This is a genomic window from Streptomyces smyrnaeus, assembly GCF_017676345.1.
GTDB classification, from domain to species: domain Bacteria; phylum Actinomycetota; class Actinomycetes; order Streptomycetales; family Streptomycetaceae; genus Streptomyces; species Streptomyces smyrnaeus.
The window spans coordinates 171,297-228,967 of sequence record NZ_JAFFZM010000015.1 but is presented as its reverse complement, the minus strand read 5'-3'; the positions used below and the strand labels follow the sequence as shown (position 1 = coordinate 228,967).

Genomic DNA, 57,671 nt, shown 5'->3' with positions numbered 1-57,671 from the left:
CGCCGCCGAGATCGGCGTCGGGCGGGTCCTGGTCAAGGACGAGTCCGCCCGCCTGGGGTTGCCGGCCTTCAAAGCGCTGGGCACCTCCTGGGCGGTGCACCGGATCCTCGCGGAACGGCCCGAGGGCCCGGAGCCGGGCGCACTCACCCTGGTCACCGCGACCGACGGCAACCACGGCCGGGCGCTGGCCCGGATGGCCCGCCGCTTCGGCCGGCAGGCACACGTCTTCGTGCCCTGGGGCGTGCACCCGGCAGCAGTGGCGGCACTCTCCGCGGAAGGAGCCCGTGTCACCCAGGTCGAAGGGCCGTACGACGACGCGGTGAGCGCCGCCGCCGAGGCCGCCGCCGCACCCGACGCGGTCCTGGTCCAGGACACCGCCTGGCCCGGCTACGAGCGCATTCCCGGCTGGATCGTGGAGGGCTACTCGACGCTCTTCGCCGAGATCGACGCCCAACTCGCCGAAGCGGGCGCCCGACCGCCCGGTCTGGTGGCCGTGCCGGTCGGGGTCGGCTCACTGGCCCAGGCCGCCGTCACCCACTACCGCAGCCGCCCCTCCGGTACCGCCGCGACCGCCCTGCTGTCCGTGGAGCCCCAGGCGGCGCCCTGCGTCCTGGAGAGCCTGCACCGCCAGGAGGCCGTCACCGTCACCACCGGCGAGACCGCCATGGCCGGACTGAACTGCGGGACCCCCTCCCACCTCGCCTGGCCCCACCTGCGCGGGGGGCTGGACGCCGCCGTGGCCGTCACCGAGGACGCGGCCCGCACCGCCGCCCGCGATCTGGCGGCCCTCGGTGTCCCCGCGGGACCCTGCGGCGCCGCCTCGCTCGCCGGTGTGCGGGCCGCTCTGCGCGGACCGCGCGCCTGGGAACGGCGCGCCGCGCTGGGACTGACCGCCGGGTCCACCGTCGTCCTGCTCAGTACGGAAGGCCCCGCGGCCAACCCGCAGTTCCAGCAGGAGCGGCCGTGACCCTGGTGACCATCGCCCTGATGGGCGCCGCCACGTTCGGCCTGCGCTTCGCCTTCTTCGGCCCGCTCACCCCGCAGCGGATCTCACCGCGCCTCGAACAGGCACTCCCCCACCTGATGCCCGCCGTCCTGATGGCCCTCGTCGTGCCGGCCGTACTGCCGGCTTCGTACCTGTCCGGCGACGGTCCGACATGGCTGACGCCCGCCCTGGCCGGGGCCCTGACCGGGTTCGCGGTCGGCGCGGTGCGACGGGACAGCTTCCTGCTGGTCTTCGGCTCCGGGATGGCCGCCTTCGCGCTGACGGGCTTCCTCCTGTGAGCCGCGCCAGGGGAGTGGAAGTACGCCGCGGCCTGGTGGCGGCCCTGCCACTGGTGGTGGGTTCGGCCCCGTTCGGCCTGCTGTGCGGGGGCATGGCCCGGCAGTCGGGCCTGGGCCTCACGGAGACGCTGGCGCTCAGCGGTCTGGTCAACGCGGGCTCGGCGCAGCTGATCGGGATCGGCATGCTGTCCGCCGGCACGGCCTGGCCGCTGGTGGTGGCCACCGTGCTGGTCGTCAACGCCCGGCATCTGTTCTACTCCGCCGACCTCTCTCCCCGTTTCGCGCACCTGCCGACGCGATGGCGCGCGGCTCTGGCCTTCGGGATGACGGACGCGGTCTACGCGGTGGCTGCCGGACGGTACCGGCAACGGGGCACCGGCCGTTCCGACCGCGCCCACTGGTATGTGGTGACCGTGTCGGCCACCGTGTACGCGACGTGGCTGACGAGCACCCTGGCGGGGTGGGTCTGGGGCGAGAGCCTGCACCACCTGGACGGCCTGGGGCTGGAGTTCGCCGTCGTCGCCACCTATATCGGGCTGGTCGTCCCCTGCTTCACCTCGCCGCGTCCCCTCGTCACCGGTCTGCTGGCCGGGGCCCTGGCCCTCGCCCTGCGGCCGCTCCCCTACCAGGGAGGGCTCTTGGTGGCGACCCTGCTCGCGGTCACCGCGGCCACCTTCGGGCAGTCCCGCACCGGTCCCGGCCCCCGGGGCCGGACAGCCCCCGGAACCGCCCGGCCGTGAGGAACCGGAACCGACCGGCACCGGCACCGGCACCGCGGACGGGTGGAACCGCGGACGGGCCGCGCCCCTGCCGGGGTGCGGCCCGTCGTCGTACGACCCGAGCGGCTGATGTCAGTCGCGGATCAGCGAGCGCAGGACGTACTGGAGGATGCCGCCGTTGCGGTAGTAGTCGGCCTCGCCGGGGGTGTCGATGCGCACCGTGGCGTCGAACTCCACGCCGGTGTCCGTGGTGACCTTCACGGTGGACGGGACCTCACCGTCGTTGAGCGCGGTGATGCCCGTGATGGAGAAGGTCTCCTCACCGGTCAGCCCCAGGTCGAGGGCGGAGCCACCGGTGGGGAACTGCAGTGGCAGGACACCCATGCCGATGAGGTTCGAGCGGTGGATGCGCTCGTACGACTCGGCGATGACCGCGCGTACGCCCAGCAGCGCGGTGCCCTTGGCCGCCCAATCGCGGGAGGAGCCGGAGCCGTACTCCTTGCCCGCGAGGATGACCAGCGGGGTGCCCTGCGCCTGGTAGTTCTGCGCGGCGTCGTAGATGAAGGAGACCGGGCCGTCCGGCTGCGTGAAGTCCCGCGTGAAACCGCCCTCGGTGCCCGGCGCGATCTGGTTGCGCAGCCGGATGTTGGCGAAGGTGCCGCGGATCATGACCTCGTGGTTGCCGCGCCGCGAGCCGTAGCTGTTGAAGTCACGGCGCTCGACACCGTGCTCGGTCAGATACTTGCCCGCCGGGGTGTCGGCCTTGATGGCACCGGCCGGGGAGATGTGGTCGGTGGTGACCGAGTCGCCCAGCTTGGCCAGTACGCGGGCACCGGAGATGTCCTCGACCGGGGCCGGGTCCATGCCCATGCCCTCGAAGTACGGGGGCTTACGGACGTAGGTGGACTGCGGGTCCCACTCGAAAGTGTCGCCGGTGGGAACCGGGAGGGCCTGCCACTGGGCGTCACCGGCGAAGACGTCGGCGTAGTCCTTGGTGAACATCTCCTGGCCGATGCAGGAGGCGACGACCTCCTCGACCTCCTGCTCGGAGGGCCACAGGTCGGACAGGTGGACCGGGTTGCCGTCCTGGTCGGTACCGAGGGCCTCGGTGGTGATGTCGACCTTCATCGAGCCGGCGATGGCGTAGGCGACCACCAGCGGCGGGGACGCCAGGTAGTTCATCTTGACGTCGGGGTTGATCCGGCCCTCGAAGTTGCGGTTGCCGGACAGAACGGAGACGACGGCCAGGTCGTTCTCGTTGACGGCCTTGGAGACCTCGTCCGGCAGCGGGCCGGAGTTGCCGATGCAGGTGGTGCAGCCGTAGCCGACGAGGTTGAAGCCCAGCTTGTCCAGGTACGGGGTGAGACCGGCGCGGTCGTAGTAGTCCATGACGACCTGCGAGCCGGGGGCCAGGGTGGTCTTGACCCAGGGCTTGCGGGTCAGGCCCTTCTCCACCGCCTTCTTGGCCAGCAGCGCCGCGCCGACCATGACGTACGGGTTGGAGGTGTTGGTGCAGGAGGTGATGGCGGCGACGGCCACGGCACCGTGGTCGAGGTCGTAGGTGACCCCGTCGGGGCTGGTGACCTGGACCGGCTTGCTCGGCACGCCGTTGGAGACGGCCGGGGCGTCGGAGGCCGGGAAGGACTCCTTGCCCGCCTCGTCGGTGTCCGCCTCGGAGACGTAGTTGACCACGTCCTGGCCGAACTTGTGCGCGGCGTCGGCGAGCGCGATGCGGTCCTGCGGGCGCTTCGGGCCGGCGATGGAGGGAACGACCGTGGAGAGGTCCAGCTCCAGGTACTCGCTGTACTCCGGCTCCTGCGCGGGGTCGTGCCACAGGCCCTGCGCCTTGGCGTAGGACTCGACCAGCGCCAGCTGCTCGGAGCTGCGGCCGGTCAGCTTGAGGTAGTCGATGGTTCCCTCGTCGATCGGGAAGATCGCCGCGGTGGAACCGAACTCCGGCGACATGTTGCCGATCGTGGCGCGGTTGGCGAGCGGCACGGCGCCGACGCCCTGACCGTAGAACTCCACGAACTTGCCGACGACACCGTGCGCGCGCAGCATCTCGGTGATGGTGAGCACCAGGTCGGTGGCGGTGGTGCCGGTGGGCAGCTCACCGGTGAGCTTGAAGCCGACGACCCGCGGAATGAGCATCGAGACGGGCTGGCCCAGCATCGCGGCCTCCGCCTCGATGCCGCCGACGCCCCAGCCGAGGACACCGAGGCCGTTGACCATGGTGGTGTGCGAGTCGGTGCCCACCAGCGTGTCGGGGTAGGCCTGGCCGTTCCGGACCATGACCGTGCGGGCCAGGTGCTCGATGTTGACCTGGTGCACGATGCCGGTGCCGGGCGGGACGACCTTGAACTCGTCGAAGGCGGTCTGGCCCCAGCGCAGGAACTGGTAGCGCTCGCGGTTGCGGCCGTACTCCAGCTCGACGTTCTTCTTGAACGCGTCGGAGGTGCCGAAGGTGTCGGCGATGACGGAGTGGTCGATGACCAGCTCGGCCGGGGCCAGCGGGTTGATGCGGTTGGCGTCGCCGCCCAGTTCCTTGACCGCCTCGCGCATCGTCGCCAGGTCGACGACGCAGGGCACACCCGTGAAGTCCTGCATGATCACGCGGGCCGGCGTGAACTGGATCTCCTGGCTGGGCTGCGCCTTGGGATCCCAGTTGCCGAGCGCGCGGATGTGGTCGGCGGTGATGTTCGCGCCGTCTTCCGTGCGGAGCAGGTTCTCCAGCAGGACCTTCAGGCTGTACGGAAGCCGGGCGGAACCCTCTACTTTGTCCAGCTTGAAGATTTCGTACGACTCGTCGCCCACCTGCAGCGTGCTGCGGGCGTCGAAGCTGTTCGCCGACACGACAGTCTCCTTCAGTGCCTTGAGTGCATCGGCCGCCGGTGCGCTATGGTGAGCGGGACACGAAGTTAGGTAAGCCTTACCAATCCCTACCGACGCCAACCCGTTTCCGCCCTGCGACAGCGACCGCGACGTATGCCGTCGCCAGTTATCTCGATGTCGAGATAACTCTAATACACGACCGCCCGCCGGTCATGCCTGCCCCCGGGTGCCCACCGCGCGCCGCGCCGACACACGCACGCGCCATGGACCTGAGGCCTTCGCCTGTCCCACAGTGGAGCCGTGGCCTCCACAGACCCGCCGGCCCCCGGACCGCACGGCGCCGAAGCCCCGCACGAGCCCGCGCTGAAGCGGGCCATCGGGCCCAAGCTGCTGGTGCTGTTCGTGATCGGGGACATTCTGGGCACCGGCATCTACGCCACCACCGGCAAGGTCGCCGGCAAGGTCGGCGGAGCGCTGTGGCTGCCCTTCGCCATCGGCTTCGTCGTGGCGATGCTGACAGCGGCCTCGTACGTGGAACTGGTCGGCAAGTACCCCAAGGCCGCCGGAGCCGCGCTCTACACCCAGCGCGCCTTCAAGGTGCCCTTCCTGACGTTCATCGTCGCCTTCATGGTGATGTGCTCCGGGCTGGCCTCCGCCAGCGCCGCGGCACGGGCCTTCAGCGGGGACTACCTCGACGAACTGACGAACGGCGCCCTGCCGCCGACCCTGGTGGCGATCCTGTTCGTACTGGCGCTGGCCGGACTGACCCTGCGCGGCGTCTCGGAGTCGGTGAAGACCAACGTCGTCTTCACCGTGGTGGAGCTCACCGGTCTGACCGTCATCCTCACCGTCGGAGCCGCCGCGGTGCTCACCGGCGACGGCGAACCCTCCCGGCTGGGCGACCTGGAGACCGGCGGCACCGGCTATGCGCTGATCTCCGGAGTGCTGGGCGCCACCGCGCTGGGCTTCTTCGCATTCGTCGGGTTCGAGGACTCGGTCAACATGGCGGAGGAGACCGTGGACCCGCAGCGGACGTTTCCGCGCGGCATCTTCATCGGCGTCGCGGTCACCGGCACCGTCTACGTCCTCGTCGCCCTGATCTCCTCGCTGCTCGTACCGACCAGCACACTGGCAGGATCGAGCGGGCCGCTGCTGGAGGTGGTCAAGGCCGGCGGGGTCGACTTCCCGCACCGGCTCTTCGCCCTGATCGCCCTGTTCGCCGTCGCCAACTCCGCGCTGATCAACATCATGATGGCCTCCCGGTTGTGCTACGGCATGGCCAACGAGCGCATTCTGCCCCGCGCGATGGGCAGAGTGCTCCCCGGTCGCCGCACCCCCGTCGCCGGCATCGTCTTCGTGACGCTGATCGCCGTCGGCCTGGTGTCGACGGGCGAGATCGCCGGCCTCGGGGACACCACGTCCTTTCTGCTGCTGTGCGTGTTCGCCGTGGTGAACGTGGCGGTGCTGGTACTGCGTCGCGACCGGGTCGCACACCAGCACTTCCGCGTCCCGACCGCCCTGCCCGTACTGGGCGCCGTCACCGCACTGGTCCTGGCCGGCCCGCTGGCCGACCGCGACACCGGTGTCTACATCCGGGCGGGCATCCTGGTGCTGATCGGCATCGCCTTGTGGGGCGTCAACAAGCTGGTGCTCAGGGCACGCGGCGAGGACTGACCCGACCGGGCGAGGACCGACCCGGCCGGGGCGTAGGACGGGTCACAGGTCCGGGGCGCAGGGCCCCGCCTGCACCACATCTGGTGGGAGCGCAACCTGGCTGCGGCATTCGGGCGGTTGCCCGGGCGGCACACGCGTCTCACCACCCCCGGGTGCGTTCCTATCTCAGATCTGAGATACCGTTTCCTCTATGACCGACGACTACCTCGCACGTATCGGCCAGTTGATCCGCGACGCCCGTCAGCACCGGGGCTGGACCCAGTCGCAACTGGCGGAAGCGCTCGGCACCAGCCAGAGCGCCGTCAACCGGATCGAGCGCGGGAACCAGAACATCAGCCTTGAGATGATCGCCCGGATCTCCGAGGCGCTGGACAGCGAAATCGTGTCCCTTGGTTACTCGGGCCCGATGCATCTGCGAGTGGTGGGCGGACGGCAGCTCTCCGGCAGCATCGACGTCAAGACGAGCAAGAACGCGTGCGTGGCCCTGCTGTGCGCCTCCCTCCTCAACTCCGGCCGTACGGTGCTGCGCCGGGTCGCCCGCATCGAGGAGGTCTACCGCATCCTGGAGGTGCTCTCCTCCATCGGCGTCCGCACCCGGTGGATCAACGGAGGCGCGGATCTGGAGATCGTCCCGCCGGCCGAACTCGACCTGGACTCCATCGACCAGGAGGCGGCGCGCCGCACACGGAGCATCATCATGTTCCTCGGCCCGCTGCTGCACCGGATGGACCGCTTCCGCATCCCCTACGCGGGCGGTTGCGACCTGGGCACCCGCACGGTCGAGCCGCACATGAGCGCGCTGCGCCACTTCGGCCTGGCGGTCACCGCCACCGAGGGCATCTACCACGCCGAGGTGGAGACGGGCGTCGCACCCAAACGGCCGATCGTGCTGACCGAGCGCGGGGACACCGTCACCGAGAACGCGCTGCTGGCCGCCGCCCGGCACGACGGCGTCACGGTCATCCGCAACGCCTCGTCCAACTACATGGTCCAGGACCTGTGCTTCTTCCTGGAGCAGCTGGGCGTACGGGTCGAGGGCATCGGCTCGACGACGCTGACGGTGCACGGCGTGCCCGTCATCGACACCGATGTGGACTACTCGCCCTCCGAGGACCCGGTCGAGGCGATGAGCCTGGTCGCCGCAGCCATCGTCACCGAGTCCGAGCTGACGGTGTGCCGGGTGCCGGCCGAGTTCATGGAGATCGAACTCGCGGTCCTGGAGGAGATGGGCCTCGACTTCGACCGCAGCGCGGAGTACGCGGCCGACAACGGCCGTACCCGGCTGACGGACCTGACGGTGCGCCCCTCCAAGCTGGAGGCGCCCATCGACAAGATCCACCCGATGCCCTTCCCCGGCCTCAACATCGACAACGTCCCCTTCTTCGCCGCCATCGCCGCCTCCGCGCAGGGCAAGACCCTCATCCACGACTGGGTCTACGACAACCGCGCCATCTACCTCACCGACCTCAACCGGCTCGGCGGCAGGCTGCAGTTGCTCGACCCGCACCGGGTACTGGTCGAGGGCCCCACCCGCTGGCGCGCCGCCGAGATGATGTGCCCCCCGGCACTCCGCCCGGCCGTCGTGGTGCTGCTGGCCATGATGGCCGCGGAGGGCACCTCGGTGCTGCGGAACGTCTACGTCATCAACCGCGGCTACGAGGACCTGGCCGAACGCCTCAACGAAGTCGGCGCCCAGATCGAGACGTTCCGCGACATCTGAGGGGCGGCGGCCGCGGCTTCCCGGAGCCGTCGGCCTGCTCCAGCAAGACCGTGCCCCGTCGACGCTCCGGCGGAGCAGCCACTGCCCCGGGCTGGTGCCCAGCTGTTCGGCGAACCGCGGGCAAGGGTCCGAGTGGAAAGCCCAACACGTTCGGCGGCTCTGGGGCCATCCTGGTCGCAGTGGAGCGGCAGCACCGGGGGGACGACGGCAAACTCACATGCTTGACGTTCTGCGTTGACCCGGTCGCGCACTGCGCCTACCGGCAACAAGGCTGCGGAAGCGGCGAGTTGCAGACCCTGGCCGCACGCGGTGCGTTCCCCCTTACGGTCCCTCCCCCGGACCGAAGGGGACACGCCGCTGCCTGCGACAGCGTCACTGGAGTCGAAGGCCGATACCGCGCCACGGCCCTGTACCGCGTGTACCCGTTCAACATGTGTCGCCCCTCTGGCACGCCGACGGGGACATCGGTGGCCAACTGCCCCAACCGACACAGAACGCCTGAGTACACGTACTCAACTTCGCCTGAAACGACCCAATGGGGCACCGACCTGATCGGTTGCGAACTATAGTTATCACCGTCCTGCCGGCACCCGACCCCCGGCGGGCACACTCAACCAGCGAGAAGGTACGGGGGCAGCACGTGGTTGAGCGTTCGGCGATCCACGATGTGATCGGAGTTCCCGACCCGCATACCATCGCCGAGCCTGGGTCTTCGGCGATCAACGACTTATCCCCCGACAGTCATGGGTCGGCGCGGTTGCAGCTGGCAGGCGGGGCCAAGCCTCAGTCGGACGAGACCGGTTCGGACGGACAGACCGTCTCCGACCGGGCCGCCTGGCGCAAGGCCGCGCACGACACCGACCAGCTCAAGCGGCCCCTCAGCCAGGCCGGAATGCAAATGTTCGTCGACACGCTCGGCGTCAACATGCTCTTCGGCCTGGACGGGACCGACGGGGACTTCGAGTGTGCCGGCGTCATCGCCGATACTCTGCACAGCTCATGGGTTGAGTACGCCGACAAAGTCGCAGACCGCTGCACCCGCCTGGCCGGGAGCATGCACAACGCAGGCACCATGCAGCACAACAACGACGAAGAACGCGGCAGCGAATTCGACCGGCTCTCACACCGCTACCGCGACACCCCCGGGCGGTGAGAGACGGTGAAATGGCAGACGCTCGCCGAGCTCGACACCGAAGCCCTGGGTCGCGCCGCGGATCTCTACAAGAGTCTCTCCTCCGCAGGAGATCGCGGCAAAGACGAGCTCAACAGAAACGTTGCCCCCGGCATCCGAGGCAAGCTCGCAGGCCGCGCCGCCAATGCTGCCCTGCGTCAAGTGGGCCAGCTTGCAGACAACTTCCACTACATGCAGGGCCAGACCGGGCTGATACGCACCAACATCGACCTGCTGCAAGAAATTCTGTGCAAAGCCAAGACCAAGCTCAACCAGACCCTGCAAGAGGCCAAGCGCGAAGGTTTCACCGTCGAGTCCGACGGCTCCGTCTCCTATTCCTCCGCCGTCACGGAAGACGACGACGAAAGCAAACCCTACGGCAGTACAACCAACGGCGCCGACATCAAGAAAATGAGAGCCCGGGAGATCGCCCAGGAAATCTTCGACGCCGTCGAGCAAGCAACCGAGGCCGACAAGACATACGCCCGCGTCCTGCGGCGCCTGAAAGCAGACGACGAACTGCACGTCTCGTCCGGAGACTGGAACGACACCGCTGCCGACGCCGAAGCCTCCCGGAAAGCCGCCGCCAAAACCGGGCCCGACCTTCCCCACCCCCCCGAGGGCAGGAGCCCGAAGGAGAACAAACGGTGGTGGGACCTCCTCGACGATGAGGAAAGGGACCACTACCTCGCCCTCTACCCCGCAGAGATCGGCGCGCTCGACGGACTGCCCGCCGACATACGCGACGAAGCCAACCGCGCCGAGCTGGCCACGACCGAAGGCCGCTACGAGACCGAACTCAACCAGTTGCTGACGGAAAAACCGTCCGGCTGGAAGGACCGCAGGAACCACATCAACGAGACCCTCAAGGGTATCGAAGCCATTGAGAGCCGCTTCGACCGAACCGGCATCAAAGAGCTCCCCTCTGCATACCTGCTCGGCTTCGACCCCAAGGGCCGCGGAGACGGGCGGATCATCCTGGCCAACGGCAACCCCGACACCGCCGACCACACCGCCATCCACGTGCCCGGAACCACGGCGAAACTCTCCACCATCGACGGAGACCTGCACCGCATGGACCGCCTGTGGCGGCACTCGGCCAAAGCAGCCGGCCGCGACGCCTCGGTATCGACGATCACGTGGCTGGACTACGACGCCCCCGACATCAGCCCCGGCCACAACCCGACCCGTGGCAAGTTCGCCGACGAGGGGGCCGAACCCCTCCGGGGGTTCACCGAGGGCACCCAGGCAGCCCAGGGCGGACCGGACGCCTCGCACACCACCGTCTCCGGCCACTCCTACGGCTCCGCGGTTGTCGGCGAAGCCGCCAAGGGCCACCACCTCGCGGCCGACGACATCATGTTCCAGGGCTCTCCCGGCGTCCACGTGCGCCGTGCGGAAGACCTCGGCGTCGGCGCCGACCATGTATGGGCCGTTGCCGCCGACAATACGGTCGATGACACCATGGTGCGCCAGGGAGGACGCGCCTTCCACGGCGGCGGCCCGGACCGGGCAATACCCACCGACACGCGCTTCGGAGGCAACGTCATGGACTACGGCCCATGGAGAGGACCCATGGGGCATGGCAAGTTCTGGGACGAAAAACCCGACGGCGACCCGACGGTCAGCCTATATAACATGGCCCAGGTAGTGGCCGGTGACTACACCAACGTCACGCTCAAACAGTGACCGGACACCGGAAAGCAACCGTTGCAGCCCTACTGAGCCTGATTCCACTGAGGGGACGCTCGATCATGGACAAATCTGGCCTCAAACGGGTCGCCAAGCCGTCCAAGGTGCGCAGAAAGCTCGGATATACACCCGAGGTGCGCCCAGTGCGCCAGGCAGAAGACGAGGTCAACCAGATGTCGTCCCGGCTGGTGGATGCCATGGGCATCCCCGGTAACCCAAGTCACATTCCTGCAGCCGCCGGACCGTGTGACGCCATTGACCCGGATTTCACCACCTACTACAGAGTGGACCATCCCTGGGCACTGTGGGAAGCGGACCCGGACGATTTCGACACCGCCATGGAGAACCTACGCTCCCGACTTCCGGGCATGGGGTGGCGTATTACCAAGGACGGGCCTATGAACAGCAGGGCCCGCAATCCGGAGATCATGGCGGTACACACTACCTCCGGGCATCGTGTGGCGATCAGGGCACTGAAGACACGCTCGGGTGACCTCAAGCCACAGATGGACGTCACCCTCATCTCGCCCTGCTACCAAGCCCCGGAAGGCACCGACCTTTCCCGCGCCTGACAGGAGCCGCCACTGGGACTACCTGCGCGCCCATCCCCACGACGCGACCCGATTCACGCAGCTCAAGCGGGCGATCATCGCCACTGGTAGTCGACCAGGAACTGCTCGACCAGTTCCCTTCAGAGGGCTGGCCGGGCCCAGGAGCGCAGGGGCTGACGGGGCCGCGGCGAGACGTCACGCTCCGCCCTCTCAGTGCTCCGACGCGAAGCGCACGAACCGTCTCCAGCCCTCGCGGCCCACCGTGAACGGCTGACGGGACACATCCTTGGAGTCGCGTACGAGGACGGCCTGCTCGGCGATCGCGACCTCCACGCAGCTGTCGCCATCACTGCCGCTGTAGCTGGACTTGAACCAGGCAAGTTCCGTCATACCGCTGCTCATAGCTCTCCTCGCAGTCGCTCCAGCAAGGCCCGGGACTCCGTGGGGCTCAGGGCCTGCGAGCGCAGTGTGTCATAGCGCTGGCAGAGGAGACTTACCTCTTTCCGGTCCGAAATCAGCCGCCCGTTCCGCTGCCCTTCGGAATAGCAGAGCCGCTGCCCCGCAGGGGTCTCCAAGATCTGAACAGGCCCGTCCAGACACGCATGCAGCCCAGACTCCAGTGGAACTACCTGAAGCGTCACGTTGCGCGGAGCACTGCACTCAAGGACGTGGTCCACGAGTTCGCACATCGCCTCCGCATCGCCGAACCGTCGTCGGAACACATACTCCTCGACGATGAAGCTGAACGGCACCTTCGGTCGCTCCCGCATCATTGCCTGACGCTCCAATCGCGCGGTGAGCTGCGTCTCCATCTCCGCGTCGGTCCGCAACGGGATCGTGCCGTCAAATACCGCCCGCGCATACGCCTCCGACTGCAACAGCCCGGGCACCAGTCGGCACTCGTACGTGCACAGGCTGACCGCCTTCCGTTCCAGCCGAGCCCAGCGGCGGAACCACGCGGCGAGCCCCGCTTCGCCCCGGGTGAGGTGGCGGGCAGCATTCCGCAGGGCGCCGGTGTTGCCCAGCGCAGCCTCCGCGCGCTCCACGAACTCGTCGTCCGGCATGCGGCGTCCCAACTCGACGGACTCCACCGTGTGCTTGGAGAACCGCACGCGGGTGGCCAGTTCCGCGCGGCTGAGCCCCGCATGTTCGCGCAGCGCCTGGACGACCGCCCCGAAGGTGCGCAGACTGTCCGACGGGTGGGGTTCCCGCTCCCACTCCCCCTCCGGAACCGACCGCTCGTCGGTGTCTCCCGCTCCGTACTCGGGCCCGTCGGCGTCTTCCTCGGCGATGTCCATACCCCGCCCCTCTCCGTCCGTACCGCGACGGCTCCTCACGGCCGTCACGCTCACGACTCAGCGTGACGGCCTCCTCCGCGTACCGTCCACTCGAAGTGCCCGTACGCTCACTCCGCGTACGAAGTGCCACGCTCGCACCCATCGGGTGCCGGACGTCACGCTGGCTCCATGGACCGACCCGTTCCACAACTCGACGCCCCCGTCCGCACCTTCACTCAACTGCTCTCATCCACGCGGCGTGGTGCCCGGCTCGCCCGGCTGCTCGGCGTGGCCGAACTCCGCTCGTGGGGCGTTCCGGAGAACATTACGGAGCGTGCTGAAGTCGTCGTTGCTGAGCTCGCCGCCAACGCCGCGCTCCACGGCCGCGTGCCCGGCCGCAGCTTCCGGCTGACGCTCGCCTTCGACTCGTCGGCCACCCGCCTGCGCGTGGAGGTCACCGATGCCCGCGGGGAGCTGTGGCCGCACCTCCCGCCGCCGTCGGACACCGCACCCGATGCACTGCGCACGAGCGGGCACGGCCTGACGCTCGTCGCCGCCCTCGCCGATCGCTGGGAGACACTCCCCTATCCACCCAGTGGCAAACGTGCGGGCGGAGCTGGCCAATCAGGGCTGAAGTCTTCCGACGAACACCAGCCATCTCACGTCTGGGCCTCTCGGCCAGTGCCGCCGGATCTTCAGCCCTTGAGGGAAGCCAGGCCGCGTTTGACGTCGTCCACGTTCATGGCGGGCTGGACGGTGACCTCGGCGCCCATCTCGTTGAAGAAGGGTTCGCTGAGCGCCACGAGCTGGGAGGAGTCCTGCATGTCGAACACCATCAGACAGCTCCGGTGGCCCCGGTCCGGGGTGAAGTAGGCGGCCTCCGGCTGAAGGCGCTGCAGCAGGGATTCGAGCAGCTCGCCCATCCGGCCGCTCTCGATCAGCTCGCTGCCCTTCTCCGTGTCCAGTCTGGCCTTCAGCAACATCCGCATCGTGCGTCTCCTCGCAGGTCGGGGCGCCCGGGCTGTCGGGCGCTCCCACCCTCCCCCGAGGGGCGGCACGGCGCGACAGGGCGGCGTCCAAGCAGGTGACCGGGGCGGGGTCCGGCGTGCGGGTCGACGGGGAGTCAGGGCCGGGCGGTGCGCAGCGGGTCGTACGGCGTCAGATCCAGTCGTACGTCCGGGTCCGGCTCCCGGCCGAGGGCGAGGCGGGCGGCCACGGCGCCCGCGTACGGGCCCGCTGTCAGGCCGCCCGAGCCCAGGCCGTTGGCCACGACGAGGCCGGCCGGCCCGGGGACGGTGCCCAGCAGCGGAAGTCCGTCCGGTCCGGCCGGGCGGAAGCCGACCCTGGTCTCCAGGTGGGTGGCCGGGGCGAGGCCCGGCGCCACCGCCAGTGCCTGGTTCAGGACTTCGGCGAGGCCGGCTGCCGTGACACGGTGGTCGAAGCCGCTGCCGTCCTCGCGGGTGGCGCCGACGACGACGCGGGAGTCGTCGAAGGTGAGCAGGTAGTGGCCGGTGCCTGCCGGAAGGACGACCGGCCAGTGCGCCGTGTCGGTACCGGGCAGCCGCAGGTGGACGATCTGGCCACGCTGCGGGACGACTTCGACGCGTACCCCGACCGGATCCAGCAGCGCCCTCGACCAGGCGCCCGCGGCAGCCACCACGGCGTCCGCCCCGATCAGCTCGCCGGCCACCCGCACCCCGCGTACCCGGCCGTCGCGGGACTCGATGCCCGCTGTGCCGGCGACCGTGCGCAGTCCGTGCCGTTCGGCCGCCGCGACGAGCGCCGCGCGCAGTCTGCGGCCGTCCAACCGGGCGGCCCCGGACAGCTGCAGAGCGGTGCCGCCGAAGCCGCCGTCCTGGTGGCCGAGGGCGGGGAACAGCTGTCGGGCCTCGGTGGCGTCGACGGTGGTGACCTCGCCCGCGTGCGGGTCGGCCGCCGCGCGTGCGGTCACCCGCGCCCGCACCTGTTCGGCGCGCGCCTCGTCCGATGGGAGCAGCAGGAGGGCGCCGACCTTGCGGTAGCCGACCTCGTGCTGTCCGTCCTCGGCGAGGGCCGCGAGCAGTCCCGGGTAGTGCCCGGCGCCGGCCACGGCGAGGGGTTCCTCGTCCCGGCCGGTCCAGGGGCAGATGATGCCCGCACCGGCCGCGGTGGCGCGGCCGGTGTGCGCGGCGTCGACCAGTACGGCCTCGGCTCCCGCCCGGACCAGCTCGTACGCCGTGGCCGCGCCGACGATTCCGGCTCCGATGACGACTACCCGCACCCCGACCCTGCCTCCTCAGCCCTGCCCGGTCTTTCGCAGCAGCATTCCGCAACTGCCCGCGGCAGCCTTTCCGCCGCTCATCATGGCTTTCCGCGGCCCTTTGGAGCCCGGACCAGGATCACCACCGGCGGGTCAGGCGTCAACGCCCGGTCGGTGCTGACTTCCGCTTCGTCGGCCGAGAGCCTCCACAAGTGCCGCCGCTGCCAGGTGCAGGACCGCGACGAAGAGGGTGAGGACCAGGGCCGGGAGATGGGCGAAGGCCCCGACGAGTGCGGTCCCCGCCGCCGCGGCGGTCAACTTCAGCCCGGCGCCGAGGGTGAAGACCTGGGTGCGGGCCTCCTCGGGGGCGTGGTCGGCGCGGATGCGCAAGGTGGCCGTCAGCAGCGGACCGTCGCCCAGCCCCGCGAGGGCGAACAGCGCGACCGTCCACGGGAGCGACGGGGCGAGCGCCGCAGCCGCCAGTGCCGTCGCGGTCGCCAGCAGGCCGAGGCGGGCCAGCCGCGCCGGGGCGGGTGCGCGCCGCCACCGCGCCACCCCCAGCGAGCCGACCAGCCCGCCCACCGCGAACGCCGTCAGCAGCACCCCGCCCGCACCCGGTTCGCCCCGCTGCGCGGCCAGCAGTACGGCCGTGACGGGAAGACCGCCGACGCCGAGGAAGGCCACGCAGGTCGCCACCGTGACGGCCCGCAGCTGCGGGATGTGCCACAGGGCCCGCACCCCGATGGCGAGTTCACCGGGCCGAAGCCCTCGCCTCAGGGGCGGGTGGCGGGATGCGTCGCGGTCGGCGGCGGGGAGCCGCTGCGCCATGCAGAGGAGCGCGGCGCAGCCCGCCGAGGTCGCCAGGAGCGCTGTCGCCAGGGTCGCGGAGGTCGCGGTGGCCGCGGTGCTGACGGCGGCCGGGGCGGCGACGGCGGCGGCGTTGTAGGTGGTGGCGTCCAGGGCGTAGGCGCGGGTACGCGTTTGACCCGCGGGGACTCGGGTGGCAAGCAGGCTGGAGAGGCCACCGGTGACCATGGGCCCGACGCTGCCGCCGACCAGCGCGGCGCCGAGGGTCAGCGGCATCGGCGCCCGCCCCAGTGTCAGGCCCAGCAGGGCGATCGCCGCGCCGAAGACGGCCAGCGCGCAGCCGTGGAAGAGGCGTGGGACGCGGGCCCGTTCGGCCAGCGCGCCGACCACGGGGGCCGCCACCGCGTGCGGTGCCAGCCAGGCAGTGAGCACGAAGGCGCCCGATGCGGGGCTGCCCGTCCGCTCCACCGCGAGCAGGGCCAGCGCGATACCGACGCCCTCGTCCGCGAACCGTGCCAGGAAGGCCGTTGCCAGGTACGTCACCATCAGCGCGGCTCCCGCTCCCTCCACGCGCGTCCCGCGCGCGTAACGCATTGTTTCTATAATGCGTTACATGGAGCAGTACGGCGACCCTCATGGCGGCTCCCCCGGCCTGCGGCCCGGTCGGGGACACCTTCCGGCCGGAGCAGCCGGGGGGAGGCTGATCGACCTCGCCAACGCCGTTCGCGAGGACCCCGCGCTGCCCCGGGACGCCATGGCGGCCCTCCTCGCCCGGCACGGTGAGACGGAGCGGGAGTTGCGCGGCCTGACGGGTGGTGAAGCGGCAGCGCTGCGCCGGGCGGTCGCCCAGCTGACGGAGCGGGTGTTGACCGAGACCGACACCGACCGCGCGGCCGAGGCGCTCAACGTGTTGCTGGAGCGCTGCGCGGCCCGCCCCCGGCTGAGCAGACACGGGGGCCACCCCTGGCATCTGCACGTCGACCGGAGCGACGACGCGAGCTGGGCCGACTGGTTCACCGCGAGTGCTGCGCTGGCTCTCGCGCGGCTGTTGAGCGAGCGCGGTGGTGTTGCCTGGGGCGAGTGCGCGGCCCCGGGCTGCCGGCGGCTCTTCCTCGGGGCCGGGCCCGGTGCGCCGCAGCGTTATTGTTCGCGGGCCTGCGCCACGCGGAGCCGCGTTGCGGAGCACCGGCGCAGACAGCGCGGCGGCTGACGCGGTGAGCGCGGGTCTCAGGGCAGCACCGCGATGCCGTCCAGTTCGATCTGCGCCTCCTCGTCCCAGAGTCGGACCGCGCCGATGACCGCCATCGCGGGGTAGTCGCGGCCGGCGAGCTCGCGCCAGATGCGGCCGAGTTCGGCCGCGTGTGCCCGGTATGCGGGCACATCGGTGGTGTGGACGGTGACGCGGGCCAGATCCGCCGGTGTGCCGCCGCAGGCGGCGAGGGCGGCCAGCAGATTGGTGAGCGCGATCCGGAACTGGCCGGGGAGGCTCTGCGCGGCGATCCGCCCGTCGCCGTCGAGTGCCGTCTGACCGGCGAGGAAGACCAGCCGGGAGCCGGTGGCCGTGACCGCGTGCGAGAAGCCGCGGGGCGGGGAGAGCTCCGCGGGGTTGACCCGGTGCAGAACTCCGTCACCGTCGGATTCCGGGCTCATGGGCGCGGCACCTCCGCTTCCGTCGCGGCCCGCTCCCGGGCCTCGTGCGCTGGTGGTTCCTTGCGCAACTCCTTGTACAGCTCCTTGGCGATGAGGGAACGCTGCACCTCGCTGGCGCCCTCGTAGATGCGGGGTGCCCGCACCTCCCGGTAGAGGTGTTCGAGCAGGTGCCCGCGCTGCAGGGCGGCGGCTCCGTGGATCTGGACGGCGGAGTCGACCACGTACTGCGCCGTCTCGGTCGCCAGCAGCTTGGCCATGGCCGCGCGCCGCGCCAGGCTCCCGCCTCCACCGCCACCGCCACCGCCACCGCCACCGCCACTGTCGTACGCGCACGCCGCCGCGTACACCAGCAACCGGGCCGCCTCCGTACGGGTCGCCATCTCCGCCAACTGGTGCGAGACGGACTGCAGATCGCGCAGGGCGCCGCCGAACGCGCGGCGCCGGTCGGCGTGCGCGAGCGAGGCGTCGAGCGCGGCCTGCGCCATGCCGACGGCGAACGCGCCGACGCTGGGACGGAAGAGGTTGAGGGTGCGCATGGCCACCCCGAATCCCTCTCCCGGCTCGCCGAGAAGGTCGCTGCGGGTGACGCGTACGGCGTCGAAGGTGAGGGTGCCCAGGGCGTGCGGCGCGAGCATGTCGAGGGGCTCGCCACCGAGCCCGGCCCGGTCGGCGGGGACCAGGAACGCGGTCACGCCCCGGGAGCCGGTGGCCTTGCCGGTCGTGGCCTTCCCTGTGGTGGCCTCGCCGGTGCGGGCGAAGACGGTGTAGAAGTCCGCCCAGGGCGCGTTGGAGATCCATGTCTTGGTGCCGGTCAGCCGCCAGCCGTCCGAGCCACCGGCGCCGTCCGAGCCGCCACGGCCGGTGCCGTCCGGTTCCGCGCGCAGTGCCAGCGCGGCGGCGTCGCTGCCCGCACCCGGCTCGCTCAACGCGAATGCCGCCACGGCCCGCCCCGCGGCGACGGCCGGCAGCCAGCGGGCCCGCTGTGCGGCCGTACCCGCGTCGGCGACCGGCCCCGCGCCCAGTCCCTGGAGCGCGAGGGCCGTCTCGGCCTCCGGGCAGGAGTACGCCAACGACTCGCGCAGCAGGCACAGCTCCAGTGCGCCGACCGGACGCCATGGGGGTTCGGCAGGTACCGCGCGGGCCAGCAGCCCGAGTGCGCCGAGTTCGCGCAGCAGACCTCTGTTGACCCTTCCGGGCTCGCCCCGGGCAGCCAGCGGGGCGAGCCGGTCGGCGCCCAGGCCGCGCAGGCGCGCACACCACGCGCGCTGTTCAGGTGTCAGGGCGAACTGGCAGGTCGGTGGCGGGGTGGTGGTCATGGCGACTCCCCTCGGCCGTGGCCCAGTGCGGCCCGAAGCTCCGGGCCGTCACCTCCTGTCTATCGCGGACCATTGACTGCCGTCACCAACGCGTTACGCTCGACGCCACTCACCGTACCGCCGCGGCACCGCCGCCGTACCGGCGCGGAACTGCCGCCGTACTGCCGCCGCACCGGCGCCGCCGGCAGCGCGTGGTCCGTCGGCCGACGTGCGGAAGGCCGCCCGCGAGGGGGTAGAACGGTCATGATTCCGACTCCGTCCGCACACGTCGACACCTTCGCACGGGACCATTTGCCGCCCCGGGACCAGTGGCCCGTTCTCCTGCTGGACGACCCCGCCCTCTCGTGCGCTGCCCGCCTCAACTGCGGCGCCGAGTTGCTGGACCGCACCATCGACCGGCTGGGCGCGGACCGGCCCGCCTTCCACTCCGGCGGGCTGCCGCCGCCCGAGGGCGAGCCGCACGGAGCCCCGACACCGCGGCGCACCTGGTCGTACGGCGAACTGCGCACCACCGTCGACCGGCTGGCGCATGTGCTGACGGGCGAGTTGGGTGTGGTGCCGGGCAACCGGGTGCTGCTGCGCGGGCCGACCAGCCCGGAACTGGCCGCCTGCTGGCTGGCGGTGATGAAGGCGGGGGCCGTGGCGGTGACCGTCCTCGCGGCGCACCGGGCACGCGAGTTGGCGACCATCTGCCGACTGGCGCGGATCTCCCACGCGCTGTGCGACGCGCGGGTGGCCGACGAGTTGGCCAGGGCCGAGGTACCGGGGCTGTGTATGCGGCAGTTCGTCGCCGGTGGCGCTCCCCCGGCTTCCGACGGCGGTACTCCCACCCGGACGAGGGCCCAGGGAGGTGAGGGCGACGTGCTGCGGGTGGCGGCCTCGATGCCGGACCGGTTCGAGGCGGTCGCCACGGCGGCCGACGACGTGGCCCTCATCGCCTTCACCTCGGGCACCACCGGCAGACCCAAAGGGTGTGTGCACTTCCACCGGGACGTACTGGCCGTCGCCGACACCTTCGCCGCGCGGGTGCTGCGCCCGCGCGCCGACGACGTGTTCGCGGGGACGCCTCCGCTGGGCTTCACCTTCGGGCTGGGCGGGCTGGTGGTCTTTCCGTTGCGCGTCGGGGCCTCCGCACTGCTGGACCAGTGGAGCGGCGCGGCCCGCACGCTGGCGGTGATCGCGGCCCACCGGGTCTCGGTGCTGTTCACGGCACCGACCGCCTACCGGGCGATGCTGCCGCTGCTGGACGAGCCGGGCCCGGCCGGTCCCCGCGATCTGTCGTCGCTGCGCCGCTGCGTCTCCGCCGGTGAGCATCTGCCCGCCGCCACCTGGGAGTCCTGGTACGCGCGGACGGGGTTGCGGATCATCGACGGGATCGGGGCCACCGAGCTGCTGCACATCTTCATCTCGGCCGCCGACGAGGCGGTCCGGCCCGGCCGTACGGGAGTGCCCGTGCCCGGGTACCAGGCCCGGATCGTGGCGGAGGACGAGCGGGGGAAGCTGGTGCCGGTGCCGGACGGCACCCCGGGGCTGCTCGCGGTGCGCGACCCGGTCGGCTGCCGCTATCTGGCGGACGAGCGCCAACGCGCGTACGTACGGGAGGGCTGGAACATCACCGGGGACACCTATGTGCGCGACGCGGAGGGCTACTTCCGCTTCGTGGCGCGCGCCGACGACATGATCATCTCGGCGGGGTACAACATCTCGGGCCCCGAGGTCGAAGAAGCGCTGCTGCGCCACCCGGACGTGTGCGAGGCCGCTGTGGTGGGCTGCCCCGACGAACAGCGGGGGCAACTGGTGGTCGCGCACGTGGTGCTGGCCCCCAAGGTCGAACCGGGCAGCGGCACGGCCGAGCGGCTGCGGCGGTTCGTACGCGGGGAGCTGGCCGCGTACAAGTGCCCGCGCCGGTTCGTCTTCCCGACGGCGCTGCCGCGCACCCCCACCGGCAAGCTGCAGCGCTACCGGCTGCGGGAGCGGGCCCCGCAGCCGCAGCCGGGCGGCGGGAGGGGCGGGCGGCAGCCCTAGAGTGACAGCGTGGTTCCAAACGTGTTTCCGCAGCTCGGCGAGGCTGCTCAGGCCCCCGGTGCTCCGCAGTTGAGCAAGCCCTCACCCGGCTCCCTCATCCTCACCTTCTACGGCGCCTACGGGCGTGAGCTCCAGGCCGGAGGCACCGTCCCCGTCGCCGCCCTCATCCGGCTGCTCGGCGCCCTGGACATCGACGCGCCGGCGGTCCGCTCCGCGGTCTCCCGGCTCAAGCGGCGCGGACTGCTGACCGCGGACAGACCCGGCAGCAAAGCGGCCGGATATCGCCCCTCGCCCGCCGCCGACCAGCTCCTCGCCGACGGCGACCGCCGTATCTACAGCCGCCCCGAACCGGACGGCGACTGGCTGCTCGCCGTCTTCTCCGTGCCCGAGAGCGAACGCGACCGGCGGCATGTGCTGCGCTCCCGGTTGGCCCGGCTCGGTTTCGGCAACGCCGCACCGGGGGTGTGGATCGCGCCCTCGCACCTGGAGGAGGAGACGCGGCACGCGCTCGACCGGCTGGAACTGGCGCCCTACGTGGATCTGTTCCGCGGCCGACACACCGGTTTCACGCCGACCGCCGAGGCGGTGGCGCGCTGGTGGGACCTGGAGGCCATCGCGGAGAGCCATCGCGCCTTCCTCGCCGAGCACGAGCCGGTACTGCGCCGCTGGACACGGCGCAGCCGGGTGCCCGGTCGATCGGCGTACCGGGACTATCTGCTCGCGCTGGACGCCTGGCGGCGGCTGCCCTACGCGGACCCGGGCCTGCCGTCGGCGCTGCTGCCCGCGCGGTGGCCGGGCGAGCGCTCGGCGAAGGTGTTCGGCACCCTGCACGAGAAGCTGCGGGACGCCGGGTACGCGTACGTACGCGAGGTGTACGCGCAGACGCTCGGCCGCTGAAGGCGCGCAGGGCGCGGCGCCGGACACCGCGCCGGGCATCTCGCAGGGGCCGCCGGCTCAGCCGCGTCCGTTCCCGTCCCGCGGCGGGGCGTCGTCGGACGGCTCGTCCCACCAGCGGTCGTCCGATTCCCGCCGGTTGCCGACGATCGCGGCGAGCGGCGGGATGACCATGGCCACGACGCACATCCCGATGGCGGCGGGCACCGACCACAGCCGCACGAAGGCCCAGGCGCTGACGAACAGCACCAGGCAGATGACCATCAGCGTGAAATAGCGGCGCCGCCTGCGCGCGTACATGACTCCACCGTACGGCGGCGGCGCGCAGCCGTCAGGCCGGGCACGCGGCGAAGCGGCGGGCGAGTTTCTCCAGCGCGTCGGCGGTGGCCTCCGGGTCGGTGAGCGGGCTCAGATGGTGTGAGGTGCGCCGCAGCACCCGGTGGCCGATGGCCTCGGCGCGCATCGCGGTCTCCTCGTAGTGCGGGCTCAGCCGCAGATAGGCGGTGCGGGCGTGGTCGGGGTCGGGGACGGCGTGCGGGGCGCGCTCCTCGAAGTAGGCGAGGGGGAGCCGCGGGAGGCCGGTGCGGAAGCGCTCGCGCAGCACCGGATCGGGCACCTCGTCGATCAGCATCTGCTCGGGGAACCAGGTGTCCCAGGGCGGCAGCGAACCGTTCTCGGCCAGCTCGCGCAGTTGCCGGGCGAGCTGCGGCGGGGCCGCCTCCAGCCAGCCGGCCCCGGGGTGCGGCCACTGCGCGTCCACGTAGACCGTTCCGGCGATCCTGCGGCGCCCCTGGGTGAGGCGTTCGCGGAGCGCGGGGAGCAGCGGGCCGGCTCCGCTGTGTCCGGCCAGCACCACCGGGGCGGGGCGGGTCTCGTCCAGGGGCGCGGTCAGCGGGCCGGTCACGGCGTCCAGCAGTCTGGGGTAGTAGGGGCCCGTGCTGTCGAAGGCTCCGGCGAGGCGGGGGACGCTGACGGTCCGGCCCCGTGCGCGCAGCGCGTCGGCGACCGGCTGCCAGATGAGGTCTCCGGTCAGCGGACTGTGCACCAGTACCAGTTCGGCCTGGTTCAGAGCGGGCACATTCCTCCCCTTTCCGGCTCTCGGCGGGTGTCCGCGCTGGCTCGCCCGCACCCTCCCGGCGGCACCTTCTCCCCCGCCGGCCGGGATCGGGAACGAGACCGCTCAGCCTAGACCCGCGCCGGTGCCGAAGACCTGGGGATCACTACATACCGAGCGGTATGTGGTGGGTGCGGCCGGAGTCCGCGCTCAGAGTGAGAGCCGGGGCCTGGGGCTGTCCGTACGGCCGGTGGGAGGTCTGCGACTGCCCGCCCGGTACGGTTCCGGCCACGGCGCGCCGGGCCCCTCGTACCCCTGCTCGGCGGCGGCGTGCAGCGTCCAGTGCGGGTCGTACAGGTGCGGCCGGGCCAGCGCGCACAGATCGGCGCGCCCGGCCAGGACGAGCGAGTTGACGTCGTCCCAGGAGGAGACGGCGCCGACGGCGATGACGGGAACGCCCAGCAGATTGCGGATGCGGTCGGCGTACGGCGTCTGGTACGAACGGCCGAAGTCGGGGCGCTCGTCGGCGACGACCTGCCCGGTCGAGACATCGATCGCGTCCGCGCCGTGCTCGGCGAAGGCGGCCGCGATCCGGACCGCGTCCTCGCCCGTGGTGCCGCCCGGAGCCCAGTCGGTGGCGGATATCCGCACCGTCATGGGGCGTTCGGCGGGCCACACCTCGCGCACCGCGTCGAACACCTCCAGGGGGAAGCGCAGCCGTGCGGTCAGCGAGCCGCCCCAGCCGTCGGCGCGCCGGTTGGTCAGCGGGGAGAGGAAGCCGGACAGCAGATAGCCGTGCGCGCAGTGCAGCTCCAGCAGATCGAAGCCCGTGCGGGCGCCCCGGCGGGCCGCGGCGGCGAACTCCTCCCGCACCGCGACCATCCCCTCCCGCGTCAGCTCGCGCGGAGTCTGCCCGATCCCGGGGCGGTACGGCAGCGGGGAGGCGGCGACCAGCGGCCAGTTGCCCTCGGGCAGCGGTTCGTCGATGCCCTCCCACATGAGTCTGGTGGAGCCCTTGCGCCCGGAGTGGCCGAGCTGCAGCCCGATCGCGGCCGTCGGCGACTGCTGGTGCACGAAGTCGGTGACCCGCCGCCAGGCCGCCTCCTGCTCGTCGTTCCACAGCCCCGCGCAGCCCGGGGTGATGCGGCCCCGCTCGGAGACGCACACCATCTCCGTCATGACCAGTCCGGCTCCGCCGAGCGCCCGCGCGCCCAGGTGGACGAGGTGGAAGTCGCCGGGCACACCCTGCCGGGACTTGTACATGTCCATCGGGGAGACGACCACCCGGTTGCGCAACTCCAGCCGGCGCAGCCGGAACGGGGTGAACATGGGCGGGGTGCCGTCGGGCACCCCTGCCTCCCGTTCCGTCGCCGCGACGAACCCGGCGTCGCGCAGCCGCAGGTTGGCGTGGGTGACGCGGCGACTGCGGGTGAGCAGGTTGAAGGCGAACCGGTACGGCGGCTGGGCGGTGTACCCGGCCAGCTCCTCGAACCAGGTCAGGCTCGCGTGCGCGGCGCGCTGGGTGGACCGTACGACGGGCTTGCGCTCGGCCTCGTAGGCGGTGAGCGCGGCGGCCAGGTCGGGCTGTTCGCGCAGGCAGGCGGCGAGCGCCAGGGCGTCCTCGACGGCGAGCTTGGTGCCCGAGCCGATGGAGAAGTGCGCGGTGTGCGCGGCGTCGCCCAGCAGCACGATCTTCCCGGCGCTCCCGTGCCACCAGCGCTCGTTGACGACGGTACGGAAGGCGGTCCACTGCGAGCGGTTGCCGCGCAGGGTGTGCCCGCGCAGGGTCCCGGGGAACAACTCGGCGCACCGCTCGGCCACGGCGCGCTCGTCGAGCCGGTCCAGCCCTGCGGCCCGCCAGACCTCCTCGCGGGCCTCGACGACGGCCGTGGAGCGGTCGGGCGCATAGGGGTAGGCGTGGAGCTGGAGGATGCCGTGCCCGGTCTCGGCGATCTCGAAGCGGAAGGCGTCGAGCGCGAAGTCGGCGGCGAGCCAGATGTAGCGGCAACGGTGGGTGGTGAGGGTGGGCCGGAAGGCATCGGCGTGCGCCGTACGGGTGGCGCTGTGCACCCCGTCCGCGGCGATCACCAGATCGTGTCCGCGCGCCAGTTCGGCCGCCGGGGGCGCCTCGGTGCGAAAGCGCAGCACCACCCCGAGTTCGCGGCACCGCTGGTGCAGCACCGACAGCAGCGTACGGCGGCCGAGGGCGGCGAAGCCGTGCCCGGTGGAGGTGAGGGTGCGGCCGCGGTGGACGATCTCGATCGCGTCCCATCGCACCATGTGTGCGCCCAGGGTGGCGAAGACCTCGGGGTCGGCGTTCTCGATGCCGCCGACGGTCTCGTCGGAGAGCACCACTCCGAAGCCGAAGGTGTCGCCGGGCGCGTCCCGCTCGTAGACGGTGACGTGCCGCGCCGGGTCCAGCCGTTTGAGCAGCACCGCCGCGTACAGCCCTCCGGGGCCGCCGCCGATGACGGCCACCCGCAGCGGCCGGGCCCCTCCCGCCGTCGGACGGGCGGCAGCCGCAGCGTTCACGGCTGCCTCACCGGCCCTGCCAGTCGGGCGGCCGCTTCTCGGTGAAGGCGGCGTGGAACTCCTTGTAGTCCTCGCCGTGCATCAGCAACGCCTGGGTGGCCGCGTCGAGTTCGACCGCGCCGGACAGCGGGAGGTCCAGTTCGGCGGTGAGCAGCGCCTTGGTCTGCGCGTGGGCGAGCGCGGGGCCGTCCGCGAGCCGGCGGGCCAGGTCGTGCGCGGCCCGCGCCGTGTCGCCCTCCTCCACCAACTGGCTCAGCAGCCCGATCCGTTCGGCCTCCGCGGCACGCACCGGCTCCCCCAGCATCAGGATGCGGGTGGCGTGCCCCAGCCCGACGACGCGGGGCAGCAGATAGGCGGCGCCCATGTCGCCGCCGGACAGGCCCACCTTGGTGAACAGGAAGGCGAACCGCGCCGTGGGGTCGGCCACCCGGAAGTCCGCTGCGAGGGCCAGCACCGCGCCGGCGCCCGCCGCCACCCCGTGCACGGCGGCCACCACGGGGAACGGTGCCTCCCTGAGGGTCCGTACGACCTGCCCGGTCATCCTGTTGAAGTCCAGCAGCCGGGCGGTGTCCATCCCGAGCGTGGCGCCGATGATCTCGTCCACGTCCCCGCCCGAACAAAAGCCGCGCCCCTCCCCCGCGAGCACCAGGGCGCGGGTGCGGTGGCGGTGCGACAACTCGGCGAGCAGGTCGCGCAGATCGGCGTACGCCTCGAAGGTCAGCGCGTTGAGCTTCGCGGGCCGTGCGAGCGTGACGGTGGTGACCCCGTCCTCCTCGTCGACCCGCAGATGCCGCCACTGGGCGGTGCGCTGCGCTGATCCGGTGAACGGGCTCATTCCGCAGCCTCCGTCGCTCGGTCGGCAAACCGCAGACCGCCCGCCCGGTCGCGCGGGCCGCCACCTGCCGAACGTATCACTGTCTCCTGACTGTCGTCACGAGTGCGCGATACAGCGGGCGCGTTCGACAATCGGCGGGCGGCTCGCGGCGGGCGGCCTGCCGCGAGCGGCGAACCGACAGTCGGCTCGTCATCCGATCGAGGGAGCCCGCAGATGCGGGAACGGTTCGCCTCGCGGGACGTGCGTACGGTCGCCGACATGGGAGCGCCACAGCACGCCGGCGGAGCGGCAACCCTCGACGACCCCGGGCGGACCGTCCGGACGCCGACCGTCAGCGCGCTGCGCCTGTCCGCCTTCCGCACACTGCGCGCCCGTACCGTCCCGCTGGGTCCCGTCACGGTGGTGACCGGACCCAGCGGATGCGGCAAATCGACCGTCCTGGAGGCCTACGAGGCGCTGGCACGGCTCGGACAGGGCGGCGCACTGGAGGAAGTGTTCGGGGCACGGGTGGCGCCGCCCGGTGGCCCCTCTCCGTACGTACCGCGGGACGCCCGGCCCGACCGCCAGGGGCGGCGCGGATTCCGGCTCGGCTGCGCCGTGGCGGGCCCGGCCGGGCCGCTGCGCTTCGACGTCGCCGTGCAGGCCGAGCCCGAACTGCGGGTCGTGGGCGAGCGCTTGTCCCGTGCCACCGGTGAGACGCTGCTGGCCACGGCGCTGCGGGACCCCGCGCGGCGTGCCGTGTCGGCCACCTGCCGACTGGCGGGCGCGCCCCGGACGCTGCGGACGCCGTTCCCGGACGACCGGCTGACGCTGCCGCTGCTGCCGTTGCGGATGGCGGGGACGACGGCGGACGAGCGGGCACTGCTGGAGGCCGTCGAGCAGGTGGTCGTGGCCCTGCGTGCGGTCTTCGCCTGCGACCCGGTGCCCGGCCGGATGCGGGGGCCCGTCGCCGCGGGGGACGGCAGGCTGCGCGGCGACTGCGGAAATCTCGCCGATGTGCTGCGCCGTACGCGTGCGGAGTGCGCCACCCGGCATACGGCGCTGCTGGCCGTGGTGCGGGAGGGGTGCGCGGGGGCGGTGACGGAGCTGTACGCGGAGCCGGCCGGGCGGACCGGCAGCGGACTGGTGCGCGGCGTGCTGGAGCACGGCGGCGCCGGACCGGCCACCCCGCTGGAGTGGCTGGGCGAGGGCGAGTTGCGGTTCGTGGCGCTGGCGCTGGTGCTGCTGACGGGTCCCGGTGTGCTGTCGATGGAGACGGTGCACGAGGTGCCGGCGGCGCGGCAGGCGCTCACGGTGCTGGCGGACGGACTGGATCGGGGGCTGGACGGGCGGCAGACGGCCGAACTGCTGGCGCTGGCGGGCCGGATGGCCCGGCGCGGCCATGTGCGGCTGCTGGCGACCGGCCCGGACCAGGGGCCGCTGGCACAGGAGACCGCGCGGACGGCAGACGTGACCCTGGTAGACCTTGGGAGGTGAACGAACAGTACGACGACACACAGGCAGCCGACCGGGACGCCCGGCGCGACGGCCGGGCCGAGACCCCCCGCACGGTCGCGGGACTCCAGCAGCGCCTCGCCCGGTTCGCGGCGGCACGGGACTGGGGGCAGTACCACACCCCCAAGAACCTGTCCGCGGCGCTGAGCGTGGAGGCGGGCGAGCTGGTGGAGATCTTCCAGTGGCTGACGCCCGAGCAGTCGGCCCGGGTGATGGCGGACCCGGAGGCGGCGGCACGGGTGGAGGACGAGGTCGCCGATGTCCTCGCGTACCTCCTCCAGTTCTGCCAAGTGGTGGGTGTCGACCCCCTCGTGGCACTGGAAGCAAAGATCGAGAGGAACGAAACGCGTTTCCCGAAGCCCGGAACCGGTCACTCTATGGAGTGACGAAGTTATTCACACGAGCCTTTTATCCACGGAATTCCGAAACCTCCTGGCGGAGCTGGCCATTTGCAGTCACGCTGGGTAACGACCAGTGAGGGGTAGGCAGATGGATGCAGTCCGGCTCATCGCCGCCACGCGCCAGGCCCTCGCGCTCAGCGCGGACGTGTCCGACATCCTTGCCGAGGCCTGGCAGGCCCAGGCGCTGGCGGCGGCGGTCGGCAGCCATCTCGCGATCAGCGGCCCTCCGGCGGTGCGGTCGGAGGCACTGGGACTGAGCGAGGTGGGCGGCAGAGCCAACGGCTCCAGGAACCAGGCGCTGCGCGCGGGCGCCGTACGAGCCGCGCGGCTCTCGGTGATCGAGGACCCCCGGCGCACGCTGGACGACCTGGGCGCGCTGCTGGGCGAGGCGGGGGTCGCCCTGGTGGGTGTCGCGGTCACCGCGGAGGACGAGACGCTGTACTGGCAGTGCATGGAGGCCATCGACGCGGCGGACGAGTCGGGTGACAGGATCGCCTCGATCCTGCGCACCCTCTCCATGCGCGAGCGCGGCAGCCTGGCCTGAGGCTGCCGCGCTGGGGCCTCCCGCTCCGGGGAGGGGGTGCCCCTTGCTCGCCATTGCGGGCTGCGGGTCGCTGTGGCTGGTCGCGCAGTTCCCCGCGCCCCTGAAGGGGCACCCTCTTGCGCTTGGGCAATCTGCGCCAGGGGCGCGGAGTGGGCAAGCGCAGCCCCATTGCGGGGTACGCAAGATGTCACCCGGCCACGGGCACCGCACGCGTCAGCATGTGGGCCCGCCGCAGGCGCCCGTCGTCGGCGAAGTGACCGAAGAAGCAGACCTCGATGTCCAGTTCGCGCTTCGGGTCACGCACGTGCATCGTATAGCGGGCCGCGAGCCGGCCCTCGGCCGCAAACGCCTCATGCACCGACATCCGAAGCCCGGGCCGGCGCTTACGGATGGGGCGGGTGTGGGCGACGAGCTTCGCGCGGTCCATCCAATGGCCATCGGCGATCTGCACGATGTCCGAGGTGTGGTAGCGGTCGACGACCGCTTCGGCGTCCTCCTCGCTGCTGAGCAGATCCTCGTGGAACCCCGTGATGAAGTCGGCGATGAACCGCCCGGGGTCGTTCGTGTCGAACGGGCGCATGGGGCCTCGGCTTTCCAAGGAAGTCTTACACGCTGTATGAGTTGTAAGGTATGACCTCAGCGTTAACTTTGACAAGGTGTCAATGATGACTCCCCCACCCGCCCCCCGTACCGCCCGGAACCGCCGCGCCGACGCCCGCCGCAGCAGGGCGTCGATCCTGCAGGCCGCGATCCGGCTGCTGAACGAGCGCCCCGACGCCAGCGTGGAAGCCATCGCCACCGCGGCAGGCGTGACCCGGCAGACCGTCTACGCCCACTTCCCCGCCCGCGAGCAGCTGCTGGCGGCCGCGCTCGACCGGCTCACCGAGCAGACCGTCGCCGCCATGGCCGCCGCCGACCCGGACTCCGGACCGGCGGCGGACGCGCTGCTGCGGCTGCTCGACGCCGCCGAGCGGGCCGCCGGGGAGTATCCGGCCCTCACCCGGATGCTCAGCACCCTGCCCGCGAGCGCGCAGCAGGACGCCGAGCGCCACGTTCCGGTCGCCGAACTGCTGGAGCGCGTCGTGCGGCGCGGTCAGGCCGACGGAGAGTTCGACGACCGGCTCCCGGCGGGCTGGCTCGTGACCGCCACCATCGCCCTCGCCCACGCCGCCGACGCGGAAGCCGAAGCCGGACGACTGACCTCGCAGGAGGCCAGGGACACGCTCCGCACCAGCCTGCTCCGTCTGCTGGGGGCGACCAGGGTGCCCCGGGCGGCCGGTGCCGAGGGCACCCGCGCCGACCCCGGCGAGGGGCGCACCGGCTGAGGAGGGCACCTGGCGAAGCGGGGACGGCGGCCAGGCAGGATGGGGGCATGCGACTGCGAATCTTCACCGAGCCCCAGCAAGGGGCGGACTACGACACCCTGCTCAAGGTCGCGAAGGCCACCGAGGACCTCGGCTTCGACGCCTTCTACCGCTCCGACCACTATCTGGCCATGGGTGACTCCGACGGCCTTCCCGGTCCCACCGACGCCTGGATCACCCTGGCCGGACTCGCCCGCGAGACGAGCCGTATCCGGCTGGGCACGCTGATGACCGCGGGGACCTTCCGGCTGCCGGGGACGCTGGCGATCCAGGTCGCGCAGGTGGACGCCATGTCCGGCGGCCGGGTCGACTTCGGGCTGGGCTCCGGGTGGTACGAGGCGGAGCACACCGCCTACGGCATCCCTTTCCCCAAGGAGAAGTTCGGCCGGCTGGAGGAGCAGCTGGAGATCATCACCGGGCTGTGGCAGACCCCGACCGGCGAGAAGTTCGACTACGAGGGCACCTACTACCAGCTCAAGGACTGCCCCGCGCTGCCCAAGCCGTACCAGGAGCGGATCCCGGTCCTGGTCGGCGGCTTCGGTGCCAAGCGCACACCGCGGCTGGCGGCCCGGTACGCGGACGAGTTCAATGTGCCGTTCGGCTCGCTGGCCGACAGCGAGCGGCAGTTCGACCGGGTACGGGCCGCCGCCGAGGAGCGCGGCCGTGCCGCCTCCGAGCTGGTCTACTCCAACGCCCTGGTCGCCTGCGTCGGCAAGGACGACGCCGAGGTGGCCCGCCGCGCCGCCGCCATCGGGCGGGAGGTGGCCGAGCTGAAGGAGAACGGCCTGGCGGGCACTCCCGAGGAGGTCATCGACAAGATCGGCCGCTACGCCGAGCTGGGCAGCTCCCGGATCTATCTGCAGATCCTCGACCTGAGCGATCTGGACCATCTGGCGCTGATCGCCGACCAGGTGCAGGCCAAGCTGTCGTGACCCCCGACGCCCCGCTCCCGCTCGCCCACGCCCTCGCGGCAGGTCCCGTCCTGCTGGACGGCGGCCTCTCCAACCAGTTGGAGGCGCAGGGCAACGATCTGTCCGACGAGCTGTGGTCCGCCCGGCTGCTGGTCGAGGCACCACAGGAGATCGAGGCCGCACACGCCGCCTATGTGCGCGCCGGCGCCCGGGTGCTGATCACCGCCGGCTACCAGGCGTCCTTCGAGGGCTTCGGGCGGCGCGGGATCGGGGTGCGGGAGGCCGGGGCGCTGTTCGGGCGCAGCGTCGAGCTCGCCCGTACGGCGGCCGGCGGCGCGACCGGCGAACCCGTGTGGGTGGCGGGGTCGGTCGGCCCCTACGGTGCTGTGCTCGCCGACGGCAGCGAGTACCGCGGCCGGTACGGGCTGAGCGTCGAGGAGCTGACCGCCTTCCACCGGCCGCGTATCGAGGCACTGGTGGCGGCGGAGCCGGATGTGCTCGCGCTGGAGACGGTGCCGGACGCGGTGGAGGCCGAGGCACTGCTGCGGGCAGCGGACGGCTGCGGGGTGCCGGTGTGGCTGAGCTACACGGTGGCGGACGGCCGGACCCGTGCCGGTCAGGCGCTGGCTGAGGCCTTCGCCGTGGCGGCCGGCAATCCGCAGGTGCTCGCGGTCGGGGTCAACTGCTGTGCGGCCGACGAGGTCGGCGGGGCGCTGGAGGCGGCCGCTGCGGCATGCCCGGGTGTGCCGCTGGTCGCCTACCCGAACAGCGGCGAGGGCTGGGACGCCGGGCGCGCGGCCTGGACAGGTGCGGCATCGTTCGACGCGGCGCTCGCCGCCGAGTGGGTGGCGCACGGCGCACGGCTGATCGGCGGCTGCTGCCGGGTGGGCCCGGACGACATCGCCGCGCTGGGAGACAAGTTGCGGCAAGCCGGCTGAATACAGCGCCCCTCAGGGCGCGGGGAACTGCTCCCCCAGACTCCGTCCGGGTGGGGGTACCCCGGCCGGAGGCTTGGGGGTACCCCCAAGCCACAAACCGACCCGCAGACCGGGAACAACCGCCCGGGGCACCCCCTCCCCGCAAACCCCGTAAATCGCGGGCGTCCTCGCAAAGCGACTGACGCTCCGCGAGGATTGCCGCATGGGATTCCATGTCGACTCCGAGACCGGGCGGCTGCGCCGCGTCATCGTGCACCGGCCGGGGCTCGAACTGAAGAGGCTCACCCCGACCAACAAGGACGACCTCCTCTTCGACGACGTGCTGTGGGTGCGCCGGGCCCTCGAAGAACATGACGCGTTCGCCGACACCCTGCGCGAACTCGGCGTCGAGGTGCACCTGTTCGGCCGACTGCTCGCGGAGGTGCTCGATGTGCCCGCGGCCCGGGCCCTCGTCCTGGACCGGGTCTTCGACGAGAAGGAGTACGGCCTGCTGGCCACCGACCATCTGCGGGACTCCTTCGACCGGCTGCCGACGGCTGAGCTGGCCGAGGCGCTGATCGGGGGCATGACCAAGCGGGAGTACCTGGAGCGCTGCGCCGAACCGGCCTCCGTGCGCTTCCATGTGATGGACCCGGACGACTTCCTGCTCGCCCCGCTGCCGAACCACATCTTCACCCGCGACACCTCCGCCTGGGTCTACGACGGGGTGTGCATCAACGCGATGCGGTGGCCGGCGCGGCAGCGCGAGACCGTCCACTTCGAAGCCGTCTACCGGCACCATCCGCTCTTCACCACCTCCGAGGGGGGCGGGAGCACCTCCGGGGAGGGTGGGGCGGGCGGGGGCTTCCACACCTGGGCGGGCGGCCAGTCGGCGTACCCCGCCACCATCGAGGGCGGCGACGTGCTGGTGCTGGGCAACGGCGCCGTGCTGGTCGGGATGAGTGAGCGGACCACCCCGCAGGCCGTCGAGACGCTGGCCCACGGGCTGTTCGCGCAGGGCTCGGCGCGCTCGATCGTGGCGCTCGACATGCCCAAGCGCCGCGCCTTCATGCATCTGGACACGGTGCTGACGATGGTCGACGGGGAGACCTTCACCCAGTACGAGGGCCTGGGCATGCTCCGCTCCTACACGATCGAGCCGGGCTCGGGCCTGTCCGAGCTGAAGGTCTCCGACCACGCGCCCGAACATATGCACCGCGCCATCGCCGCCGCGCTGGGGCTGGACCGGATCCGGGTGCTGACGCCGACGCAGGACGTGCGCTCGGCGGAGCGGGAGCAGTGGGACGACGGGTGCAACGTGCTGGCCGTCGAGCCCGGTGTGGTGCTGGCGTACGACCGGAACGTGACGACCAACACCCATCTGCGGCGGCAGGGTGTCGAGGTGGTGGAGATCCCCGGTGGCGAGCTGGGGCGGGGGCGTGGCGGGCCGCGCTGTATGAGCTGCCCGGTGGAGCGCGACCCGGTCGTATAGGAATTCCGGTGACCGTATACAATTGCGGCCGCAATCGTCAGCGCGTGCAGCTAGGAGCCCTCATGGCAGCAGACCTCACAGGCCGCCACTTCCTCAAAGAGCTGGACTTCACAGCGGAGGAGTTCCGCGGCCTGGTCTCGCTCGCGGCCGAGTTGAAGGCCGAGAAGCGGGCGGGTGCCGAGCGCCCACGGCTGCCGGGGCGCCATATCGCGCTGATCTTCGAGAAGGCCTCCACCCGCACGCGCTGCGCGTTCGAGGTCGCCGCCGCCGACCAGGGGGCGCGCACCACCTATCTCGACCCCACCGGCTCGCACCTGGGCGCGAAGGAGTCCGTGAAGGACACCGCGCGGGTACTGGGCCGGATGTTCGACGGGATCCAGTACCGAGGCAGCGGACAGGAGGTCGTCGAGGAGCTGGCCGCACACGCCGGGGTGCCCGTCTACAACGGGCTGACCGACGAGTGGCACCCCACCCAGATGCTCGCCGACGTGCTCACCATGACCGAGCACGCACCGGGGGCGCCGGGGCGGGCTCCGGCCGAGCTCGCGTACGCCTACCTGGGCGACGCGCGCAACAACATGGGCAACTCCTACCTGGTCACCGGCGCGCTGCTGGGGATGGACGTGCGTATCGTGGCGCCGCGCTCGCTGTGGCCCGAGGAGTCGGTGACGGCGCGGGCACGGGAGCTGGCCGAGCGCACCGGCGCGCGGCTCACACTGACCGAGGACGTGGCGGAGGGCGTGCACGGCGCGGACTTCCTCACCACGGACGTGTGGGTCTCGATGGGCGAGCCCAAGGAGGTCTGGGACGAGCGGATCGCACTGCTGAGGCCGTACGCGGTGACCATGGACGTGCTGCGGGCGACCGGGAACCCGCAGGTGCGCTTTCTGCACTGCCTGCCCGCCTTCCACGACCTGGGCACGTCCGTGGCCCGGGAGATCCACGAGCGGCACGGGCTGACCTCCCTGGAGGTCACCGACGAGGTGTTCGAGTCGGAGCACTCGGTCGTCTTCGACCAGGCCGAGAACCGGCTGCACACGATCAAGGCCGTCATGGTGGCGACGCTGGGCTGAGGCCGCGCCGCCCGCCCCGCCGTGTGTGCATAGTCATACGGAGGAGCGCGGGATCATGCAGAATCCGCCGTTACGATGGACGCAACCTCGAAGGGTCCGGGCCACCGCCCGGGCCCTTCCCATGTGTCCCCCGTGCACGTCCGCGTGTGCACGCCACCCCTGTGCACACCCCAGCACCGCCCTGGAAGTCCCATGCCCCGCACCGGCCTGCGTCTGAAGTCCCCCGATCTGCTGGTCGCCGAATCCGGCGCCGATCTGGAGGGACACGGCCTCAAGCGCACCCTCGGCCCGTTCCAGCTGGTGTGCTTCGGCATCGGCGCGATCGTCGGCACCGGTATCTTCGTCGGCCTGTCCGACACCGTGGCCGAAGCCGGGCCCGCCGTCCTCATCTCCTTCATCCTGGCCGCGCTGACCTGCGTCTTCACCGCCTTCTCGTTCGCGGAGCTGGGCGGCGCCATCCCGGTCTCGGGCAGCTCCTACTCCTACACGTACGCCTCCCTCGGGGAGCGCGCGGCGTTTCTGGTGGGCTGGTGCCTGCTGCTGGAGTACGGGGTCTCCGTCTCCGCGGTCGCCATCGGATGGGGGCAGTACCTCAACGAACTGCTGGACAACACCGTCGGCTGGCGTATCCCCGCCGCCCTCGCCCAGGCGCCCGGACACGGCGGGGTCGTCAACGTGCCCGCCGTCGTGGTGATGCTGCTCGCCGCCGTACTGCTGGTGCGCGGTGTGCGGGAGAGCGCACGCGCCACGGCCGTGATGGCGGTGATCAAGGTCGGCATCCTGGTGCTCTTCTGCGCCATCGCGCTGACCGCCTACGACGCGGGAAACCTGACGCCCTTCGCTCCCGAGGGCATCGGCGGCATCGGGGCCGGTGCCTCGCTGGCCTTCTTCTCCTTCATCGGCTTCGACGCGATCTCCACCGCCGGTGAGGAGGTCAAGAACCCACGCAAGAACATTCCGCTGGCCATCCTGGTGACCATCGGCTGTGTGGCGCTGCTCTACTGCCTGGTGTCGGTCGCCGCGATCGGCGCCATGCCCTGGGAGCAGGTCGGCGGCAAGCCCGCCGCCCTCTCGCTGATCGTCGACCGCGCCACCGGCTCGGGTATCGGCTCGACCGTGATCGCGCTGGGTGCTGTCGTGGCCATCGCCTCGGTGGTGCTGGCGGTGATGTACGGGCAGACCCGCATCCTGCTGTCCATGTCGCGGGACGGGCTGGTGCCACGGGTGTTCGAGCGGGTCTCGCCGAAGACCTCCACCCCCGTCGCCAACACCTGGATCGTCGCGGTCGTCTTCGCCGTCCCGGCCGCCGTGGTACCGCTGGACGTGGTGCTGGACATGACGGTGATCGGCACGCTGGCGGTCATGGCCGTGGTGAACATCTGCGTACCGGCCCTGCGCCGCTCCCACCCCGGGCTGCAGCGCAGGTTCCGGGTGCCGCTCTACCCGGTGGCACCACTGCTGGGCGTGGCCTTCAGCCTGTATCTGATGTGCGGACTGCCGCTGGTGACCTGGGTCCAGTTCGCGGTCTTCCTGGCGGTCGGAGCCCTGCTGTACGCGCTCTACGGGCGCCCGCGTTCGCGGCTGGCCCGCGACGCGGAGGCCGGCCCGGCGGAGGCTGCCACCTCTTCGGTCCGGTAGGTCCTACGCATCGTCGCCGGGGCGCGGGCCCTCCGGACCGTCGGGGCCGATCCGGATCAACCGTTCCACGCGAACGAGCCGCAGCCGGCGCCCCGCGAAGCACAGTTCGATGCCGCGCTCGGCGTCGAGCCGGTCGGCGGCCTCCTTGTAGAGGGCACAGGACCCCTCGTCCAGGCCCCTCGTCGCGGGGGTCGGCACCCGCAGCAGCATGGTGAGGGCGTCGCGGGCCTCCTGCGGGGTGCCGCTGTCGCCGGTCTCCGCACGCCAGGCACCGCCCTCCTCCTCGGCGAAGAGGAAGGCGGGCGGCAGCAGCACGCCCCCCGGATGGGTGACGGCGGCCCGCCGCGCGTCCTCGCGGACCCGGGGCTCGTCGCCCTCGCAGTGGACGAGGGCCAGCAACTCCGCCTTGAGGACTCCCTCGGAGGGGCCGGTGGGGGCTGCCGCGTCCAGGACGAACCCCTCGGTGCGGTCGGGCAGCCGACCGGTGGCGCCGGGCTGCACCGGGTCGGGGTCGGAGGGACGCGGCGGTTCGGGGCCCTCGGGCCCGGAGCGGACGACGTTCTGGGCGCGTACGATCCGGTGGCGCTCACCGAGTACGGTCAACTCGTCTGGCGCTTCCCGGTCGAGGCGCTCGGCAGCCGCCCGGCAGGCGGTGCGGGTCTCCCCGTCGCCCGCCTCCTCCGCCTCCTGGGCGCGGCGTCGGAGGTGCGAGCCGAGCCCGGCGCGGGCGCCCGGGGTGGGCGAGCCGAAGTACGACAGCAGCTGCCAGCCGCCTCCCTCCTCCTCGGTGCGCTCCCTGGCCGGGCCGAAGACCGGGCGAAAGCCCATCAGCACGGGATAGCGTTGCCGCGCCGACCACGCCTCCTCGTCCGCCATGGCCGCCACCGGCTCCACCACAGGAGCCACCCTGATCGTCCGGCAGGACCGTACGCGGTCCGCCGTGTCACCCGCCCCGTCACGCTCTCCCCGCATGCGGCAAGTATGCGCACGACTACCGTATGTACGGGGCGAGTTCGCGATACTCCCGCGCCGCGCCCCTCCGTGCCGCGGTTCGCGTGTCGGTGCCCAGGGCACTGCGGTAGGGGACGAGAGCGGCGCAACAGGCGCGGGGCGGAGCGAGAGGACGGGTGAGATCGGATGCGCGTGGGAGTGCTACGGGCCGTGGGCGCGGTGACGGCCTGCTACGGAGTCGTCGTCGCCGCCCGTCCCCAGCTGCTGGCCAGGCCCTCCGGGCTGGTGGACGAGGCCGGGCGGACCGCCGAGGCCACCCGTACCTCGCTGCGCCCGCTGGCCTGGCGGGACGCGGCAGGGGGGCTGGCTCTCGTACTGGCGCCCGAAGGCCCCGCGCTGACCACCGCCGCCTGGCTGCGGATCGCGGCGGACCTGGGCGACGCCGTACTGCTCGGCGCCACGCTGCCCAGGGCCGCCCGCGCCAAGGCGGTCGCCGTCTCCGTGGGCTGGGGCGCGCTGTCGGTGGCGGCGCTGTGTGCGGACCGGACGCGCTCGCCGGGCGGTGACGGCGGCCCGCGGCTACGCTCATGACATGGGTGGTCGGCACCGTCATGCGCGGCCGGCGAGCGCCGACGATCTGCTCTCGCAGCTCGGGCGGCTCACCGCCAGGGTCCGTGAGGAGGTCGAGGTCCAGCGCGCCCGGGTCGAGCTGGCAGAGGCCCTGCAGCGCGGAATGCTCCCCTCCACCCTGCCGACCGCACCGGGACTGCGCGTCGCGGCCCGCTACGCGCCGGCACGCAACGGCCTGGACATCGGAGGCGACTGGTACGACGGCTTCCTGCTGTCCGACGGGACCCTCGGCTTCTCCGTGGGCGATGTGCAGGGGCACGACGTGGAGGCCGCCGCCTACATGGGCCAGGTGCGGATCGCACTGCGCGCGGTGGCCGCCATGGGCACCACCGACCCGGGCGAGATCCTCCACTCCGCGAACGAGCTGCTCGTCGCGACGGACAATCCGCTCTTCGCCACCTGCATCTTCCTGCGCTTCGACCCGCGCACCTGGAGCGTGCACACCGCGCGTGCCGGGCACACGGGCGCGGTCTGGGCGCGGGCCGACGGAGTGTACGGGGTCATCGACCATCCCCCGGAGGAGATCGGCCTGCCGCTGGCCGTCATGCCGGGCCAGAGCTACATGGTCACCGAATACCGCTTCACCCGGCCCGGCGCACTGGCGCTGCTGACCGACGGAGTCGTGGAGGGGCCCCGGTTCCCCCTGGAGGAGGGCCTGCAGCAGGTGGCACAAGTGCTGCACGACGGCGTCCGCGACGACCCCGAGGTGCTCGCGGACCGCGTCATGGAGGTGGCGGAGCAGACCGGGCACACCGATGACGCCGCTGTGCTGGTGCTCAGCTATGAAGGGCCGGAGGCGTGTCAGACGGCCGGTGCGGCGCCGGGCGTTGTCTGATGAACAGGTGGCACCCAGCGAGACGACGCCAAACCGGACACCGGGACCCTCCTCTGCACCCGATGCCGCCCAGCGGTGGCCGGGCGGCATCAGGGGGAGGCTGTTCGCGGCGTATCTGCTGCGCCTCGTCGTCCTCGCCCTGTGCTACTACGCGGGCGGCAGGCTCGGCCTGCTGTGGAAGGTCGCGGTAGAGGGGGCGATCGTCACCCCGTTCTGGCCACCGACCGGTATCGCCGTCGCCGGTCTGCTCTTCTTCGGCCTGCGGGTGTGGCCGGGGGTGGCCCTCGGTGCGCTGCTGGTGCTCCTCACCATGGGGCCGCTGAGCTGGACGGCGCTGGGTTCGGTCGCGGGCAGCACGCTCGGCCCGCTCCTGGCGTGTGTCCTGCTGCGCCGCGTGGGCTTCCGCGAGCAGGTCGACCGGCTCAGGGACGGGGTGAGCCTGGTCTTCCTCGGAGCGTTCCTCGGCATGGCGGTGAGCGCGACCGCGGGCTGTCTGATGCTGGTCGCGGGCAACAACATCCGACTGCCGGAGTTCTGGCCGGTCTGGTCGGCCTGGTGGGCCGGCGACGCGGTGGGCGTACTGGTCGTCACCCCGCTGCTGCTGTCCCTGCCCAAGCTGGGCCGGCCGCGCAGCTGGCTGCAGGCCACGGAGGCGGTGGGACTGGGTGCGGCGACGGTGGCGGTCGCCGTCGTGGTGACCCGGGCACCGATCGACCTGCTGTTCCTGGTCTTCCCGCTGCTGGTGTGGGCCGCACTGCGGTTCCGGCTGGTGGGCAGCGCGGTGAGTACGACCATCCTCGCGATCGCCGCGACCGGGGCCGCGACCGACCGGACCGGGGTCTTCGCCCGGCAGGACCTCATCACGGACATGGTCACCCTCCAGGCCCTCAACGGCTCCGCCGCACTGACCACGCTGCTGCTGGCCGCCGTCACCGCCGAGAAGCACAACACCCACCGCAGGATCGCCGCCGCCTGCGACGACCTCGCCGAAATGGTCGAAGTCCTCGCTCCCCAGGGCCGTGGCCCCCGTTCCTTCCCCGCGGGCGGCCGTACGGGGCAACGCCAGGGCTAGGGGCCGGTCGCCGACGATGTCCGCTGTCAGCTCTGCTGTCGCCCCCTTTGTCACCCGGCCAGATGGCCGATCAGCTCCGGGCCTGCCGGATAGGGAGGTTCGGCGGGCAGCAGGGCGCGGGCGGTGTCCAACGCGCCTTCCCGTACGGCAGCGTGCACCCGGCGGGCGAGCGGGGTGACGTCGGTGAGGGAGACCGTCCACTCGTCGGCGTACCGGCGCGCCGCCTCACCCGCCAGACCCAGCTGGAGGGAGCGGTACGGCAGCGGACGCAGCTGCAGGTCGCGTTCGGGGTCCCACTGCACCCGGGCCGGCGCCTGACGCAGCTGCCGCTGCCACTGTGTGCGGTCGGCGTGCCGTTCGGCGTCGTAGTGCGACAGGCAGGCATGGCGCAGTGCCCACTCGAAGCCCTCGCGGGTGATCTCCACGGCGAGGACCGTCTCCTGGTCCGGCTTGGTGGCCCAGCCGCAGCGGTACATCATCCACAGGAAGGACGGCTTGATCCACGTCATCCGATCGCGCTTCCACTCCGCCGGGAACCGTCCCTCGCGGACCGCGGGCAGCCCGATCCGGGGCGCGTACGCCTGGTAGACGGTGACCGTGGACGCCGTGTGCGCGGCCCGTATTCGGTACTTGGGTTCTTCCGACACGACATCCAGGGTCGCCGCAGCCGACCGCACCTGCCAGCGATTTACGGCGCCGGGGACGCCTCTGGCACCGTCGCACAGCCCGTCAGAGGATCTCCAGCGGGCGCTTGCGGGTGGGCGGCGGGAACGCCTCGTCCAGCGTGGCACGGTCCTCGTCGGTGAGGCGCAGGTCGGCCGCCGCCCGGTTCTCCTCGACGTGGCCGCGTGAGGACGCCTTCGGGATCGCGACGACATCGTCGTGCCGCAGCACCCAGGCCAGCGCCACCTGCGCGGGAGTGGCGCCGTGCGCATCGGCGACCGAGCGCAGCGCCGGGTGGTCCAGCAGCCGTCCCTGCTCCACGGGCGAGTAGGCCATCACGGGCACCGACAGCTCGCGGCAGCGGGGCAGCAGATCGAACTCGGGGCCGCGCCGGGAGAGGTTGTAGAGGATCTGGTCGGTGGCGGGCACCGCGCCTTCGGGCAGGTCGGCCAGGTCGTCGGTGTCCAGGTTGCTCACGCCCCAGTGGCGGATGTCGCCCGCCCGGACCAGGCCTTCCAGCGCCTCGACCGTCTCCGCCAGCGGGACGCCCCCGCGCCAGTGCAGCAGATACAGATCGATGTGGTCGGTGCGCAGTCGGCGCAGGCTCGCCCGGCAGGCTTCGACGGTGCCGTGCCGGTCCGCGTTGGAGGGCAGCACCTTGCTCACGAGGAACACCTCGTCCCTTCGGCCTTCGACGGCCTCGCCGACCAGTTCCTCGGCGGCACCGCTGCCGTACATCTCGGCCGTGTCGATGAGCGTCATGCCCAGATCGATACCGGTGCGCAGCGCGTCCAACTCCTCGGCCCGCCGGGAGGGATCGTCACCCATGTGCCAGGTGCCCTGGCCGAGGGCCGGGACGGGGGTACCGGCGGGGAGGTTCACTGTGCGCACGACGTTCACGGTCCTTTCCTGGGAAGGCGACTTGCCGGCTCCCCCTCATGATCGCTCAGGCCGGGACGCCGTTCGGTATCCGCCTGCCGTTGGCGAGGCCCGCGGGGTCGAGCCCCAGCGCCACGGCGGCCGTGGCGCCCACATCCGCGAGGCTTGCGGCGTCCGGCAGCAGTTCCACCCCGGGTACCCCGGGACGGAGGATGAGCACGGGCACGTACTCGCGGGTGTGGTAGGCGTGCCCGATCGTCGGATCGTTGCCGTGGTCGCCGGTGACGACCAGGCGGTCACCGGGCCGGTCCAGCAGCGCGACCAGCGCGGCCAGCCCCGCGTCGACCTGCTCCAGGATGCGGGCGTACCGCTCCGGGTCCCGCTGATGGCCCGCCAGATCGCTCTCCTGCACATTGGCGACGACCAGCGACTCGCCCCCGGCGCGCACCGCCTCCATGGTGTGGGCGAGGACGTCGGCCGTGGGCACCGCGGGACGGCGGACGGCCGCCTCGCACGCCAGGATGTCCGCGGCCTTGCCGACGAGCGTCACCGGGATCCCGGCCCGCGCCGCCAGTTCGGGAAGCTGCCGGGTGTGGTCCGACTCCACGCCCAGATGCTGCACCTGGAGGCCGTCGTGCCGGTAGAACCCGCTCGCCGGAGTGTCCAGGCCGACCGTTCCACCGTCGCCCTCGCGGACGAATCCGCGCAGCGGTCCGTCGGCGTGGCCGCCGACCGCGATGACCCGCGCGACGGGCGCCACCGCCCGCACCGTTTGGGCGACGGCCAGGATGCCGTCGAAGCCGAGGTCTTCCAGCCGGGCCGAGGCGTTCCAGTTGATGCCGGGATCCGCCTCCAGGTTGTCGTGCACGAGCACACCGCCGTCGACCAGCAGCAGCGGCCTGCCGTCCAGGAGCTCGACCCGGTGACCCGCCGCGCGCAGCGCAGCCGTGACCTGAGCCAGGTGGTCGCCGAGACGGGCGACCGTCACCCGGCTGAAGTCCGCGCCCATCATCGTCTGGTGGCCGGCGAACGTGTCGGCACCCGGGTAGCCGAGCGCCGCCCGGCCCGCCGCGACCGGCAGCCGGGTACGGCGGGCGAGGTCGCGGTGCGGATGGACCAGCCCGAGGCCCAGCGCGCCCAGCACCGGCAGCCGCAGCGGCCGTCCGAACGCCTCGCGGGCGTGGTCGAGCACATGGCCGCAGGTGTCGGCGGCGGCGTCGCCGGGACGCAGCGCCCCGGCGTCCGGCATCGCGCCGATACCGAACCCGTCGACGACGACGATGACGGTCCGCCCCCGGCCGTTCGGTGCGTCGGTGCCCTCTTCCGGCCGCCCCGGGGCTTCCTGAGGCACGCCGCGCTCGTCCTCCCGCGCGCCGTGCGCCCCCTCCGGCGCTCCATACGCCGCCGCGGTCACAGCGCCCTCCCCTGGGTGTCGTAGAGCCCGGCCAACCGCGGCCTGCCGGACGCGATTCCGGCCACCACCGCGACCGTGGAGCGGGTCACGAAGATCTGCGTACGGAAGGCCAGCAGCGCCGTGTCTCCGGCACGCACCGGGCCGCCTGCCTCGGGTGCGGCCAGCAGCCGGTAGTAGTCGATGTTCTCGGGCGGCGCGTCCTGCACATCCAGACGTTGTCCGGTGCGGGGCAGCAGCGCGGAGTCGATCCGCGCACGGGGGTAGAACCCGCCGCCGAACACCGCGGGACGCCCGTCCGCCAGGGTGTGCGCGACCTCCGTCACATACACGTACGCGGGCCGCTCGGGCTGACCGGTGTCGCGTGCGTGCAGCGGGGTGGTACCGGTCAGCGCGTGGCCGGGCTCGCCGTGGGTGGCGCCGAGCCGGGCGAGCAGCGGCAGGCTGGCCATGGAGGTGGCGCTGGGGGCGCTGAGCTTGAGATCCCGGTGTCCGCGCGCGGCCAGCAGCTCGCGGGCCTCGACGGCCAGGTCGAAGGTGGGGGTGGGGGTCGGAGCGCCGGTCTCCGGGTCGCACAGCACGCAGGGGAACGCGGTGACGCCCGCGATCCTGATGCCCGGGAGCCGTTCGGCCTCCTCGGCGAACGCGTCCAGAGCGGACAGCGGGACGCCGCCCTCCTGCCCCGGGTAGACCACCCCGGCCGCGCCTTCGAGCCGGACCAGCACGTCCTGGACGAAGCCGAGACGCTGGGCCGCCGCCGAGACGGCGCGCGCGTTGGCCGGATCGAAGACCGTGACGGCCTCCGGCCGCCAGCTGAGCATCTCGGGCAGCGCACGGTGCGGGATTTGCACCAGGTGGCCCAGATTGCCGGCCCGGGCGCCGGCGGCGTGCAGCGTACGGGCCTCGGCGGGGTCGATCGCGGCGAAGGCGGGGATGGCGTGGGAGACGGCCCGGATCAGCTCCGGGTTGCGGCCGAACTGCTTGACGACGAACCAGAGGGACAGGCCGAGCCGTTCGGCCTCGTCCGCGAGGAGGGTGGCGTTCTCCGCGACGGCGTCCAGGTCCATGACGTAGGTGTCGGGTGGGATCTCGCCGCGCCGGTGGAGGTCGGCCGCGGTGTCGGCCAGCTCCGGATTGCGGGCGAGGAGGCTGTCGAGGAACACGTCAGTCCTTTGTGCGGTGCTCTGGTGTTTCTGTGCGGTACTGCGGTGCTGCCGCGCGGTGCGGCGCCGATTGCGCGGACGGCTCGTCGCCGATCGCCTCCAGGGAGCGGCGCAGAATGTCGAGAACCAGCTCGGCACCGGCGCGCATCGGATTGATACGGACCACCCAGTCGGCCAGCTCCGGCGCGTCGTCCAGAGCCGAGCTGGACATGCGGTAGAAGAGTGGCGCGATCTCGTACCGGGAGTTGGAACCCACCGGATAGGGCGCGGCACCGAACCGGGCGGCCACCTCGGGAAGGCGCCCGGCGACGGGTGCGTCGAGCTGGACGAGCAGACATCTGTCCTGCGCGTTGGCGATCCGTACGTCGGCGACCCCGGGCACCTCTCCGGCGGCCAGGCGTTCGGCGACCTCGGCGCCCACGCGGGACTGCACGGCCCACAGCACCGGCACATGCGTGAGCGCGCGCAGCGCGTCGAGCGCCTGGTGGCCCTGGACCTGGCCGCCGCCGGAGTAGTTGTCGGCATGCACCCGGGCGACCAGGTCGCCCGCCCCGACGACGGCGCCGACACCCTCCGGACCGTGCAGCTTGAACAGCGAGAAGCAGGAGGCGTCCGCGCCCAGTTCGACACCGGAGGCGGGCACCCGGAAGACGGCGTAGTTGTCGTCGACGAGCGTGCGGACCCCGGCCGCGCGGCAGGCGGCCAGCACCTGACCCGGATCGTAGGAGTCGGCGAGGCGCTGCCGGGTGTGCTGGACATACGCCCAGCTGAAGCGGCCGGAGGCCAGCGCTTCCCGCAGCGCGTCGAGGTCGTTGAAATCGACGGGGACCGTCTCGACGCCGAGCCCGCGCAGGGTGACGGCGGTGGTGCGGTAGACGGGCGCCCGGTGGATGAGCAGCGGCTCGCCCGGCCCCACCGCGGCGCCGAGCGCGGCCCGGATCGCGCCGGTGCCCGCGCCCTGCACGAGCGCGGCGTCCTCGGCGCCGAAGTAGGCGGCCAGCACCGCCTCGACGCCCGCGGTGGTCCGTGGCCGCCCGATTCCGGGCACCACTCCGGAGTCGGCGGCGAACAGCTCCGGCCCGGTGAAGTGCGCGGCGGTGGCCTCCAGCAGCCGGAACTGGCGCGTGACCGCCTCCTCCACCGGGACGGTGGCCAGCGGGAACGTGCGGGGCAGCGGCGGGGGCACCGGACCGGGGCCGGCGGATGGGGTGGCTGCCGTCTCGGCCATCTCAGATCTCCTCGGGACTCGCGCCGGTCAAAAAGCGCAACGGGTTGCGCCGGGTCATCAGATCGATCAGGTCGTCGTCCACCCCCGCGGCGCGAGCGGCGGGCAGGAAGGAGCGGAACAGATGGCCGTAGCCCTGGCCGCCCTCGGTACGCAGATAGCCGTGACGGGAGATGTCGCAGCTGAGCAGCGCCCGGTCGGCGTGCCCGGCCTCCAGGAACGCGAGGAGCAGCCGCAGCCGCGTCTCGTCGCTCTGATAGCTCTCCTTGCCGACGGTGTCGAAGGCGACGTAGGCGCCCTCCTCGGCGAGCCGCCGGTGGACGGCCGGGGCGGCGAGGAGGTCCTGGTGTCCGACGCAGATCCGGTGCGGGGCGAGCCCGGCCCCGGTCAGCACGTCGAGCTGGGCGAGTCCGCCGTGGCCGAGCTGGGCGTGGGTGGCCACGGACAGGCCGGTGGCGGTGGCCGCCCGGGCGGCGGCCCGCAGCGAGCGGGCCTCCGGCTCGCTGGGAACCTCACCGTGGCTGCCCACCTCGCCGAGCACACCGGGACGGATCCCGGTCGGTCTGCCGTCAGGGCCGGCGATCCCGTCGCGGATCTCCCCCACAAGGGTGGCGGTGAGTTGTTCGACGGAGGCGCCGGCCAGGTCGGCCGCCGGGTGGAACGGCTCGTAGTACCACCCGGTCGCGGCGACCACGGCCACCCCGCTCTCCTCCGCGATCCGGGCGAGCGCGCCCGGATCGCGGCCCATGCCCCGGCAGGTCTGCTCGACGACGAGGCAGAGCCCGAACTCCTCGCGCAGCTCGGCGAGCTCGCGGCCGACCGCCGGGCCGTGCCGCCGCGCGTCGAGGACGGCGGCGCCGTCGCCCTTGAGGTCCAGGTCGAGGACCAGGTGCTCGTGGGTGAGGGCGGGGCCGGTCACGGACGCGGCGGACAGCGGGCCCGCAACGGTGTGCAGCAGTGGTGCGGAGTTGTGGGGGGTGGCGGTGGTACTCATGTGGGCCTTCCTGGTGGCAGCGCGGCCTCGGCGCCGACGGGGTGGGATCAGCCCTTGACGGGGGTGAACAGGTCGAGCCAGTAGAGGACGTTGAGCAGGACACCGCCGACGATCACAGCGGCGGGGGCGGCCGCCATCCGGACCACCGGGCGGCCCATCGCCTCGTTGAGCAGATAGAGCCCACCCACGACGAGGATGCCGAGGCCGGCGCCCATCGCGTTGGCCGCCATCAGCGAGCCGAAGAGGATGGCCAGGTGGAGGCTGTCGGTGATGGCGCTGCGCAGATGCTCGGACGAGTCGCGGACGCTGGGCAGCTTGCCGAGCACCTTGCCGATGGAGGACAGGGCCATGACCTCGATGGCGAAGACGGCGGCTCCGGCTATCGCCGCCAGTACCGGGTTCGGCATCAGATAGCCGATCGGGTAGACGATCGTGAAACCGGCGATGCCGTAGGCGCCGGAGGCCAGCGCCGTCGTCGCGATCAGCGGGATGAAGCCGAAGAAGCGGTAGAAGTCGACCTGAGCGGCCTCTGAGATGTTGCCCTTGGCTATCAGGAAGCTGGTGGCCTCCCCGCCGCCGAATATGTGCATCTGGGCGAGCATGCACACGCCTGCGCCGAGCACCATGAACAGCGGCAGATAGCGGCGCAGTCGGGCAGCGCTGGTGGAGAACAGCGACGCCATCGGGTCGTCCTCGGGCGGCCCCTGGGCAGCAGTCCCCGACGCGGCCTCGTCCGCCCGGTCGGCCTTGCGCTGCGCCAAGTCCCGCCGGACGGCGAGGCCGATCAGCAGCAGCACACCCACGGCCATGGCGAGGGCACCGGCGAACATGTCCGGCCACAGCTTCATCGTCAGCACGACGAGGGCGAGTTCCAGCACGCCCGCCGCCCCGCCCCAGGCGCGGCCGAACTGCTTGGTGATGGCCAGCACCGGGAAGAGCGTGAACAGGAAGAGGATCGGCGTCGACATCTGCTGCATGGCTGTCAGGAAGTCGACGGGCAGGTCGTGCGCCACTTCATTGGCGCCGTTGAGCCCGAAGACGACCACCGCGCCCCACCCGGCGCCCAGCAGCGGCGCCAGCCACTTCTTCGGCGCCAGCAGGCCCAGGATGTCGGTGGGCAGGAAGAGCAGCCACGGATTGAGGACACCGGAGGAGAGCGCCATCGGCGCGCCGAGCCCGAAGATGAAGCCGGCGGACAGCCCGAAGGAGACCGCCGTGGTGGCCGAGCGGGTGGTACGCCCGTGGATGAAGTCCAGCATGAACGGGCGCACTCCGTCGTTGAAGACGGCCAGCGCCATGTGCGAGATGAACGCGGTCAGCGCGCACAGGAGGATGACGGTCAGCTGCTGCGGCAGCGAGAAGTCCAGCCCGGCGTCTGCGGCCAGTTGCCAGCCGGGGGTGCTCACGGTACTCACGGGGTCGCTCCTTCACGCCCGGGGTGTCTGCGCCGGCACCCGGTCAGGCACGCGCGGCGACGGCGCGGGCGAGCAGGGGGGCGATGGTCTCGATCTGGTCCATGGAGAAGCCGAAGACCTTCTTGCCCTCGGCCAGCAGCGCGGCGACCTCGTCCTCGGTCGGCACCGAGCGGCCGAAGGTGTGGCAGGCGGGCTGCCCGAGGAGGCCGACGAGGACGCCGAGGGAGGCGCCCGCACCGGTGTGGCAGGTCCCCAGGAAGTAGTCGGCCTGGCCGGAGCGGAGCTTCATCGCGGCATCCATGTCGCTGGAGACGGCGACGTCGACGCCGTCGAGACCGAGCGCCTTGACGGCATTCGCGACCTCGGTCTTGCCGACTCCGCCGGTGAGGATTTTCGTCATGGCTTGTTGCCTCTTATCTGTGCTGCGGGGCCCGGGGGTTGAGGCCTGGCCCGGGTATCGGGGTACGGGACGGTCTGCGGGGGTGGGAGATCCGGGAGGGGGACGACGGGCGGCGGGTCAGCCGGAGACGCGCTGGGCGAGGACTGCCAGATGCATGGCCATGAAGTTGACCTCCGAGCCCGGCAACGCGGCCCCCAGTTCCTTCTCGGCTCGGGCGGCGACGCGGCGCGCCCGTTCGACGGCCGCCGGGTGGTCGGCCAGCTCCGCCGCGATCTGTTCGTCGGTCTGGAACTGCTCGATGGGCTCGCCGTCGAGCAGCCGGGTGAGGGCCATCATCAGATGGCTCGTCAGCATGCCCGCCGTCTCCTCGGTGACCGGAGCACCCTCGTCGGCGAGCGCGGCCAGCTCGGCCGTCACGAAGTCGACGACCTCGGGGCGGACTTGGCCGCCCTCGCGGAAGAGCTGGATTCGGAGTGCGAGCTGGTCGTCCACGGCGTTCTCCTCGGCGGCGACAGAAAGCTGGATACTGGATTCTCGTGGCAGCCCGAGCCCGTCCTGGCCGGGCGCGACCCCCGTGCGCTGCGGAGGGAGTGCCGGGTCAGTACGAGGGCATGCGTTCTCCCCGTACGACCGCGGACTGCAGCTTTGTCACCCGTTCGGGGTCGATGGCGTCCCGTATGGCGTGCAGCGCGGCGACGCTCTCGGCTCTTCCGATGACCGCCGCGCTGGAGTTCCGCAGCGACAGGTCTCGCGTTATCTCGTCGCCCAGCGGCAGCACGTCGATGCCCGCGTCGATCCGGCCCTGCACCTCGTCCAGGTTCCAGACGGTGGCGTCCGCCCTGTTCTGCGCCAGCAGATCGGGCAGTTGCATGTACGAGCACTCGATCCACTCGACGTCGTCCCGGTCGGCGAACGCCCGCTCGGCGAGCATCCGCTGATCCTCCGAGGCGTGGTCGACCGCGACGCGCAGGTCCGGTGCGTCCAGCGAGCCGCCTTCGCGCAACAGCACCCCGTGGGCGCCGACGTAGGTGGTGGGGCCGAGGTCGACCACCAGCGACAGGTCCTCCGGATACTCCTCGATCAGCCGGTCGGCGGCGAAGCGGGACAGGACGACCAGGTCGGCCTTGCCCTCCAGCAGCGCCGTGGCCCGGCTGCCCGCGCCGCGCATGAAGGTGATGGCGAAGGGCGTCCCCGCGTCGTCGAAAGCGGCCCGCAGGCCGGTGGCCAGCCCCTCGTAGCGGCGGGAGTAGGGCAGCGGCATGGCGGCGAGCAGCGTACCCAGCCCCGAGAGCCGCCACAGGATCGAGCGGTCCGACCGGATGAGGAACGTCCCCAGATGACCGCGCGCGGCGGTCTCGATCGCCCCGGCCTCCTCCAGCAGCCGCAGCGCGGCCTGGACGGTGCCGTTGCCGCACCCCAGCTCCTCGGCGAAATCCCGCACGCGGGGCAGCCGCGTCTCCGGCTCGTACTCCAGCAGGAGGAGCGCGAGCTGGCGGGCCGCCAGGCCGTTGCGGGTCAGGAACCGCTCGTCGTAACCGTTCACGAAGGAACAGTAAACAGAATCCTGGATTTTTGACAAGACCCCTGCTCCGGCTCCCCTCCGCCCCTCCGTGCCCGCCCCGCTGCTTCCCGGTCAGGCGCGGGCGGGCGGAAGCCCGGGGCTTTCCGGGGGCGGACGCCCGAGTCGACGGAGGCTCGCAACGCCGGGAACTGCTAGAAAAGGGTCATGCGCGGACTTTTCTGGCGCCGGTCGGCTCGGCGCGAACGGCACCGCCGGGTGCCGCCCGCCTCCGCGCGCTCCGAGGAAGGTCCCGGGGACGAGGAAACGCCCGCTGCTCCGGACAGCGAACAGCCGCCGCCCCGCCGGCGCCGCCTCCGGTTCCCCTTCGGGCCCCGCACCGTCGCGGGGGAGGTCTTCGTCCTTCAGGTGACGGTCATCGTGCTGCTCATGATCGCCGTCGTGGTGGCCTTCGTCCTGCACGCCCGGTGGGACAGCAACCGCCAGGCCAAGCAGGAATCCCTCGCCGTCGCCGAGACCTTCGCGCAGGCACCGGACGTGGTGGCCGCCCTGGACCGGCCGAACCCGACCGCGGTACTCCAGCCCCGTGCCGAGGCGGTACGCAAGGCGACCGATGTCTCCTACGTGGTCGTCTGGAAGCCGAACGGAATCCGCGTCGCGGCACCCGACCCCGACCTGATCGGCAAACACGTCATCGGGCCCTTCAAGGACATCGTCGAGGCCGCCCGCGAGGGCCGCTCCTCCAACAGGATCTTCAAGGCGACCACGGGCGAGACCATGGTCTCCGTGGCCCCCGTCACCCGCGCGGACGGCAGTCTCGCCGGGCTGGTGTCCACCGGGGTGCCGATCTCGCAGGTCAACGAAGGGGTGAAGAATCAGCTGCCCGTGCTGCTCATGTCTTCCGCGGGCGCACTCGTCCTCGCCTCCGGAAGCTCCGCACTGGTGAGCAGGCGGCTGCGGCGCCAGACCCACGGCCTGGGGCCCGAAGAGATGACCCGCATGTACGAGCACCACGACGCGGTGCTGCACGCCGTCCGGGAAGGGGTGCTCATCCTGGACGACGCCGGCCGGCTGGTCCTCGTCAACCAGGAGGCCCGGCGGCTGCTGGAACTGCCCGAGAAGGTGGAGGGACGCCGCGTCGACGAGGTCGGCCTGGGTGCGGGCATGGCAGCACTGCTGGCCTCGGGCCGCACCGCCTCGGACGAGGTGCACCTGGCCAAGGGACGGCTGCTGTCCGTCAACGTCCGCTCGACCCGCGGCGGGGAGGGCCCGCCGGGCCGGGTGGCCACCCTGCGGGACAGCACCGAGCTGCACGCGCTGGAAGGCCGCGCGGAAGGGGCTCGGGAGCGGCTGCGGCTGCTGTACGAGGCCGGGGTGCGGGTCGGCACCACGCTGGACGTGGTGCGCACCGCCGAGGAGCTGACCGAGGTGGCCGTGCCCCGGTTCGCCGAATTCGCCACCGTGGAACTGCTGGACCCGGTGCTGCGCGGTGAGGAGCCTTCGGCCGCCCGCACCGACATGCGCCGCACGGCCATGAGCGGTGTCCGCGACGACGCGCCCCTGCTCCCGGTGGGGGAGGTCGTCCGGACCGTCGAGACGGTGCCCGGCGAGGCAGCGGAGGAGAGCGGACAGGCGGTTCTGCTGACCGACCTGCGGGAGGCGCACGACTGGCTGGCCCACCACCCCGAACACGGTCGGCAGGCCCTGGAGTACGGCATCCGCTCACTGATCAGCACCCCGCTGCGGGCACGCGGTGTGGTGCTGGGCACCGTCGACTTCTGGCGTACCGAAGACAGTGAGCCCTACGGCGAGGAGGACCTGGCCTTCGCCGAGGAGCTGACGGCACGCGCCGCGGTCAGCATCGACAACGCGCGCCGCTACACCCGCGAGAACGCCATGGCCGTCACCCTGCAGCGCAGTCTGCTGCCGCGCGGTCTGCCCCAACAGGATGCCCTGGAGGTGGCGTCGCGCTACCGGCCCACCAGGGCGGGGGTGGGCGGGGACTGGTTCGACGTCATCCCGCTGCCCGGCGCCCGGGTGGCGCTCGTGGTGGGCGACGTGGTGGGGCACGGCCTGCACGCCGCGGCGACGATGGGCCGGCTGCGCACAGCAGTGCTCAACTTCTCCTCCCTCGACCTGGCACCAGAAGAGCTGCTGGCGCACCTGGACGAACTGGTCGACAGGATCGACCAGGACCAAACGGCAGAGGGCAACGGCGCGATCGTCACCGGAGCCACCTGTCTGTACGCGGTCTACGACTCGGTCTCCGGCCGCTGCACCATGGCGCGGGCAGGCCACCCCGGGCCCGCACTGGTGCTCCCCGACGGCACCGTCGAGTACCCGGACGTGCCCGTAGGACTGCCGCTCGGCCTGGGCGGCGCACCGTTCGAGACGGCCGAACTGCGGCTGCCCCGCGACAGCCAGCTCGTCCTGTTCACGGACGGCCTGGTGGAGGACCGCGAACGCGACATCGACGACGGCCTGGCCCTTCTGCACCAGGCGCTGACCGGCCACCCCGGCAGATCGCCGGAGGACACCTGCCGCGCCGTGCTCGACACCCTGCTGACCACCGAGCCCAGTGACGACGTCGCGCTGCTGGCGGCCCGCGCCCGGCTGCTCGACCCCGACCGCGTCGCACAGTGGGACGTACCCGCCGACTCCGGTGCCGTGGCACCACTGCGCGCCCAGGTCAGCCGGAAACTGTCCGAGTGGGGGCTGGAGGGTGAGTCCTTCACCACGGAGCTGATCCTCAGTGAACTGGTCACCAACGCCATCCGCTACGGCAGCGAACCCATCCGGGTCCGACTGCTGTACCAGTCCTGCCTCACCTGCGAGGTCGCCGACGGCAGCAGCACCTCGCCCCATCTGCGCCGCGCGGCAGCCACCGAGGAGGGCGGGCGCGGGCTGTTCCTGGTCGCACAGCTCGCCGAGCGCTGGGGAACGCGTTACACGCCGCACGGCAAGGTGATGTGGACCGAGCAGAACCTGCACAGCGAGGCGACCGGCCCCACCGAGGACACCGACAGCCTTCTCGACCAGTGGGACGAGCCCCTGTGACGCCGCTGGGGCCCCGCCGGACTCCTGGCACCGCCGCCCCGTCCCCTCCGGGTGCTGGGCCACACTTGAGCCATGCCTAGCTCCACCCCGTCGCACGGCCCGCACGCCGCCGCGGCAGCTGCGGACACGGCGGCCCCCGGCTCTCCGGACGGCCCGGGCGCACCGTGCGGCCCGGCGGCCACTGCGGCCTCCGCCTCCGCCGCCTTCTCACACACAGCCCCCGCGGCAGAGCCGCAGCAGGCCTCTCCCACGCTGGCGAGCCTGCTGGCGACCGGCGCGGGCGAGGCGCTGGAGGTCGTGCGGGCCCCCCGCGGTACCGGTGTCCCCGTGCGCGGGGTGGGAGTGTTCGACTCCGGAGAGACGCTCGCGGCCCAGGGGCAGGTGCTGATCGCGGCCGGGGTGGACGACTCCTCCGACGTCGCCCCGCTGGTCCTGCGGTCGGCCGCGCGGGCAGGCGCCGTCACCGTCGTCGTACGGCGCGGGGCGAGCGGGCCGTCGCGGCGGCTGCTGGAGGTCGCCGAGGAGACCGCCACCGCGCTGCTGACCAGGGCGCCGTGGATCGAGTGGACCGAGCTGATCGGCATGCTGCGGGCAGGGCTCGCCTACGGCGGCGGCCCGCTCCGCACGGAGTCCCCCACCGACGTACCGCTCGGTGACCTGTCCGCACTGGCGCGGGCCTTCTCCGAACTGGTCGGCGGAGCCATCACCATCGAGGACCCGGACTCGCGGGTGCTGGCCTTCTCACCGACCGAGCACGGCGCCGACCCGCTGCGCCGGCAGACGATCCTCGGTCAGCAGGTGCCCCGGTGGCGGCTGGCGGAACTGGCCGCCAGCGGGTTTCTGCGCACCCTGTGGTCGACGGACGACGTGGTGCACCGCCCCGCCGAGGAGCGGTTCTCCGAGCGGCTGGCCATCGCGGTACGCGCGGGTGACGAGGTCCTCGGCTCCCTCTGGGCGGCCGCCGACGGCAGCCCGTTGCGGCCCGAAGCCCGGCAGGCCCTGCGGGAGGCGGCGCGCACCGCCGCGCCGCATCTGCTGCACCACCGGTTGCGCACCCAGAACGGCTCGACCCGCCGCCGCCGGGCAGTACGGGCGCTGCTGGACGGCACCGGGGAGACCCGCGCCGCCGCCGCGACGCTCGGATTCACTCCGGGAACGCCCTGCGTCGTGCTGTCCGTCGCCGCCGAAGGGACCGGGCCAGGACAGGACGGGGACGGGACGGCGCGGGACAGGGCGCTGCGGATGGCCGCGCTCCAGGTGACCGCCCACCAGCCGGCCGGCTATACCCTGCGCGCCGACAACCGGCTGGACGTACTGCTGCCCCTCCCGGAGGACGAGCCCCCTGCCGTCTCCGGACGCGCCCGGCGGCTGGCGCTGCAGTTGGCCACCGCGGTGCGCGAGGCGGGCGCCCGCCCCCTGGTGGCGATCGGCACGCCCGAGTCCGGCCCGGCACAGGCGCCCGCATCCCGTGCCTGCGCCCATCTCGTCCTGCAGGTTCTGCGGGAGCAGTCGGCGCGCGCGGGGTACGGCGGCAGCCGGGCGGCGCCCGAAGGCGGTCGGGGCGACGGCGGGCCGGGGCCGCTGGAGGTCGCCGACGAGACGGACGTACGGGCGGCGCTGGACGCCCTGCGGGCCGTGCGGGCCGTCGCCGAACTGACGCCCCAGGTGGACGGTCCGGTACGGGAGCTGCTGGCATACGACCAGCAGCACCGCACCGACCTGGCGCAGACGCTCTCCGCCTACCTCAGCAGCTTCGGGGACGTGGCCGGCACCGCACGACAGCTGGGCATCCACCCCAACACCCTGCGCTACCGGCTGCGCCGACTGCGCAGCCACTTCGGGCTCGAACTGGACGACCCCGACGTGCGGCTGCTGGCCGAGTTGGGGCTGCGCGCAGCAGGCCGCTACCCCGCGGGGCAGCGCCCCGACGGCCCGTCGGCATGAGCCGCGCCGAAGCGTCGTTGCGACCCCGCAAGGAACCGGTGCCCCCGCACGGGACCCGGCGGTGCCACCCGAGCGGAAGCGTTGTCCTGTCGCACCACTGTCGGCCCTCCCTGTGGTGCGACAGGACAATGCCGGCCTGTGCGCCGTCGACCCGTTGTGCCAGACCCCATGACCCCGGCCGCAGCTTCGGCCCATCCGCCGCAGACAGGGCACACTCCCGGGGCGCAGAGTGGACGGGTTCGACTGGTCCCGATCCGAGATCCCGATCCCTCGGTCCCGATCCCTCGACCATCGGCCCCGCACCGTCGGGCCCGACGGTGCGGGCCCGCATCCGTCGCGGTCGGGACCGCCGCACAAGGAAGCCGCACGAGGAAGGAGCCGTACATGGTGCTGGACGCTGTGGCACGCAGGCAGGACGCGATCGCCGCAGCGACCCGTGAGGGACTGCTCGGCCCGGAAGCGCCGGTCGTCGCCCTGCTGGACGTGCAAGGCATCAGGGAGACCGCCCGGCAGTTGCACACGGCGTTCACCGGCCCCTCCCCCGTGCTGCACACCTTCGCCGTCAAGGCGGGCGCGCTGGTGCCCGTACTGGAGCTGCTGGCCGACGAAGGAGTCGGCTGCGAGGTGGCGAGCCCGGGTGAGCTGGCGCTCGCCCGCGCGGCAGGTGTTCCGGCCTCCCGGACCGTCTTCGACTCCCCCGCCAAGACCGTGGCCGAGCTGCGCGACGCCCTGGAGACCGGCGTCGCGGTCAACGCCGACAACGCCCAGGAACTGGCCCGCCTGGATGCGCTCGTCGCCGCGCGCACCGCTGCGGGACAGGACCCCGGCGCACCCGTCGGGCTGCGGATCAACCCGCAGGTGGGCACCGGCTCCATCGGCGCGATGAGCACCGCGACAGCCACCTCCAAGTTCGGGATCGGGCTGCGCGACGAGGGTGTCGAGCAGTGGATCGTCGACAGCTGCCTGGCCCGCCCCTGGCTGACCCGGCTGCACACCCACACCGGTTCGCAGGGCGTACCGCTGGAGCTGATGGCCGAGTCGGTACGGGTCGTCTTCGAGCTCGCCGAGCAGATCAACCGCGCCGCGGGCAGACAGCAGATCGACACCCTCGACATCGGCGGCGGCCTCCCGGTGAACTTCGCGGGCGACGAGACCGAGCCGTCCTTCGACACCTACGCCCAACTGCTGCGCCGCACCGTGCCGGGGCTGTTCGACGGGCGGTACACCGTCGTCACCGAGTTCGGCCGGTCGCTGCTGGCCAAACAGGGCTTCATCGCCGCATCGGTGGAGTACACCAAGAGCTCCGGCGGCCGGCGGATCGCCGTCACCCACGCGGGAGCGCACGTGGCGACCCGTACCGCGTTCGCCCCCGAGTCATGGCCCCTCCGGGTCGGCGCCTTCGACGCCAAGGGCGCACCCAAGGACGCACCCGAGGTGGTGCAGGACGTGGCCGGTCCCTGCTGCTTCGCCGGGGACCTGATGGCACGCGAGAGGGCACTGCCCGAGCTGTCACCGGGCGATGTGGTGGCCCTTTGGGACACGGGCGCCTACTACTTCTCGACGCCCTTCCAGTACAACAGCCTGCCCCGGCCCGCCGTTCACGGGTTCTGGCGCGCCGCTGACGGCCGCATCCGCTTCTCACTGGTGCGACCGGCGCAACAGCTCGAGGAAGTGCTGGCCGACAGCGGCGCCGCACAGCGCGGTGCGCTGACCGCCGACACCAGCACCGGCGGTCAGCACCCGCCCACCACCGCCGCCGGGCCCTCACCCGCGTGACCCTCGGCCGGGGCCGACCCACAGGCGACCGACTCCGGCCGATCCGCAGCTGACCGCAACCGTCCCGCGGCCGGCCTGCGGCTGGTGCGCCGTCCGAGATGCGGTGCACCACCCCGACCCGCCTGCCCACCAGGCACACCCATCCCTGTGCGCTGTCCTGGCCCTTGTGCCGTTCGGCGTGCGGGGCTTCGGTGTGCCCCGATCCGTCCACGGAGAACCGAAACCCATGGCGCACGGAGCCGACACCCGCGCGGACGGGGCGACCACCGAGTCCCCCGTTCCTCCCGCATCCGCCCCCGCAGCAGCCCACCGGCCCACCCGGGGGACGCTGGTGCGCGAGGACGGCTACGCGTCGGGCCTGCGCAACAGACAGGTGCAAATGATCGCCGTGGGCGGCGCGATCGGTACCGGACTGTTCCTCGGTACGGGTGAGCGGCTGCGCTCCGCGGGTCCGTCGCTGGTCGTCGTCTTCGCCGTCACCGGCCTGTTCGCCTTCTTCATCGCCCGCGCCATGGGCGAACTGGTGATGCACCGGCCGACGTCCGGCTCGTTCGTCTCGTACTCCAGAGAGCTGCTGGGCGGCGAGAAAGCCGCCTTCGTGGCGGGCTGGGTGTACTTCCTGCACTGGATCTGCAGCGGCATCGCGGAGATCACCGCGGTCGCCGTCTATCTGCACTACTGGAGCGCGCTGCGTGCCATTCCCCAGTGGACGCTGGCGCTGTTCGCCCTGCTGGTGGTGCTGGGCGCGAACCTGATATCGGTGCGCTGGTTCGGCGAGTTCGAGTTCTGGTTCGCGCTGGTCAAGGTCGCCGCCATCATCGCGTTCCTGGCCGTCGGCTGCTGGCTGCTCGCCGGCCGCCACCCGGTACAGGGACATGCGGGCGGACCACAGCTGATCACCGACCACGGCGGGATGCTGCCGCACGGCTTCGTGGCCGCCCTGGTGGTGGTGCAGGGGGTGGTCTTCTCCTACGCGGCGATCGAGATGGTCGGCATCACCGCGGGCGAGACGAAGAACCCGCGGACGGTCATCCCGAAGGCCATCAACGCGGTCTCCTGGCGCATCGTCGTCTTCTACGTGGGCTCGGTACTGCTGCTCGTCCTGCTGCTCCCCTGGAGCGCCTACAGCGGCGACGAGTCGCCGTTCGTGACACTGATGAGCCGCATCGGCGTCCCCGGCGCCGGGCAGATCATGAACTTCGTCGTGCTCACCGCAGCGCTCTCCAGCTGCAACTCCGGCCTGTACTCGACAGGGCGCACCCTGCGCTCCATGGGGCTCGCCGGATCAGCACCGCACTTCACGACGAAGATGAACAGCAGGCACGTGCCGTTCGGCGGCATCCTGCTCACCGCCTCCTGCTACCTGCTCGGCATCGCCCTCAACTACGTCGTCCCCGAGCGCGCCTTCTCCATCGTGCTGAACTTCTCCGCCGTCACGATGATCGGCACCTGGGCGGTGATCATCCTGTGCCAGCTCGCGCTGCGCCGCCGAGTGCGAGAGGGCCGCGCCAAGGACGGCGGCTTCCACCTGCCGGGCTCGCCCTTCACCTCGTACCTGACGCTCGCCTTCCTGCTGCTGGTCGTCGTACTGATGGCCTCCGACGGCGACATCGGCACCTGGACGGTGGCCT

Annotated in this window: 51 protein-coding genes and 1 pseudogene (2 of these 52 cut by a window edge); 28 read left to right on the top strand and 24 right to left on the bottom strand. The window is 72.1% G+C overall.

Annotated elements, in window-relative coordinates; genetic code table 11:
• The 3 genes in view from JW613_RS24205 to JW613_RS24195 are tightly spaced (at most 35 nt apart) and all read left to right on the top strand, a layout consistent with a single transcriptional unit that may run on beyond the window.
• Positions 1–967: the 3' portion of a diaminopropionate ammonia-lyase gene (locus tag JW613_RS24205; protein ID WP_209213050.1), read on the top strand. Its footprint begins 152 nt before the window's first position; 967 of the gene's 1,119 nt are visible here — the last part of the coding sequence; its start codon lies off the left edge, out of view; the stop codon is at positions 965–967.
• Positions 964–1,284 (top strand): AzlD domain-containing protein, encoded by a 321-nt coding sequence (locus JW613_RS24200; RefSeq protein WP_209213049.1) that lies wholly within the window; start codon positions 964–966, stop codon positions 1,282–1,284. The genes JW613_RS24205 and JW613_RS24200 overlap by 4 nt, the downstream gene beginning before the upstream one ends.
• A 35-nt stretch (positions 1,285–1,319) precedes the next feature.
• Complete coding sequence (locus JW613_RS24195; protein WP_209213048.1) at positions 1,320–2,024, top strand: AzlC family ABC transporter permease; 705 nt, start codon at positions 1,320–1,322, stop codon at positions 2,022–2,024.
• 111 nt (positions 2,025–2,135) lie between these two features.
• Here JW613_RS24195 and acnA read toward each other — a convergent pair whose 3' ends face one another.
• Positions 2,136–4,856 carry an aconitate hydratase AcnA gene (gene acnA / locus JW613_RS24190; protein ID WP_209213047.1) on the bottom strand — a complete coding sequence of 907 codons (2,721 nt, stop codon included), beginning with the start codon at positions 4,854–4,856 and terminating at the stop codon, positions 2,136–2,138.
• 279 nt (positions 4,857–5,135) lie between these two features.
• Between acnA and JW613_RS24185 the strand changes: the two genes are divergently transcribed.
• From JW613_RS24185 to JW613_RS24165, 5 genes are all read left to right on the top strand, one after another.
• Entirely contained in the window at positions 5,136–6,509 is a 1,374-nt protein-coding gene (locus tag JW613_RS24185) for an APC family permease (RefSeq protein WP_372447992.1), read from the top strand.
• A gap of 190 nt (positions 6,510–6,699) precedes the next feature.
• Positions 6,700–8,229, top strand: coding sequence for a helix-turn-helix domain-containing protein (locus tag JW613_RS24180; protein WP_209213046.1), 1,530 nt, complete (start codon positions 6,700–6,702; stop codon positions 8,227–8,229).
• Between the two features lie 640 nt (positions 8,230–8,869).
• Positions 8,870–9,382 carry a hypothetical protein gene (locus tag JW613_RS24175; protein ID WP_209213045.1) on the top strand — a complete coding sequence of 171 codons (513 nt, stop codon included), beginning with the start codon at positions 8,870–8,872 and terminating at the stop codon, positions 9,380–9,382.
• A gap of 6 nt (positions 9,383–9,388) precedes the next feature.
• Positions 9,389–11,089: an alpha/beta hydrolase gene (locus JW613_RS24170; protein ID WP_209213044.1), complete on the top strand. Its 1,701-nt coding sequence runs from the start codon at positions 9,389–9,391 to the stop codon at positions 11,087–11,089.
• The gene (locus JW613_RS24165) at positions 11,086–11,664 is read left to right on the top strand and encodes a hypothetical protein (RefSeq protein ID WP_209213043.1); all 579 of its coding nucleotides are present in this window, start codon (positions 11,086–11,088) and stop codon (positions 11,662–11,664) included. The genes JW613_RS24170 and JW613_RS24165 overlap by 4 nt, the downstream gene beginning before the upstream one ends.
• Before the next feature lie 189 nt (positions 11,665–11,853).
• Here the strand turns inward: JW613_RS24165 and JW613_RS24160 are convergent, their stop codons facing one another.
• Both JW613_RS24160 and JW613_RS24155 read right to left on the bottom strand, forming a co-directional pair.
• Entirely contained in the window at positions 11,854–12,045 is a 192-nt protein-coding gene (locus JW613_RS24160) for a DUF397 domain-containing protein (RefSeq protein WP_209213042.1), read from the bottom strand.
• Entirely contained in the window at positions 12,042–12,941 is a 900-nt protein-coding gene (locus tag JW613_RS24155; RefSeq protein WP_209213041.1) for a helix-turn-helix domain-containing protein, read from the bottom strand. Before JW613_RS24155 ends, JW613_RS24160 begins: the two co-directional genes overlap by 4 nt.
• 168 nt (positions 12,942–13,109) lie before the next feature.
• Between JW613_RS24155 and JW613_RS24150 the strand changes: the two are divergent.
• Positions 13,110–13,484, top strand: a pseudogene (locus JW613_RS24150) (ATP-binding protein); the annotation flags it as partial.
• Between the two features lie 131 nt (positions 13,485–13,615).
• Here the strand turns inward: JW613_RS24150 and JW613_RS24145 are convergent.
• The 3 genes from JW613_RS24145 to JW613_RS24135 all read right to left on the bottom strand — a co-directional run bounded on the left by JW613_RS24145 (position 13,616) and on the right by JW613_RS24135 (position 16,560).
• Positions 13,616–13,909 carry a DUF3303 family protein gene (locus tag JW613_RS24145; protein WP_209213040.1) on the bottom strand — a complete coding sequence of 98 codons (294 nt, stop codon included), beginning with the start codon at positions 13,907–13,909 and terminating at the stop codon, positions 13,616–13,618.
• Positions 13,910–14,043: 134 nt separating this feature from the next.
• Positions 14,044–15,180 carry an NAD(P)/FAD-dependent oxidoreductase gene (locus JW613_RS24140; protein ID WP_209213039.1) on the bottom strand — a complete coding sequence of 379 codons (1,137 nt, stop codon included), beginning with the start codon at positions 15,178–15,180 and terminating at the stop codon, positions 14,044–14,046.
• Positions 15,181–15,312: 132 nt separating this feature from the next.
• Positions 15,313–16,560, bottom strand: coding sequence for an MFS transporter (locus tag JW613_RS24135; RefSeq protein ID WP_245226186.1), 1,248 nt, complete (start codon positions 16,558–16,560; stop codon positions 15,313–15,315).
• Positions 16,561–16,579: 19 nt separating this feature from the next.
• Here JW613_RS24135 and JW613_RS24130 point away from each other — a divergent pair, with 19 nt between their 5' ends.
• Positions 16,580–17,176 (top strand): CGNR zinc finger domain-containing protein, encoded by a 597-nt coding sequence (locus JW613_RS24130; RefSeq protein ID WP_209213038.1) that lies wholly within the window; start codon positions 16,580–16,582, stop codon positions 17,174–17,176.
• A gap of 17 nt (positions 17,177–17,193) precedes the next feature.
• Here JW613_RS24130 and JW613_RS24125 read toward each other — a convergent pair whose 3' ends face one another.
• Together JW613_RS24125 and JW613_RS24120 are read right to left on the bottom strand one after the other, a co-directional pair.
• Positions 17,194–17,616, bottom strand: coding sequence for a RidA family protein (locus JW613_RS24125; protein WP_209213037.1), 423 nt, complete (start codon positions 17,614–17,616; stop codon positions 17,194–17,196).
• A complete protein-coding gene (locus JW613_RS24120) occupies positions 17,613–18,932 on the bottom strand; it encodes an acyl-CoA dehydrogenase family protein (protein WP_209213036.1) in 1,320 nt (439 codons plus the stop codon). The genes JW613_RS24125 and JW613_RS24120 overlap by 4 nt, the downstream gene beginning before the upstream one ends.
• Positions 18,933–19,004: 72 nt before the next feature.
• On the opposite strand from JW613_RS24120, the gene JW613_RS24115 reads away from it, so the two are divergent.
• A complete protein-coding gene (locus JW613_RS24115) occupies positions 19,005–20,957 on the top strand; it encodes an AMP-binding protein (RefSeq protein WP_443742843.1) in 1,953 nt (650 codons plus the stop codon).
• 69 nt (positions 20,958–21,026) lie between these two features.
• Positions 21,027–21,854, top strand: a complete 828-nt coding sequence (locus JW613_RS24110) for a PaaX family transcriptional regulator (protein ID WP_245226220.1) — start codon at positions 21,027–21,029, stop codon at positions 21,852–21,854.
• 57 nt (positions 21,855–21,911) lie between these two features.
• Here JW613_RS24110 and JW613_RS24105 read toward each other — a convergent pair whose 3' ends face one another.
• The 4 genes from JW613_RS24105 to JW613_RS24090 all read right to left on the bottom strand — a co-directional run bounded on the left by JW613_RS24105 (position 21,912) and on the right by JW613_RS24090 (position 26,272).
• Positions 21,912–22,151 carry a DUF3099 domain-containing protein gene (locus JW613_RS24105; RefSeq protein WP_209213033.1) on the bottom strand — a complete coding sequence of 80 codons (240 nt, stop codon included), beginning with the start codon at positions 22,149–22,151 and terminating at the stop codon, positions 21,912–21,914.
• A 31-nt stretch (positions 22,152–22,182) separates the two neighbouring features.
• Positions 22,183–22,929, bottom strand: a complete 747-nt coding sequence (locus JW613_RS24100; RefSeq protein ID WP_209213032.1) for a hypothetical protein — start codon at positions 22,927–22,929, stop codon at positions 22,183–22,185.
• Positions 22,930–23,115: 186 nt separating this feature from the next.
• On the bottom strand, positions 23,116–25,437 hold the full coding sequence (locus JW613_RS24095) for a bifunctional salicylyl-CoA 5-hydroxylase/oxidoreductase (RefSeq protein ID WP_307866018.1): 2,322 nt from the start codon (positions 25,435–25,437) through the stop codon (positions 23,116–23,118).
• A 7-nt stretch (positions 25,438–25,444) separates the two neighbouring features.
• Positions 25,445–26,272, bottom strand: coding sequence for an enoyl-CoA hydratase family protein (locus JW613_RS24090; protein WP_209213031.1), 828 nt, complete (start codon positions 26,270–26,272; stop codon positions 25,445–25,447).
• Positions 26,273–26,485: 213 nt separating this feature from the next.
• On the opposite strand from JW613_RS24090, the gene JW613_RS24085 reads away from it, so the two are divergent.
• The 3 genes from JW613_RS24085 to JW613_RS24075 all read left to right on the top strand — a co-directional run bounded on the left by JW613_RS24085 (position 26,486) and on the right by JW613_RS24075 (position 28,711).
• Entirely contained in the window at positions 26,486–27,748 is a 1,263-nt protein-coding gene (locus tag JW613_RS24085; RefSeq protein ID WP_209213030.1) for an AAA family ATPase, read from the top strand.
• Positions 27,745–28,152 (top strand): nucleotide pyrophosphohydrolase, encoded by a 408-nt coding sequence (locus JW613_RS24080; protein ID WP_307866017.1) that lies wholly within the window; start codon positions 27,745–27,747, stop codon positions 28,150–28,152. The genes JW613_RS24085 and JW613_RS24080 overlap by 4 nt, the downstream gene beginning before the upstream one ends.
• A gap of 103 nt (positions 28,153–28,255) precedes the next feature.
• The gene (locus tag JW613_RS24075) at positions 28,256–28,711 is read left to right on the top strand and encodes a DUF6099 family protein (protein WP_209213029.1); all 456 of its coding nucleotides are present in this window, start codon (positions 28,256–28,258) and stop codon (positions 28,709–28,711) included.
• Positions 28,712–28,898: 187 nt separating this feature from the next.
• On the opposite strand, the gene JW613_RS24070 is transcribed toward JW613_RS24075, so the two are convergent.
• A complete protein-coding gene (locus tag JW613_RS24070; protein WP_209213028.1) occupies positions 28,899–29,291 on the bottom strand; it encodes a nuclear transport factor 2 family protein in 393 nt (130 codons plus the stop codon).
• Positions 29,292–29,376: 85 nt separating this feature from the next.
• On the opposite strand from JW613_RS24070, the gene JW613_RS24065 reads away from it, so the two are divergent.
• The 6 genes from JW613_RS24065 (at position 29,377) to JW613_RS24040 (ending at position 36,106) form a co-directional block, all read left to right on the top strand.
• The gene (locus JW613_RS24065; protein ID WP_209213027.1) at positions 29,377–30,036 is read left to right on the top strand and encodes a TetR/AcrR family transcriptional regulator; all 660 of its coding nucleotides are present in this window, start codon (positions 29,377–29,379) and stop codon (positions 30,034–30,036) included.
• A gap of 47 nt (positions 30,037–30,083) precedes the next feature.
• Positions 30,084–31,007 carry an LLM class F420-dependent oxidoreductase gene (locus JW613_RS24060; RefSeq protein ID WP_099884885.1) on the top strand — a complete coding sequence of 308 codons (924 nt, stop codon included), beginning with the start codon at positions 30,084–30,086 and terminating at the stop codon, positions 31,005–31,007.
• Complete coding sequence (gene mmuM / locus JW613_RS24055; RefSeq protein WP_209213026.1) at positions 31,004–31,924, top strand: homocysteine S-methyltransferase; 921 nt, start codon at positions 31,004–31,006, stop codon at positions 31,922–31,924. Before JW613_RS24060 ends, mmuM begins: the two co-directional genes overlap by 4 nt.
• Before the next feature lie 202 nt (positions 31,925–32,126).
• The gene (locus JW613_RS24050) at positions 32,127–33,395 is read left to right on the top strand and encodes an arginine deiminase (RefSeq protein WP_209213025.1); all 1,269 of its coding nucleotides are present in this window, start codon (positions 32,127–32,129) and stop codon (positions 33,393–33,395) included.
• Between the two features lie 62 nt (positions 33,396–33,457).
• Positions 33,458–34,468 (top strand): ornithine carbamoyltransferase, encoded by a 1,011-nt coding sequence (gene argF, locus JW613_RS24045; RefSeq protein WP_209213024.1) that lies wholly within the window; start codon positions 33,458–33,460, stop codon positions 34,466–34,468.
• A 192-nt stretch (positions 34,469–34,660) separates the two neighbouring features.
• Positions 34,661–36,106: an amino acid permease gene (locus JW613_RS24040; protein ID WP_209213023.1), complete on the top strand. Its 1,446-nt coding sequence runs from the start codon at positions 34,661–34,663 to the stop codon at positions 36,104–36,106.
• Positions 36,107–36,109: 3 nt separating this feature from the next.
• Here JW613_RS24040 and JW613_RS24035 read toward each other — a convergent pair whose 3' ends face one another.
• Entirely contained in the window at positions 36,110–37,078 is a 969-nt protein-coding gene (locus JW613_RS24035; protein ID WP_209213022.1) for a DUF5954 family protein, read from the bottom strand.
• Positions 37,079–37,243: 165 nt separating this feature from the next.
• Between JW613_RS24035 and JW613_RS24030 the strand changes: the two genes are divergently transcribed.
• The 3 genes from JW613_RS24030 to JW613_RS24020 are packed head-to-tail and all read left to right on the top strand — an operon-like array spanning position 37,244 to position 39,594.
• Complete coding sequence (locus JW613_RS24030; RefSeq protein WP_209213021.1) at positions 37,244–37,648, top strand: hypothetical protein; 405 nt, start codon at positions 37,244–37,246, stop codon at positions 37,646–37,648.
• A gap of 1 nt (position 37,649) precedes the next feature.
• Complete coding sequence (locus JW613_RS24025) at positions 37,650–38,522, top strand: PP2C family protein-serine/threonine phosphatase (protein WP_209213020.1); 873 nt, start codon at positions 37,650–37,652, stop codon at positions 38,520–38,522.
• A gap of 7 nt (positions 38,523–38,529) precedes the next feature.
• Positions 38,530–39,594: an MASE1 domain-containing protein gene (locus JW613_RS24020; protein WP_307866016.1), complete on the top strand. Its 1,065-nt coding sequence runs from the start codon at positions 38,530–38,532 to the stop codon at positions 39,592–39,594.
• A gap of 50 nt (positions 39,595–39,644) precedes the next feature.
• Here JW613_RS24020 and JW613_RS24015 read toward each other — a convergent pair whose 3' ends face one another.
• From JW613_RS24015 to yhfZ, 10 genes are all read right to left on the bottom strand, one after another.
• The gene (locus JW613_RS24015; protein WP_209213075.1) at positions 39,645–40,250 is read right to left on the bottom strand and encodes a DUF4291 domain-containing protein; all 606 of its coding nucleotides are present in this window, start codon (positions 40,248–40,250) and stop codon (positions 39,645–39,647) included.
• A gap of 73 nt (positions 40,251–40,323) precedes the next feature.
• Complete coding sequence (locus JW613_RS24010) at positions 40,324–41,157, bottom strand: aldo/keto reductase (protein WP_209213018.1); 834 nt, start codon at positions 41,155–41,157, stop codon at positions 40,324–40,326.
• A 46-nt stretch (positions 41,158–41,203) separates the two neighbouring features.
• On the bottom strand, positions 41,204–42,487 hold the full coding sequence (locus JW613_RS24005; protein ID WP_209213074.1) for a phosphopentomutase: 1,284 nt from the start codon (positions 42,485–42,487) through the stop codon (positions 41,204–41,206).
• 59 nt (positions 42,488–42,546) lie between these two features.
• Entirely contained in the window at positions 42,547–43,710 is a 1,164-nt protein-coding gene (locus tag JW613_RS24000; RefSeq protein ID WP_209213017.1) for an alanine racemase, read from the bottom strand.
• 1 nt (position 43,711) lies between these two features.
• Complete coding sequence (locus tag JW613_RS23995; RefSeq protein ID WP_245226185.1) at positions 43,712–44,938, bottom strand: aminotransferase class V-fold PLP-dependent enzyme; 1,227 nt, start codon at positions 44,936–44,938, stop codon at positions 43,712–43,714.
• Position 44,939: 1 nt separating this feature from the next.
• A complete protein-coding gene (locus JW613_RS23990; protein WP_209213016.1) occupies positions 44,940–45,929 on the bottom strand; it encodes a phosphotriesterase family protein in 990 nt (329 codons plus the stop codon).
• Between the two features lie 47 nt (positions 45,930–45,976).
• On the bottom strand, positions 45,977–47,335 hold the full coding sequence (locus JW613_RS23985; protein ID WP_209213073.1) for a YhfT family protein: 1,359 nt from the start codon (positions 47,333–47,335) through the stop codon (positions 45,977–45,979).
• Positions 47,336–47,387: 52 nt separating this feature from the next.
• Positions 47,388–47,744 carry a DUF2620 domain-containing protein gene (locus JW613_RS23980; protein ID WP_099884874.1) on the bottom strand — a complete coding sequence of 119 codons (357 nt, stop codon included), beginning with the start codon at positions 47,742–47,744 and terminating at the stop codon, positions 47,388–47,390.
• A 117-nt stretch (positions 47,745–47,861) separates the two neighbouring features.
• Positions 47,862–48,236 carry a PRD domain-containing protein gene (locus JW613_RS23975; protein WP_209213015.1) on the bottom strand — a complete coding sequence of 125 codons (375 nt, stop codon included), beginning with the start codon at positions 48,234–48,236 and terminating at the stop codon, positions 47,862–47,864.
• Positions 48,237–48,342: 106 nt separating this feature from the next.
• Positions 48,343–49,287 carry a GntR family transcriptional regulator YhfZ gene (gene yhfZ, locus JW613_RS23970; protein ID WP_209213014.1) on the bottom strand — a complete coding sequence of 315 codons (945 nt, stop codon included), beginning with the start codon at positions 49,285–49,287 and terminating at the stop codon, positions 48,343–48,345.
• A gap of 183 nt (positions 49,288–49,470) precedes the next feature.
• On the opposite strand from yhfZ, the gene JW613_RS23965 reads away from it, so the two are divergent.
• From JW613_RS23965 to JW613_RS23950, 4 genes are all read left to right on the top strand, one after another.
• The gene (locus JW613_RS23965; protein ID WP_209213013.1) at positions 49,471–52,320 is read left to right on the top strand and encodes a SpoIIE family protein phosphatase; all 2,850 of its coding nucleotides are present in this window, start codon (positions 49,471–49,473) and stop codon (positions 52,318–52,320) included.
• Between the two features lie 72 nt (positions 52,321–52,392).
• Positions 52,393–54,264, top strand: a complete 1,872-nt coding sequence (locus JW613_RS23960) for a PucR family transcriptional regulator (RefSeq protein WP_209213012.1) — start codon at positions 52,393–52,395, stop codon at positions 54,262–54,264.
• Between the two features lie 384 nt (positions 54,265–54,648).
• Positions 54,649–56,040: a type III PLP-dependent enzyme domain-containing protein gene (locus JW613_RS23955; protein ID WP_209213011.1), complete on the top strand. Its 1,392-nt coding sequence runs from the start codon at positions 54,649–54,651 to the stop codon at positions 56,038–56,040.
• Between the two features lie 226 nt (positions 56,041–56,266).
• Positions 56,267–57,671, top strand: the 5' portion of a protein-coding gene (locus tag JW613_RS23950; protein ID WP_209213010.1) for an amino acid permease. It continues 152 nt past the right edge of the window; 1,405 of the gene's 1,557 nt are visible here — the first part of the coding sequence; it begins with the start codon at positions 56,267–56,269; its stop codon lies beyond the right edge, outside the window.

Excerpts from the sequence above, each read along its gene's own strand:
- argF (WP_209213024.1), top strand. The coding sequence starts at position 33,458 with ATGGCAGCAGACCTCACAGGCCGCCACTTCCTCAAAGAGCTGGACTTC.
- JW613_RS23980 (WP_099884874.1), bottom strand. The coding sequence starts at position 47,744 with ATGACGAAAATCCTCACCGGCGGAGTCGGCAAGACCGAGGTCGCGAAT.
- JW613_RS24040 (WP_209213023.1), top strand. The coding sequence starts at position 34,661 with ATGCCCCGCACCGGCCTGCGTCTGAAGTCCCCCGATCTGCTGGTCGCC.
- JW613_RS24030 (WP_209213021.1), top strand. The coding sequence starts at position 37,244 with ATGCGCGTGGGAGTGCTACGGGCCGTGGGCGCGGTGACGGCCTGCTAC.
- JW613_RS23960 (WP_209213012.1), top strand. The coding sequence starts at position 52,393 with ATGCCTAGCTCCACCCCGTCGCACGGCCCGCACGCCGCCGCGGCAGCT.
- JW613_RS24145 (WP_209213040.1), bottom strand. The coding sequence starts at position 13,909 with ATGCGGATGTTGCTGAAGGCCAGACTGGACACGGAGAAGGGCAGCGAG.
- JW613_RS23995 (WP_245226185.1), bottom strand. The coding sequence starts at position 44,938 with ATGGCCGAGACGGCAGCCACCCCATCCGCCGGCCCCGGTCCGGTGCCC.
- JW613_RS24155 (WP_209213041.1), bottom strand. The coding sequence starts at position 12,941 with ATGGACATCGCCGAGGAAGACGCCGACGGGCCCGAGTACGGAGCGGGA.
- JW613_RS24075 (WP_209213029.1), top strand. The coding sequence starts at position 28,256 with ATGGATGCAGTCCGGCTCATCGCCGCCACGCGCCAGGCCCTCGCGCTC.
- JW613_RS24180 (WP_209213046.1), top strand. The coding sequence starts at position 6,700 with ATGACCGACGACTACCTCGCACGTATCGGCCAGTTGATCCGCGACGCC.
- JW613_RS24090 (WP_209213031.1), bottom strand. The coding sequence starts at position 26,272 with ATGAGCCCGTTCACCGGATCAGCGCAGCGCACCGCCCAGTGGCGGCAT.
- JW613_RS23955 (WP_209213011.1), top strand. The coding sequence starts at position 54,649 with ATGGTGCTGGACGCTGTGGCACGCAGGCAGGACGCGATCGCCGCAGCG.
- JW613_RS24120 (WP_209213036.1), bottom strand. The coding sequence starts at position 18,932 with ATGACCACCACCCCGCCACCGACCTGCCAGTTCGCCCTGACACCTGAA.
- JW613_RS24065 (WP_209213027.1), top strand. The coding sequence starts at position 29,377 with ATGACTCCCCCACCCGCCCCCCGTACCGCCCGGAACCGCCGCGCCGAC.
- JW613_RS24105 (WP_209213033.1), bottom strand. The coding sequence starts at position 22,151 with ATGTACGCGCGCAGGCGGCGCCGCTATTTCACGCTGATGGTCATCTGC.
- JW613_RS24050 (WP_209213025.1), top strand. The coding sequence starts at position 32,127 with ATGGGATTCCATGTCGACTCCGAGACCGGGCGGCTGCGCCGCGTCATC.
- JW613_RS24025 (WP_209213020.1), top strand. The coding sequence starts at position 37,650 with ATGGGTGGTCGGCACCGTCATGCGCGGCCGGCGAGCGCCGACGATCTG.
- JW613_RS24130 (WP_209213038.1), top strand. The coding sequence starts at position 16,580 with ATGGAGCAGTACGGCGACCCTCATGGCGGCTCCCCCGGCCTGCGGCCC.
- JW613_RS24135 (WP_245226186.1), bottom strand. The coding sequence starts at position 16,560 with ATGCGTTACGCGCGCGGGACGCGCGTGGAGGGAGCGGGAGCCGCGCTG.
- JW613_RS23990 (WP_209213016.1), bottom strand. The coding sequence starts at position 45,929 with ATGAGTACCACCGCCACCCCCCACAACTCCGCACCACTGCTGCACACC.
- JW613_RS23965 (WP_209213013.1), top strand. The coding sequence starts at position 49,471 with ATGCGCGGACTTTTCTGGCGCCGGTCGGCTCGGCGCGAACGGCACCGC.
- JW613_RS24085 (WP_209213030.1), top strand. The coding sequence starts at position 26,486 with ATGCGGGAACGGTTCGCCTCGCGGGACGTGCGTACGGTCGCCGACATG.
- JW613_RS24160 (WP_209213042.1), bottom strand. The coding sequence starts at position 12,045 with ATGAGCAGCGGTATGACGGAACTTGCCTGGTTCAAGTCCAGCTACAGC.
- JW613_RS24070 (WP_209213028.1), bottom strand. The coding sequence starts at position 29,291 with ATGCGCCCGTTCGACACGAACGACCCCGGGCGGTTCATCGCCGACTTC.
- JW613_RS24035 (WP_209213022.1), bottom strand. The coding sequence starts at position 37,078 with ATGCGGGGAGAGCGTGACGGGGCGGGTGACACGGCGGACCGCGTACGG.
- JW613_RS24060 (WP_099884885.1), top strand. The coding sequence starts at position 30,084 with ATGCGACTGCGAATCTTCACCGAGCCCCAGCAAGGGGCGGACTACGAC.
- JW613_RS24125 (WP_209213037.1), bottom strand. The coding sequence starts at position 17,616 with ATGAGCCCGGAATCCGACGGTGACGGAGTTCTGCACCGGGTCAACCCC.